Annotated in this window: 52 protein-coding genes (1 of these 52 only partly in view); 20 read left to right on the top strand and 32 right to left on the bottom strand. The window is 62.3% G+C overall.

Annotation, left to right across the window (positions count from 1 at the left end):
- Window positions 1–114 precede the first annotated feature (114 nt).
- From P3T16_RS01050 to P3T16_RS01130, 17 genes are all read right to left on the bottom strand, one after another.
- The gene (locus tag P3T16_RS01050; protein WP_429340857.1) at window positions 115–1272 is read right to left on the bottom strand and encodes an SLC13 family permease; all 1158 of its coding nucleotides are present in this window, start codon (window positions 1270–1272) and stop codon (window positions 115–117) included.
- A gap of 12 nt (window positions 1273–1284) precedes the next feature.
- Window positions 1285–2175 carry a ParB/RepB/Spo0J family partition protein gene (locus P3T16_RS01055; protein ID WP_429340858.1) on the bottom strand — a complete coding sequence of 297 codons (891 nt, stop codon included), beginning with the start codon at window positions 2173–2175 and terminating at the stop codon, window positions 1285–1287.
- 87 nt (window positions 2176–2262) lie between these two features.
- Window positions 2263–3033: a ParA family protein gene (locus tag P3T16_RS01060; RefSeq protein ID WP_429259236.1), complete on the bottom strand. Its 771-nt coding sequence runs from the start codon at window positions 3031–3033 to the stop codon at window positions 2263–2265.
- Between the two features lie 58 nt (window positions 3034–3091).
- Window positions 3092–3781, bottom strand: a complete 690-nt coding sequence (rsmG, locus tag P3T16_RS01065; protein ID WP_429340859.1) for a 16S rRNA (guanine(527)-N(7))-methyltransferase RsmG — start codon at window positions 3779–3781, stop codon at window positions 3092–3094.
- The gene (gene mnmG / locus P3T16_RS01070; RefSeq protein WP_429340860.1) at window positions 3778–5736 is read right to left on the bottom strand and encodes a tRNA uridine-5-carboxymethylaminomethyl(34) synthesis enzyme MnmG; all 1959 of its coding nucleotides are present in this window, start codon (window positions 5734–5736) and stop codon (window positions 3778–3780) included. The genes rsmG and mnmG overlap by 4 nt, the downstream gene beginning before the upstream one ends.
- A 174-nt stretch (window positions 5737–5910) precedes the next feature.
- Entirely contained in the window at window positions 5911–6669 is a 759-nt protein-coding gene (locus P3T16_RS01075; RefSeq protein WP_429259239.1) for an ABC transporter ATP-binding protein, read from the bottom strand.
- A 5-nt stretch (window positions 6670–6674) separates the two neighbouring features.
- Entirely contained in the window at window positions 6675–8459 is a 1785-nt protein-coding gene (locus P3T16_RS01080) for an ABC transporter permease subunit (RefSeq protein ID WP_429340861.1), read from the bottom strand.
- Window positions 8460–8463: 4 nt separating this feature from the next.
- On the bottom strand, window positions 8464–9519 hold the full coding sequence (locus P3T16_RS01085) for a branched-chain amino acid ABC transporter permease (RefSeq protein ID WP_429340862.1): 1056 nt from the start codon (window positions 9517–9519) through the stop codon (window positions 8464–8466).
- A 208-nt stretch (window positions 9520–9727) separates the two neighbouring features.
- On the bottom strand, window positions 9728–10888 hold the full coding sequence (locus P3T16_RS01090) for an ABC transporter substrate-binding protein (protein WP_429340863.1): 1161 nt from the start codon (window positions 10886–10888) through the stop codon (window positions 9728–9730).
- Window positions 10889–11139: 251 nt separating this feature from the next.
- A complete protein-coding gene (locus tag P3T16_RS01095; protein ID WP_429340864.1) occupies window positions 11140–12306 on the bottom strand; it encodes an ABC transporter substrate-binding protein in 1167 nt (388 codons plus the stop codon).
- Window positions 12307–12841: 535 nt separating this feature from the next.
- Window positions 12842–13813: a branched-chain amino acid ABC transporter permease gene (locus P3T16_RS01100; RefSeq protein ID WP_429259244.1), complete on the bottom strand. Its 972-nt coding sequence runs from the start codon at window positions 13811–13813 to the stop codon at window positions 12842–12844.
- Window positions 13813–14697 (bottom strand): branched-chain amino acid ABC transporter permease, encoded by an 885-nt coding sequence (locus P3T16_RS01105; RefSeq protein ID WP_429340865.1) that lies wholly within the window; start codon window positions 14695–14697, stop codon window positions 13813–13815. Before P3T16_RS01105 ends, P3T16_RS01100 begins: the two co-directional genes overlap by 1 nt.
- A 150-nt stretch (window positions 14698–14847) precedes the next feature.
- A complete protein-coding gene (locus tag P3T16_RS01110; RefSeq protein WP_429259246.1) occupies window positions 14848–16065 on the bottom strand; it encodes an ABC transporter substrate-binding protein in 1218 nt (405 codons plus the stop codon).
- Between the two features lie 67 nt (window positions 16066–16132).
- Window positions 16133–16891 carry an ABC transporter ATP-binding protein gene (locus P3T16_RS01115; RefSeq protein ID WP_429340866.1) on the bottom strand — a complete coding sequence of 253 codons (759 nt, stop codon included), beginning with the start codon at window positions 16889–16891 and terminating at the stop codon, window positions 16133–16135.
- Entirely contained in the window at window positions 16888–17667 is a 780-nt protein-coding gene (locus P3T16_RS01120; protein WP_429340867.1) for an ABC transporter ATP-binding protein, read from the bottom strand. The genes P3T16_RS01115 and P3T16_RS01120 overlap by 4 nt, the downstream gene beginning before the upstream one ends.
- A 241-nt stretch (window positions 17668–17908) precedes the next feature.
- Window positions 17909–19612 (bottom strand): GMC family oxidoreductase, encoded by a 1704-nt coding sequence (locus tag P3T16_RS01125; RefSeq protein WP_429340868.1) that lies wholly within the window; start codon window positions 19610–19612, stop codon window positions 17909–17911.
- 951 nt (window positions 19613–20563) lie between these two features.
- Entirely contained in the window at window positions 20564–22084 is a 1521-nt protein-coding gene (locus tag P3T16_RS01130; protein ID WP_429340869.1) for a CoA-acylating methylmalonate-semialdehyde dehydrogenase, read from the bottom strand.
- A 130-nt stretch (window positions 22085–22214) separates the two neighbouring features.
- On the opposite strand from P3T16_RS01130, the gene P3T16_RS01135 reads away from it, so the two are divergent.
- Both P3T16_RS01135 and P3T16_RS01140 read left to right on the top strand, forming a co-directional pair.
- A complete protein-coding gene (locus tag P3T16_RS01135) occupies window positions 22215–23114 on the top strand; it encodes a LysR family transcriptional regulator (RefSeq protein WP_429259252.1) in 900 nt (299 codons plus the stop codon).
- Window positions 23115–23298: 184 nt separating this feature from the next.
- The gene (locus P3T16_RS01140) at window positions 23299–23835 is read left to right on the top strand and encodes a class IV adenylate cyclase (protein ID WP_429340870.1); all 537 of its coding nucleotides are present in this window, start codon (window positions 23299–23301) and stop codon (window positions 23833–23835) included.
- 33 nt (window positions 23836–23868) lie between these two features.
- Here P3T16_RS01140 and P3T16_RS01145 read toward each other — a convergent pair whose 3' ends face one another.
- Window positions 23869–24360: an Lrp/AsnC family transcriptional regulator gene (locus P3T16_RS01145; protein ID WP_429259254.1), complete on the bottom strand. Its 492-nt coding sequence runs from the start codon at window positions 24358–24360 to the stop codon at window positions 23869–23871.
- 139 nt (window positions 24361–24499) lie between these two features.
- Here P3T16_RS01145 and phhA point away from each other — a divergent pair, with 139 nt between their 5' ends.
- Together phhA and P3T16_RS01155 are read left to right on the top strand one after the other, a co-directional pair.
- Window positions 24500–25399, top strand: coding sequence for a phenylalanine 4-monooxygenase (gene phhA / locus P3T16_RS01150; RefSeq protein WP_429340871.1), 900 nt, complete (start codon window positions 24500–24502; stop codon window positions 25397–25399).
- A gap of 122 nt (window positions 25400–25521) precedes the next feature.
- Entirely contained in the window at window positions 25522–25827 is a 306-nt protein-coding gene (locus P3T16_RS01155) for a 4a-hydroxytetrahydrobiopterin dehydratase (protein WP_429340872.1), read from the top strand.
- 92 nt (window positions 25828–25919) lie between these two features.
- Here P3T16_RS01155 and P3T16_RS01160 read toward each other — a convergent pair whose 3' ends face one another.
- A complete protein-coding gene (locus P3T16_RS01160) occupies window positions 25920–26144 on the bottom strand; it encodes a DUF3717 domain-containing protein (RefSeq protein WP_429341054.1) in 225 nt (74 codons plus the stop codon).
- A gap of 117 nt (window positions 26145–26261) precedes the next feature.
- Here P3T16_RS01160 and P3T16_RS01165 point away from each other — a divergent pair, with 117 nt between their 5' ends.
- Together P3T16_RS01165 and P3T16_RS01170 are read left to right on the top strand one after the other, a co-directional pair.
- Window positions 26262–26948: a response regulator transcription factor gene (locus tag P3T16_RS01165; protein ID WP_133661401.1), complete on the top strand. Its 687-nt coding sequence runs from the start codon at window positions 26262–26264 to the stop codon at window positions 26946–26948.
- 140 nt (window positions 26949–27088) lie between these two features.
- Complete coding sequence (locus P3T16_RS01170; RefSeq protein ID WP_429340873.1) at window positions 27089–28588, top strand: sensor histidine kinase N-terminal domain-containing protein; 1500 nt, start codon at window positions 27089–27091, stop codon at window positions 28586–28588.
- A gap of 35 nt (window positions 28589–28623) precedes the next feature.
- On the opposite strand, the gene P3T16_RS01175 is transcribed toward P3T16_RS01170, so the two are convergent.
- The 8 genes from P3T16_RS01175 to mnmC form a co-directional block, all read right to left on the bottom strand.
- The gene (locus P3T16_RS01175) at window positions 28624–29103 is read right to left on the bottom strand and encodes an SET domain-containing protein (protein WP_429259259.1); all 480 of its coding nucleotides are present in this window, start codon (window positions 29101–29103) and stop codon (window positions 28624–28626) included.
- Window positions 29104–29321: 218 nt separating this feature from the next.
- Window positions 29322–30434 carry an NADH:flavin oxidoreductase/NADH oxidase gene (locus tag P3T16_RS01180; protein ID WP_429340874.1) on the bottom strand — a complete coding sequence of 371 codons (1113 nt, stop codon included), beginning with the start codon at window positions 30432–30434 and terminating at the stop codon, window positions 29322–29324.
- A gap of 111 nt (window positions 30435–30545) precedes the next feature.
- Window positions 30546–31271, bottom strand: a complete 726-nt coding sequence (locus tag P3T16_RS01185; RefSeq protein WP_429340875.1) for an MOSC domain-containing protein — start codon at window positions 31269–31271, stop codon at window positions 30546–30548.
- Complete coding sequence (locus P3T16_RS01190; protein ID WP_429340876.1) at window positions 31268–31984, bottom strand: glutamine amidotransferase; 717 nt, start codon at window positions 31982–31984, stop codon at window positions 31268–31270. The genes P3T16_RS01185 and P3T16_RS01190 overlap by 4 nt, the downstream gene beginning before the upstream one ends.
- A 154-nt stretch (window positions 31985–32138) precedes the next feature.
- The gene (locus P3T16_RS01195; protein ID WP_429259263.1) at window positions 32139–32777 is read right to left on the bottom strand and encodes a MarR family winged helix-turn-helix transcriptional regulator; all 639 of its coding nucleotides are present in this window, start codon (window positions 32775–32777) and stop codon (window positions 32139–32141) included.
- 631 nt (window positions 32778–33408) lie between these two features.
- Window positions 33409–34524, bottom strand: a complete 1116-nt coding sequence (locus P3T16_RS01200) for a YbdK family carboxylate-amine ligase (RefSeq protein ID WP_429259264.1) — start codon at window positions 34522–34524, stop codon at window positions 33409–33411.
- Between the two features lie 93 nt (window positions 34525–34617).
- Window positions 34618–35820 carry a cation:proton antiporter gene (locus tag P3T16_RS01205; RefSeq protein ID WP_429340877.1) on the bottom strand — a complete coding sequence of 401 codons (1203 nt, stop codon included), beginning with the start codon at window positions 35818–35820 and terminating at the stop codon, window positions 34618–34620.
- An 861-nt stretch (window positions 35821–36681) separates the two neighbouring features.
- A complete protein-coding gene (gene mnmC / locus P3T16_RS01210) occupies window positions 36682–38649 on the bottom strand; it encodes a bifunctional tRNA (5-methylaminomethyl-2-thiouridine)(34)-methyltransferase MnmD/FAD-dependent 5-carboxymethylaminomethyl-2-thiouridine(34) oxidoreductase MnmC (protein WP_429340878.1) in 1968 nt (655 codons plus the stop codon).
- A 435-nt stretch (window positions 38650–39084) separates the two neighbouring features.
- Here mnmC and P3T16_RS01215 point away from each other — a divergent pair, with 435 nt between their 5' ends.
- Window positions 39085–39363, top strand: a complete 279-nt coding sequence (locus P3T16_RS01215; protein ID WP_074262967.1) for an HU family DNA-binding protein — start codon at window positions 39085–39087, stop codon at window positions 39361–39363.
- A 98-nt stretch (window positions 39364–39461) separates the two neighbouring features.
- Here P3T16_RS01215 and P3T16_RS01220 read toward each other — a convergent pair whose 3' ends face one another.
- A complete protein-coding gene (locus P3T16_RS01220) occupies window positions 39462–40787 on the bottom strand; it encodes a GTP-binding protein (protein WP_429340879.1) in 1326 nt (441 codons plus the stop codon).
- A gap of 201 nt (window positions 40788–40988) precedes the next feature.
- Window positions 40989–41426 (bottom strand): lytic transglycosylase domain-containing protein, encoded by a 438-nt coding sequence (locus P3T16_RS01225; RefSeq protein ID WP_429259268.1) that lies wholly within the window; start codon window positions 41424–41426, stop codon window positions 40989–40991.
- 454 nt (window positions 41427–41880) lie between these two features.
- Between P3T16_RS01225 and gspD the strand changes: the two genes are divergently transcribed.
- Genes gspD through gspF form a run of 3 tightly spaced genes read left to right on the top strand, consistent with a single transcriptional unit; the run spans window position 41881 to window position 46914 of the window.
- Window positions 41881–44154, top strand: a complete 2274-nt coding sequence (gene gspD / locus P3T16_RS01230; protein WP_429340880.1) for a type II secretion system secretin GspD — start codon at window positions 41881–41883, stop codon at window positions 44152–44154.
- Window positions 44151–45692: a type II secretion system ATPase GspE gene (gene gspE, locus P3T16_RS01235; protein WP_429340881.1), complete on the top strand. Its 1542-nt coding sequence runs from the start codon at window positions 44151–44153 to the stop codon at window positions 45690–45692. The genes gspD and gspE overlap by 4 nt, the downstream gene beginning before the upstream one ends.
- Window positions 45693–45696: 4 nt before the next feature.
- Window positions 45697–46914 (top strand): type II secretion system inner membrane protein GspF, encoded by a 1218-nt coding sequence (gene gspF, locus P3T16_RS01240; RefSeq protein ID WP_429340882.1) that lies wholly within the window; start codon window positions 45697–45699, stop codon window positions 46912–46914.
- A gap of 48 nt (window positions 46915–46962) precedes the next feature.
- Here gspF and P3T16_RS01245 read toward each other — a convergent pair whose 3' ends face one another.
- The gene (locus P3T16_RS01245; protein WP_429259272.1) at window positions 46963–47373 is read right to left on the bottom strand and encodes a type II secretion system protein N; all 411 of its coding nucleotides are present in this window, start codon (window positions 47371–47373) and stop codon (window positions 46963–46965) included.
- A gap of 169 nt (window positions 47374–47542) precedes the next feature.
- Between P3T16_RS01245 and gspG the strand changes: the two genes are divergently transcribed.
- The 8 genes from gspG (at window position 47543) to P3T16_RS01285 (ending at window position 54413) form a co-directional block, all read left to right on the top strand.
- On the top strand, window positions 47543–48007 hold the full coding sequence (gspG, locus tag P3T16_RS01250) for a type II secretion system major pseudopilin GspG (protein WP_429259273.1): 465 nt from the start codon (window positions 47543–47545) through the stop codon (window positions 48005–48007).
- Window positions 48008–48019: 12 nt separating this feature from the next.
- Window positions 48020–48505, top strand: a complete 486-nt coding sequence (locus tag P3T16_RS01255; RefSeq protein ID WP_429259274.1) for a GspH/FimT family pseudopilin — start codon at window positions 48020–48022, stop codon at window positions 48503–48505.
- A gap of 1 nt (window position 48506) precedes the next feature.
- Window positions 48507–48905 carry a type II secretion system minor pseudopilin GspI gene (gspI, locus tag P3T16_RS01260; protein WP_429340883.1) on the top strand — a complete coding sequence of 133 codons (399 nt, stop codon included), beginning with the start codon at window positions 48507–48509 and terminating at the stop codon, window positions 48903–48905.
- Window positions 48883–49572, top strand: a complete 690-nt coding sequence (locus P3T16_RS01265; RefSeq protein ID WP_429340884.1) for a PulJ/GspJ family protein — start codon at window positions 48883–48885, stop codon at window positions 49570–49572. The genes gspI and P3T16_RS01265 overlap by 23 nt, the downstream gene beginning before the upstream one ends.
- A 1088-nt stretch (window positions 49573–50660) precedes the next feature.
- Window positions 50661–51707, top strand: a complete 1047-nt coding sequence (gene gspK, locus P3T16_RS01270; protein ID WP_429341055.1) for a type II secretion system minor pseudopilin GspK — start codon at window positions 50661–50663, stop codon at window positions 51705–51707.
- Window positions 51708–51728: 21 nt separating this feature from the next.
- Entirely contained in the window at window positions 51729–53111 is a 1383-nt protein-coding gene (gene gspL / locus P3T16_RS01275; RefSeq protein WP_429340885.1) for a type II secretion system protein GspL, read from the top strand.
- Window positions 53108–53611, top strand: a complete 504-nt coding sequence (locus P3T16_RS01280) for a type II secretion system protein M (RefSeq protein WP_429259278.1) — start codon at window positions 53108–53110, stop codon at window positions 53609–53611. The genes gspL and P3T16_RS01280 overlap by 4 nt, the downstream gene beginning before the upstream one ends.
- Before the next feature lie 22 nt (window positions 53612–53633).
- Window positions 53634–54413 (top strand): type II secretion system protein N, encoded by a 780-nt coding sequence (locus tag P3T16_RS01285; RefSeq protein WP_429340886.1) that lies wholly within the window; start codon window positions 53634–53636, stop codon window positions 54411–54413.
- 24 nt (window positions 54414–54437) lie between these two features.
- Here P3T16_RS01285 and P3T16_RS01290 read toward each other — a convergent pair whose 3' ends face one another.
- Window positions 54438–56024, bottom strand: coding sequence for an efflux transporter outer membrane subunit (locus tag P3T16_RS01290; protein ID WP_429340887.1), 1587 nt, complete (start codon window positions 56022–56024; stop codon window positions 54438–54440).
- 229 nt (window positions 56025–56253) lie between these two features.
- Window positions 56254–56619, bottom strand: coding sequence for a hypothetical protein (locus tag P3T16_RS01295; RefSeq protein ID WP_429259281.1), 366 nt, complete (start codon window positions 56617–56619; stop codon window positions 56254–56256).
- 257 nt (window positions 56620–56876) lie between these two features.
- On the opposite strand from P3T16_RS01295, the gene P3T16_RS01300 reads away from it, so the two are divergent.
- Entirely contained in the window at window positions 56877–57347 is a 471-nt protein-coding gene (locus tag P3T16_RS01300) for a MarR family winged helix-turn-helix transcriptional regulator (protein WP_429340888.1), read from the top strand.
- Between the two features lie 151 nt (window positions 57348–57498).
- Window positions 57499–57671, top strand: partial view of a DHA2 family efflux MFS transporter permease subunit gene (locus P3T16_RS01305; protein ID WP_429340889.1) — the 5' end (the start) only. Its footprint extends 1399 nt past the window's final position; 173 of the gene's 1572 nt are visible here — the first part of the coding sequence; it begins with the start codon at window positions 57499–57501; its stop codon lies off the right edge, out of view.

Genomic DNA, 57671 nt, shown 5'->3' on the forward strand with positions numbered 1-57671 from the left:
TCTACAGCGGGAGACGCGGCAACTGTAAGGCGGTCGGGCCATGCCCGGATCATACCGGTCCAGAGCACCCAGATGCAGCGTTTTATGTCACCGTTCGCTGCTGTAGCACCCGTGTCATAAATGCAACAGAAGGGTGGCTCCAATCACTCCACCGATGATCCAGAAGGGTATCGAGAAAAGGTGAAATTGCAGCCACATGCCGCGCTCGTTTGAAAGGCGCACGGCAATCAGGTTAGCCAGCGAACCGATCGCGATGCCAAAGCCGCCGACACTGACGCCGAATGCCAGCGCGCGCCAGTCTTTCGTGAATTCGGCGAGCATGATCGCAGCTGGAACGTTGCTGATACCCTGCGACAGGATCGCGCCGGCCGCATAGGCGCGCAATGGCGAGCCGATCCCGAGGCGGCCGGTGATCTCATGTACCCACGGCAGCGCCGCGACGCTTCGCAGCACGATGAACATGAACACGAAGATCAGCAGCAGCAGCCAGTCGATCTTCAGTACGATCTGACGACGCCACAGCAGGAAGCCCAGTCCGACGCCCGCGAGGCCGATTGCGGCGCGATGCGCATCTGCCAGCAGCACAAACGCGACGAAGAGCACCGCCGCGACGCCGACGAGTGGCCGGTCGACGGCATGTGGCTCCACGTCCTTCGAGAGATCGAGCGGTTTGCGCCGAAAAAAGATGCCCGTCACGAGATACAACACGACCATCAGCGCAGCAGAGAGCGGCGCCAGCGCCCATGCGAAGCCGCCGAACGAAACGCCGCTCGTCTGCCAGAGGAACAGATTCTGCGGATTGCCGAGCGGCGTCAGGATTGAACCCGCGTTGACCGCGAGTGCGATGAAAATCACAAGGCGCTTGAGCGGCAATGGCGTCAGTTTGTGCAGCGATAACGCGAGCGGCACGACGACAAATAGCGCGACGTCATTGGTGAGCAGCGTCGAGAGCGCCGCAGCGAGACCGACCATCAGATACGCGAGACCGCGCTCCGAATGAATGCGATGCACGACACGGTGCGCCATCCACATCAGGAATCCTGATAATTCGACGGCCTTCGTCAGAATCAGAAGTCCGGCGAGCGTCAGCACGGTTTGCCAGTCGATCAGCGAAGGCAGCGACGCCCATGGCCGTGGATGCAGGTACTGCAAGGCGACCAGCGCGACGACAAGAACCGACAGCACCGGCTCTTTCGTCGCGAACGCGAATATTTCACGGACGATGCTTCGGCTTCGGGACGCCTCCGGCGCGCGTTCCTCTGCAGCGGGCACGATCGCTGGCGCCTAGTCAGCGGTCGCGTTGCCGCGCAGTCGCACGAGAATGCCTTCCAGCGCGTCGAGGTCGCCGAAGTCGACGAGCACCTGCCCTCGCCCACGCCGGCCCAGCTTGATCTTTACCGTCGCGGCGAGCAGATCGGAAAGCTCCTCCTCGAGGCGTCGTGTATCGCGTCCGCCGTCCTGGCTCGCACGCGCCTTCACCGTTGGCGCTGCCCTTGTGGTCGCCGTCACGAGCTTTTCGGTCTCGCGAACCGACATGCGCCTGTTGACCACCTGATTTGCCAGCGTGATCTGCGTCGCAGCGTCGACGGCGAGCAGCGCGCGCGCGTGACCCATGTCGAGATCGCCTGCGAGCAGCATCGTCTGAACGGGCGCCGCCAGATTCAGCAGACGCAGCAGATTCGACACTGCACTACGCGAGCGACCGACCGACTCAGCGGCCTGCTCATGTGTGAAGTTGAACTCATCGAGCAGGCGCTGGATGCCCTGCGCTTCTTCGAGCGGATTCAGGTCTTCACGCTGGATGTTTTCGATCAGCGCCATAGCGGCGGCGGCCTGATCGGGCACGTCCTTCACGAGCACCGGCACGTCGTCGAGCCCGGCGAGGCGCGCCGCGCGGAAACGCCGCTCGCCCGCGATAATCTCGTACATGTCCGCCGATACCGGTCGCACGAGAATCGGCTGCATCATGCCCTGTGCGCGAATGCTGGCGGCCAGTTCCTGCAGCGCGCCCTCATCCATCCGCGTGCGCGGCTGGTACTTGCCAGCCTGCAACTTCTCGAGCGGCAACACGTGGGGCGCGCCATTGATCTTCACCGCCTCGGTGATATCGGCGCTGCCGCCGAGAAGCGCCTCGAGTCCACGGCCCAATCCTTTCTTTCTTGCTACTGCGTTCATCGTGCTTCCTCGATCCGCCTTGAGTGCTGTCTTGAGTGCCGCCTTGCTGGCCACCTTGTTCCCCGCGCCGGGCTCCTTCTGCGCGCGTCAGAGCGCGCGCACCCGCTCAATCATTTCCGCCCCGAACTGAACGTAAGCCTGCGCGCCGCGCGACGCCCGGTCGAAGACCACGCCCGGCAGACCGTAGCTCGGCGCCTCGGCCAGACGCACATTGCGCGGGATCACCACGTCGAACACCTTGTCGCCAAAATGCTCTTTCAGCTGGTCGGAGACCTGCTGCTGCAGCGTGATGCGCGGATCGAACATGACGCGCAGCAAGCCGATCACCTTCAGGTCGCGGTTCAGGTTCGCGTGCACCTGCTTGATCGTGTTGACGAGGTCAGAGAGGCCTTCCAGCGCGAAGTATTCGCACTGCATCGGGATCACCACGCCGTGGGCAGCGCACAGGCCGTTGAGCGTCAGCAGCGAGAGCGCCGGCGGGCAGTCGATCAGCACGAAGTCGTAGTCTTCCGCGACCAGCACGAGGGCATCCTTCAACTGGCGCTCGCGATTATTGACGCTGACCAGTTCGACTTCGGCGCCAGCCAGTTCGCGATTGGCGGGCAATACGTCATACGAAACGCCTTCCGGCTTTACACGGGCGTCCGCGACGGTCACGCCGTCGACCAGCACTTCGTAGACCGTATTTTCACAGGCCGCCTTGTTGATGCCGCTGCCCATCGTGGCATTTCCCTGCGGATCGAGATCGATGAGCAGGACTCGCTGTCCCTGCGATGCGAGGCTCGCGGCGAGATTGACTGCTGTCGTCGTCTTCCCGACGCCGCCCTTCTGGTTCGCAACGCAGAAGATTTTTGCCATCGTTGGTGTGTCCCTTTTTGCTGCTTTTGAATGACTGGAATGACTGGCGTTGGGCGGATCAGGCGTCGAGCGTGACTTCGATCAGATGCCGCTCTGCGTCGAGCGATGGCACCTTGAGCCGAATGATCTGCTTCGCACGCGCACCCTCCGGCAGACGTTCAATCTCGCTTTCCGGGCGAATACCCTTCATCGCCCAGATCGCACCTCGCTCCGCGACGAGATGACGGGCCAGTGTAACGAAATCCGAGAGCTCTGCGAACGCGCGAGAGACGATAACGTCGAATTTAGCCGGCACCTCGACGCCGGGTCGCAGTGTTTCGACGCGGCCGGTCACCACCGACAGGTTGGCGAGACCCAGTTCAGCCTTGGCCTGCGCCTGAAATGCGGTTTTCTTGTGGACGATGTCGTTGAGCGTTACCGTCCAGTCGGGCAAGACAATGGCCAGCACGATACCCGGCAGGCCGCCGCCCGAACCGACATCCAGCGCCGACGACGCACCTCGCGGAGCGAGACGCGGCACGATCGAAAGCGAATCGAGGATGTGCTGGATCAGCATTTGCTTGGGATCGCGGATCGCGGTCAGGTTGTACACCGCGTTCCATTTACCGAGCAGTGCGACATAGTCGAGCAATTTGTTGTGCTGTGACTCGGTCAGGTCGAGACCAAGTTCGCCTGCGCCCTGACGCAGCAGCGCCGACAATGATTCCCGACCGTCTGCTGCTGCGAAACCCCGCTGCCCTGCCGTCATTGCGCCACCGGGGTACTGTCGGCGCCACCATCGACGGCCGCGGCCGTACGCCGCCCCAAGCCACGTTTCAGATGCACCATGAGCAGCGAGATCGCGGCGGGCGTAATACCGGAAATTCGCGATGCCTGCCCGATGGTTTCCGGGCGGAACTGCGTCAGTTTCTGCCGGGCCTCGAAGGACAGGCCGCGAACTTCCGCGTAGTCCAGCGCTTCGGGAAGGCGCGTGCTTTCATGCGCTTCGTTGCGCTCGATTTCACCAGCCTGACGCTCGATATAGCCCTGATACTTCACGCCAATTTCGATCTGCTCCTTGATCTGTGCGAGCAGGACTTCGTCGTCGGCCAAGGTCTCGCTGGGGCCGCAGGTTCCTTCGAGCAAACCGCAAACACCGTCATAGCTGACACCCGGACGACGCAGCAGGTCCGCCAGACTGTATTCGTGTTCGATCGGCTTGCCGAGCAACGCGATCGCCGCCTCAGCTGATAACGTCTTAGGATTCACCCAGGTCGTGCGCAGGCGTTCTGTTTCACGTGAAACAGCGTCGCGCTTGCGGCTGAACGTGTCCCAACGCGTGTCGTCCACGACACCAAGTTCGCGGCCGATTTCGGTCAGGCGCATATCTGCATTGTCTTCACGCAGACTGAGGCGATATTCCGCACGGCTCGTGAACATACGATACGGCTCAGAAACGCCGCGCGTAACCAGATCGTCGACCAGCACGCCAAGGTACGCCTGATCCCGACGGGGGCACCATGCTTCCCTGCCCCGCACCTGCAAGCCGGCGTTGATACCGGCCAGCAGTCCCTGTGCGGCCGCTTCTTCATAGCCGGTAGTGCCGTTAATCTGGCCAGCAAAGAACAAACCGTCGATCACCTTGGTTTCCAGCGACGCCTTCAGACCGCGTGGATCGAAATAGTCGTACTCGATCGCATAGCCCGGACGTAGGATGTGTGCATGCTCCAGTCCGCGCATCGAGCGGACCAGTTCCAGCTGCACGTCAAACGGAAGACTGGTCGAGATGCCGTTTGGATAAAACTCGTTGGTCGTCAACCCTTCCGGTTCGAGGAAGATCTGATGCGATTCCTTCGACGCGAATCGATGAATCTTGTCCTCAATCGATGGGCAATAGCGCGGACCCACACCTTCGATCACGCCCGTGTACATCGGTGACCGGTCGAGACCGCTCCGGATGATGTTGTGTGTACGTTCGTTGGTATGCGTGACCCAGCACGGGACCTGACGTGGATGCTGTTCGACGCGTCCGAGAAACGAGAAAACAGGCACCGGATCCAGATCGCCCGGCTGCTCTTCGAGCACGGAAAAATCGATCGTCCGGCCGTCGATACGCGGTGGCGTACCCGTTTTGAGGCGCCCTTGAGGCAGCTTCAACTCTTTGAGCCGTGCCGACAGCGACACCGCAGCGGGATCACCTGCCCGGCCGCCAGTGTAATTATTCAGTCCAACGTGAATCTTGCCGTCGAGGAACGTCCCGGCCGTGAGCACAACGGCGCGTGAACGGAACCGGATCCCAACCTGCGTAACCGCACCGACGACGCGATTGCCCTCGACCATCAGATCGTCGACCGCCTGCTGGAACAGCCACAAATTCGGCTGATTCTCCAGGCGATGCCGGATGGCCTGCTTGTACAACAGGCGATCCGCCTGAGCGCGCGTCGCCCGGACAGCGGGACCTTTGGACGAATTCAGGATACGAAACTGAATCCCGCCTTCGTCCGTGGCTGCGGCCATTGCGCCACCAAGCGCGTCGACTTCCTTGACCAGGTGGCCTTTGCCAATGCCGCCAATCGACGGATTGCAGCTCATCTGGCCGAGGGTTTCGATATTGTGCGTCAGCAATAGCGTTTTCGCGCCCATGCGCGCGGACGCCAAGGCGGCTTCCGTGCCGGCATGACCACCACCGACGACAATTACGTCAAATTCTGAGGGAAAAAGCATCGCGGATCTCACGCCGAACACGCCGCGTGAGCCTTTAAAAGGAAAATGTATGGGCGAATTATAACGGGTTCGCTTTTGGCCCGAATTTCGTCCATTCGGCTAACGATAAAAAAGGCGGCGTGTTTCACGTGAAACACACCGCCTTTCGCGACCGCAACTTCGAGCAAGGAACGACTAGGCCACCTTTTTTGTCAGCCCAAGATAGGTTTCGATAACCCGCGGGTTCTGCGCCAGATCGGATGCCGCGCCTTCAAGCGCAAGCTCGCCCGTTTCCAGCACGTATCCATAGTCCGAAATCTGCAGTGCAGCGCGGGCATTCTGCTCGATCAGCAGCGTAGCGACGCCCGTTTGCCGCAGCGCACTAATGATATGAAAAATCTCTTTCACGATCAGCGGTGCGAGTCCAAGGCTTGGCTCGTCCAGCATCAGCAGGTCAGGCTTACCCATCAACGCCCGACCGACCGCCAGCATCTGCCGCTCGCCGCCTGACAACGTACCTGCCGCCTGCTTGCGCCGCTCCTTCAACCGCGGAAACAACGCGAATACGTGTTCAAGCTGATCAAGATAGGTACGCTCCCCGTTCCGTTTACGTCGGTACGCACCCAGCACAAGATTGTCCTCGACGGCCATCGTCGAAAACAGTTCGCGCTTTTCCGGGACGAGGCACATACCTCGCGCCACACGCTTTTCAACCGGCACGGCGCTGACATCTTCGCCCTGAAAGGAGATCGCGCCCTTCGCATGTCCGCTCACGGGCAACGCGCCCATGATCGCGTTCAGCAGCGTCGACTTGCCGGCGCCATTCGGCCCGATGACCGATACGATCTGGCCGGGCCGCACCTTGATCGCCGCTCCATGCAGCGCCTCGACCTTCCCGTAGCGGACGGACAGACCCGTGACTTCAAGGATCGGCACACCGGAATCAGTTTGCATCGTCATCATTCCACCCCGCCCAGATAAGCTTCCAGCACAGCCGGGTCTTTCTGCACATCCTGCGGCAGGCCCTCCGCGATCCGCGTGCCGAACTCCATCACCACGAGCCGATCGGTCAGGTTCATCACAAAATCCATGTCGTGTTCGACAAGCAGCACGCTCATACCCTCTTCCTTCAGCTTCCTCAGCAACACGGCCAGTTGCTGCTTTTCCTGATAGCGAAGGCCAGCGGCCGGTTCGTCGAGCAGCAGCAGCGTCGGATCGCAGCACAGCGCACGTGCGATTTCCAGAATCCGTTGCTGGCCGAGCGCCAGACTGCCCGCCTCGTCATACATATGCCGCTCGAGGCCGACCCGGCGAATCTGCCGCGCGGCTTCCGCCATCAAACGACCCTCTTCCGCTCCATTGAGCTTCGCGACGCTGCGCCAGACGCCCGCGTGGCCGCGCAGATGCGCACCGATCGCAACGTTCTCCAGCACCGTCATGCGGGGCAGTAGCTTGACGTGCTGGAACGTCCGGCCGATCCCGCGCTTGACGATTTCACGTGAAGTCAGCGAATCGATCCGCTCACCGCGGAAGGAAATCTCGCCGCTAGTGGCCTGCAATACACCGGTCACCAGATTGAACGTAGTCGACTTGCCCGCACCGTTCGGACCGATCAGCCCGATGATCTGTCCAGCCTTCACTTCGAAGCTGACGTCGTTCACCGCCACCAGTCCGCCAAACTGCTTGCGCGCCGTAACAACCGACAGCAGCGTCTCGCCCGCAGCCGGCTTGCTGCGCTGCGGCAAAGGTTCGGCATTGTCTGGAACGTGCGCACGCGGGCCACGCGGAAACAGGCGCGCGACGAACGGCCAGACGCCTTGCCGCGCGTATTGCAGCAGCAGCACCATCAAGATGCCGAAGACGATCACTTCGAAATTGCCGTTCTCGCCGAGCAGTTTGGGCAGCAGCGTCTGGAGGTAATCCTGCAGCAGCGTCAGGATCGCCGCACCGAGTACAGCGCCCCACACGTGTGATACGCCGCCCACCACCGCCATGAACAGAAACTCGATGCCGTGATTCAGGCCGAACGGCGTCGGATTCACCGCCCGCTGCAAGTGCGCGTAAAGGAAGCCCGACACCGACGCCAGCACAGCTGCGTAGACGAAGATCACCACGCGCATCCAGGCCGTGTTGACGCCCATCGCTTCCGCCATCGATCCACCGCCCCGCAACGCGCGGATCGCGCGCCCAGGCCGGCTATTAAGCAGATTCTGAACAGAAACCACTGCACCCAGCACGACGACCCAGATGAGGTAGTAAATGTGTCTCCCCGATTCCAGATTGATGCCGAACACGTTGAGTACCGGGATACCGTTGATGCCGTCGTACTTGCCGAGCATCTCCAGATTGCCGAACAGAAAGAACAGCGCGAGCCCCCACGCGATCGTCCCGAGCGGCAGGAAGTGGCCCGACAGACGCATCGTCACCGCGCCGAGCACGAGCGCAATCAGCCCGGTCAGCACGACGCCCACGATCAGCGCCAGCCACGGCGACACGCCGAATTGCGTCGTCAGATAGGCGGTTGAATACGCGCCCACGCCGACGAACGCGGCCTGCCCGAAGCTCGTCATCCCGCCGATGCCCGTCAGCAGCACGAGGCCGATCGCGACGATCGAATACAGTCCGATGTAGTTGAGCAGCGTGACCCAGTACTCAGGCACGCGGACCGGCTGCGGCAGCACCGGCAGCGCAAACATCACCACGAGGAACAACCAGAAGAACCTGTTTTGCATGATCCGTTTCATCGTGTCACTCCTCGTCCTCTTCGGCATGCGGGCTCATAAGACTTCGCCATAGCAGCACCGGGATGATCAGCGTGAACACGATCACTTCCTTATAGGCACTCGCCCAGAACGACGAGTACGACTCCAGCAGGCCCACCAGGATCGATCCGGCGGCCGCCAGCGGGTAGCTGACGAGACCGCCGATGATCGCCCCGACAAACCCCTTCAGACCGATCAGGAAGCCCGAGTCGTAGTAGATGGTCGTCAACGGTGCGACGAGGATTCCGCACAGCGCGCCAAGGCCCGCCGCAAGCGTGAACGCGAGCCGGCCCGCCTGCGTCGTGCCGATGCCGACAAGGCGTGCGCCGACGCGGTTCACCGATGTCGCACGCAACGCCTTGCCCGAGATCGAGCGATCGAAGTACAGGTACAGCGCGGCGATCAGCACGATGGCTGTGCCGACCACCCACAGGCTCTGCCCCGAGATCGTCATGCTGCCGATGTTGAACGTGGCATCGGAGAACGCCGTCGTCCGCGAGCCTTCCGCGCCGAACATCACGAGCCCGAGGCCGACCATCGCGAAGTGCACCGCGACCGCAACGATCAGCAGCAACAACGTGGTCGCTTCGGCGATCGGTTCATACGCGAGCCGGTACACGAACGGGCCCATCGGAATCACGATCAGCAGCGTTAGCGCGATCTGCACGATCATCGGCAGCGGTTGCATGAAGAGGCCGCGCGTGAGCGCGTAGACGGCAATCGGGAACAACAGGTACCTGCTCGCCAGGCTCACCAGTGTGCGTGCCGCATTCCGCCGCCGTTCCGGATGCCGCGCGAGCCCGGCTGTCTCGACGACGAAGCACGCGGCGCCCATCGCGATCAGCAGCCAGCAGGTGGCGGGAAACTTCTGCGTCTGTATTGCGGCGAGCGTCAGCGCGCCATATGAGACGAACTCGCCCTGCGGGATAAAAATCACCCGCGTGACCGAGAACACCAGCACCAGCGCAAGCGCGAGCAACGCGTAGATTGCGCCCGTGGTGATCCCGTCCTGCGCGAGGATCGCCGCTATAGAAAGATCCATACTTCCTCTGGAACGTCGAAATCGAAATCGAAACTGGCGCCGAAGCGGGAAACAACCGGCCGCCTTGTCGTCGGGATGAAGTTCTTCACCCCTGCCCTGAAACGCGACCGCCGCGCCCGGACCAGGCGCGGCGGTCGTCGCCATTTTCTTCGAACAGAATGTCGGTGCGGCGTCGTGGCCACACCGGAGGCGAGAAGCGCGTACTGTTTTAGTCGTTCTGGAGTTGCCACTTGCCGTCGACAATCTTGACCATCACGCGCGCGCGATTGTCGAAGCCGTTGTGATCGGTCGTCGTGATGTTCATGATGCCGTGCGCGACTGGCAGATTCTTGAGGTTTTCCAGCGATGCACGTAGCGCTTCCCGGAACGCCTCGGTGCCCGGCTGGGCTTTCTTCAGCGCTTCAGGAATCGCACGCTGCAGCATCTGGCCGGCGTCCCACGCGTGACCGCCGAACGTCGACAGCGTGCCCGCGCCATAAGCATTCTCATACGCAATCTTGTAGGCTTTCGAGGACTTCTTTACCGGGTTCGAATCCGGCAGCTGATCGGTCACGAGGATCGGACCGGCGGGCAGCAACTCGCCTTCGCAATCCTTACCGCACACGCGCAGGAAGTCGTTATTCGCGACGCCGTGCGTCTGGTAGATCTTGCCCTTGTAGCCGCGCTCTTTCAGCGCCTTCGCCGGCAAAGCGGCCGGTGTGCCCGAGCCGGCGATCAGGATCGCGTCCGGGTTCGAGCCCACCAGCTTCAGCACCTGGCCGGTCACGGACGCGTCCGTGCGGTTATAGCGCTCGTTCGATACCAGCTTCAGGTGGTGCCCGGTCGCGGCCGCGTTGAACACGGTGTACCAGTTCTCACCGTACGCATCCGCGAAGCCGATGAAGCCCACGGTCTTCACGCCATGCTTCTGCATGTATGCGGCGATCGCGTCGGCCATCAGGCTGTCGTTCTGCGGTGTCTTGAAGGCCCACGTGCGCTTCGCATCCATCGGCGCAATGATCGCGGCCGACGCGGCCATCGAGATCATCGGCGTCTTGCCTTGTGACACCGCGTCGAGCATCGCCAGCGAATTCGGCGTCACGGTCGAACCAATGATTGCGTCAACGTGATCTTCGTCGATCAGCTTGCGCGTGTTCTGCACGGCACGGCTTGTATCGGATGCGTCGTCGAGCACGATGTACTCCACGCTCTTGCCACCGATCTCCTTCGGCAACAGCGCGATCGTATTCTTCTCAGGAATCCCGAGCGATGCAGCGGGCCCTGTCGCCGATAACGTCACGCCGATCTTCACCTGCGCAGTCGCGGCGCTCGCGCCGCATACGAGCGCTGCCGCGAGGCCTGCACGTACCCATTTGCCTGTTGTTTTCATTGCTGTCTCCAAACGCTGTGCGTTGCGTGTTGTTTGATCCGGCTTCTGTACCGGGTTTCTGAATCTAGTTTTCGGCTTCGAGCGTGCCTAGCATGGTTTTCCCTGTTCGCCGTGCAAAACCGCTCGCTATGCGTGACTGCGTTACGGCTCACATCTCGCGCGCATCGCTGCTTCAGCGCACGCGCAAGAAAAAAGGCACGTCTGACTGCACGTGCCTTTTTCCCAGGTTCAATTCGTTATCTCGCCTTCGCTCAGTCTGTCGCCAGCTTCCACTTGCCGCCGACAATCTCGACCATCACACGCGCCCGCTGATCGAGACCCGAGTGATCGTTCGCGCTCATGTTGAAGATGCCATGTGAAGCCGGCATGTCCTTCGTGCTTTCGATCGCCGCGCGCAACGCGTCGCGGAATGCCGGCGTGCCTGGCTGGCCCTTCTTCAGCGCAACCGGAATCGCACGTTGCAGCAACAGACCGGCGTCCCACGCGTGACCGCCGAAGGTCGACACGGAACCCGCGCCGTACGCGCCTTCATACGCATGCTTGTAGGTCAGCGCGGATTTCTTCACCGGGTTCGAATCGGGCAGTTGATCCGCAACCAGCAACGGACCCGCCGGCAGATACGTGCCGTCGCAATCCTTGCCGCACACACGCAGGAAGTCGTTATTCGCGACGCCGTGTGTCTGGTAGTACTTGCCCTTGTAGCCGCGTTCCTTTAGCGTCTTTTGCGGCAAAGCGGCCGGCGTACCTGCGCCGGCGATCAGCACGGCATCCGGGTTCTGCGACATCATCTTCAGCACCTGGCCCGTCACCGAAGCGTCATTACGCGCGAAGCGTTCGTTCGCGACAACCTTGATCTTCGCGAGATCCGCGGCCTTGCCGAACTCGCGGAACCAGCTCTCGCCATAAGCGTCCGAGAAGCCGATGAAGGCGACCGACTTCACACCGTGGTTCGACATGTGTTGCGCGATGGCCGTGGCCATCAGGATGTCGTTTTGCGGCGTCTTGTAGACCCATGCGCGCTTCGCGTCCATCGGTTCGACGATCGTGGCCGCGGCGGCCAGCGAGATGATGGGCGTGGTGGTTTCAGCGGCCACGTCGATCATCGCGAGCGAGTTCGGCACGACGGTCGAGCCGATGATCGCGTCGACGTGGTCTTCGCTGGTGAGCTTGCGGGCGTTCTTGACGGCCTGCGTGGAATCCGTCGCGTCGTCGAGCACGATGTACTCGATCTTCTGGCCTGCGACTTCCTTTGGAAGCAGCGCGATCGTGTTCTTTTCCGGAATGCCCAGCGAAGCCGCCGGGCCCGTGGCCGAAACCGTCACGCCGATTTTCACCTGTGCCGATGCGGCACCGCTCCATGCCGCCATTACGCCTGCCGCGACGCATGCCGCGCTGATCCATCGGATTGCCGACTTCATTCCGCTCCTCTACCCCGTGAATATCCGCGCGCAGTGGCGCCGATTAAAAATTCGTGGATTTCTAACGCCGACCGTATGGTCGGCGAATGGCGAGTTTAGCGGACGTGCGCGCCCTGCGGCAAGCGTTTTGCAAGCCTCAGTGCATTGATAATCCAGCGAAAAATGCGAAGGGAAAATCGGAGAGGAAATGTAGAAAGAGGCGCGCGAAGAATCAGTGCGAGATGAAACGGAAACAGCGTGGACCGATTAATGAAAGGACAAATAAAAAGCGCCGCTGGATATCAATCCAGCAGCGCTTTCGTGTGGGCACTTTGTGCCTCATGTCTCCTCGTTCTCCACCTGCAAATTTCGTGTCGCCGGTGCTTCAGAACTGCGTGAAGATTAAACAATCCCCATTCACCAGACAACTAGCATTTACCCTAGTGGTGCAGTGCAGCACTAAATTGGGGCACATTTCGTGGACTTCGACGCATCACACGCCACCGTCAGGCCGCTCATCAGATTGGATGCCGAACTATCTTCATATGCCAAAGACTCACGCGCGCAACGGTCGAACCCGCGCCACGATCTCACCGACAATCCCGCGCCTGAACGCCAGCACACAGGCAATGAAGATCAACCCCGTGACGATGGTCGCCGATTCACCGAACGAGCGAAACCAGTCGATGCCAGTCGTGTTTGCGAGTGCCGTGCCGATGTCGCCCAGCCGGTCTTCGAGGGCGACGATCACCGTCGCGCCGAGCAGCGGCCCGAAAAGCGTGCCCATGCCGCCGACGAGCGTCATCAGGATCACGAGTCCGGACATCGTCCAGTACGCGTCGCCGAGGGTCTCGAACCCGAGCACGAGCACCTTCAGCGAACCGGCGAGCCCTGCCAGTCCCGCCGACAGCACAAACGCCAGCAGCTTGAAGCGATCCGTGTCATAGCCGAGCGAAACCGCGCGCGGCTCGTTCTCCTTGATCGCGATCAGCACCTGGCCGAACGGCGAATGCACAATCCGCACGATCAGCAGAAACGCCAGCACCATCACCGCGAGCACGACGTAGTACAGCGTCAGGTCAGACGACAGGCTCAGGATGCCAGACAGCTTGCCGCGCGGCACGCCTTGCAGCCCATCCTCGCCATGCGTGAACGGCGCCTGCAGAAACACGAAGTAGACCATCTGCGCGAGCGCGAGCGTCACCATCGCGAAGTAGATGCCCTGCCGCCGGATCGCAAAGAGCCCGACGATCAGACCGAGTACCGTCGCCACCGCGGTGCCTGCGATCACGCCCAGCTCCGGCGAAAACCCGAGCGACTGGATCGCGTAGCCTGTCGTGTAACCTGCCGAAGCGAGGAACATCGCGTGACCGAACGACAGCAATCCCGTATAGCCGATCAACAGGTTGAACGCGGCCGCAAAGAGCGCGAAGCACAGCACCTTCATCACGAACAGCGGATAGGCGCCGATGAACGGCGCGGCGATCAGCGCGATCAACAGCAGCCCGTAAAGCGCTTTTCTTTGCATCATTTTTCCTTGCCGAAAAGACCCGCCGGGCGCACCAGCAGCACGAGCGCCATGATCACGAAGACGACGGTCGCCGACGCTTCCGGGTAGAACACACGCGTGAGCCCTTCGATGACGCCGAGCATCAGGCCCGTGAGGATCGAACCCATGATCGACCCCATGCCGCCGATCACGACGACGGCGAACACCGTGATGATCATCGGTTGCCCCATCAGCGGCGAGACCTGGATGACCGGCGCGGCGAGCACGCCCGCGAATGCTGCGAGCGCGACGCCGAAACCGTACGTCAGCGTGATCATCAGCGGCACGTTGACGCCAAATGCTTCGACGAGCTTCGGGTTCTCGGTGCCCGCACGCAGATACGCGCCGAGACGCGTCTTCTCGATGACGAACCACGTCGCGAAGCAGACGACGAGCGAGGCCAGCACCACCCACGCGCGATAGTTCGGCAGGAACATGAAGCCGAGATTGGTCGCACCCGACAACGCGGACGGCACGTCGTACGGCTGCCCGGACGAACCGTAGACCGAGCGGAACACCCCTTCGACGACGAGTGTCAGGCCGAACGTCAGCAGCAGGCCGTAGAGATGGTCGAGACTGTACAGCCAGTGCAGCATCGTGCGCTCGATGACAATGCCAAAGAGCCCGACCAGGAGCGGTGCGAGCACGAGCATCGCCCAGTAAGGGAGATTGAAATACGCGAGGCCCATCCACGTGAGCATCGCGCCGAGCATGAACAAGGCTCCGTGCGCGAAGTTGATCACGTTGAGCAGGCCGAAGATCACGGCGAGACCCAGGCTCAGAATTGCATAGAACGAGCCGTTTACGAGCCCGAGCAGCAACTGGCTCAGCATCGCCGGTAGCGGAATGCCAAAGATATCCATTAAACCCGTCGTCCAGATGAGATCGATAGGCGCGCGAACCGCTCGGCACGCGCGGGCCGTCGGGCGTCCGCACGCGCCCGTGCATCTGCGCGGATCACATGCGACGGTGCCGCCTGCCGCGCCCCCGACCAGGCGGGCGTCAGCCGACGCTTACTTCCACAACGCGCAGCGCGATTCTGCCTTCGTGCCGAATGCCTGGTCGCCCGGGATCGTGGCGGTGATCTTGTAGTAGTCCCACGGCTCTTTCGATTCGGCCGGCTTCTTCACTTCCATCAGGTACATGTCGTGAATCATGCTGCCGTCCTGGCGGATGTAGCCCTTCGCGTAGAAGTCGTCGATCTTGATCTTGTGAAGCTGCTCCATCACCTTGTCGCTGTCGGTCGTACCGGCTGCCTGCACGGACTTCAGATACGTCGTGACGGCCGAGTAATCGGCGGCCTGCAGGCTGGTCGGCATCTTCTTCATCTTGCCGAAGTAGCGCTGCGCCCACTGACGCGTCTTCTCGTCCTTGTTCCAGTACCAGCTGTCCGTCGCCACCAGGCCTTGCGTGGTTTCGAGCCCAAGGCTGTGGATGTCGGTCAGGAAGATCAGCAGCGCGGCGATCTTCATCGTCTTCGTGACGCCGAATTCCTTCGCGGCCTTGATCGCGTTGATCGTATCGCCGCCCGCGTTCGCGAGACCGAGCACCTGCGCCTTCGAGCCCTGCGCCTGTAACAGGAACGACGAAAAGTCCGACGCCGACAGCGGATGACGCACTTCGCCGAGCACCTGGCCGCCGCTCGCCTTCACGACGTCCGACGTGTTCTTTTCGAGCGCCTTGCCGAACGCGTAGTCAGCCGTCAGGAAGTACCACGTCTTGCCGCCCTGTTTTGTCACCGCCGAGCCGGTGCCCTTCGCGAGCGCCATCGTGTCGTACGCGTAGTGAACCGTGTACGGCGTGCATTGCTCGTTCGTCAGGTTGTCCGCGCCTGCGCCGATGTTGATGTACGGAATCTTCTTTTCGCCGGCGACCTGGTTGGTCGAGAGCGCCGTCCCCGAATTCGTGCCGCCGATGATCGCGTTGACACCGTCACGGTCGATCCATTCCCGCGCGCGCGAGGCGGCGATGTCGGCCTTGTTCTGGTGGTCGGCATAGACGAGTTCAATCGGCTTGCCGTTGACCTTGCCGCCGAAGTCAGCAATCGCCATGCGGATCGCTTCGAGGCCGCCCGGGCCGTCGATGTCCGCATACAGGCCGGACAGGTCGCTGATGTAGCCGATTTTCACGGTGTCGCCTGCTGCGGCGTGTGCCGTACCCATCGTCAGCGCGGCGCTTGCGGCGGTTGCGAAACAGAATGCGCTCAACCGCGCGACAGTCTTCAATTTCATGCGTGTCTCCTTGTTTCCAAACTTGTGGTTATTCAGAGGCAATCGGGCGTTCAGACTACATCGACGCTTACACCCCGAGCAGATCGTGTAGAACCGGCATCTTGCTTTCGAGCTCCCCTGCGCCGAAATGCTCGACGATACGTCCGTGTTCCATCACGTAAAAACGGTCAGCGAGTGGCGCCGCAAACCGGAAATTCTGTTCGACCATCACGATTGTGTAGCCACGCGACTTCAGCGTCATGATCATGCGCGCGAGCGCCTGCACGATGACCGGCGCGAGCCCTTCCGAGATTTCGTCGAGAAACAACAGGTTCGCGCCAGTACGCAGGATGCGCGCAACAGCCAGCATCTGCTGCTCCCCACCCGACAGACGCGTGCCCTGACTCATGCGACGCTCCTTCAGATTCGGGAACATCGAATAGATCTCGTCGATCGACATCGCGCGCGACGCGTCGCCGACCGGCGGCGGCAGCAGCAGGTTCTCTTCACACGACAGACTGGAAAAGATACCGCGCTCTTCCGGGCAATAGCCGATGCCGCAATGGGCAATCCTGTGCGTCGGCATCGAGATGGTTTCGCGGCCAGCGACCTTGATCGAGCCCGTGCGGCGGCCGGTGAGTCCCATGATCGCGCGCAGCGTCGTCGTACGGCCGGCGCCATTGCGGCCGAGCAGCGTAACGACTTCGCCCGGATTCACCGTGAGATCGACGCCGTGCAAAATGTGGGATTCGCCGTACCATGCCTGCAGGCCGGCGATCGCCAGCGCAGGCACAGCGCCGGCCGCGCCGCTCACTTCGGCGCTTTCGCGTTCCGCAATTGTGTTCATGCGTGCGCTCCCGCAAGGGCCGCGTCCGCGCTGCCCATGTAGGCCTGCATGACAAGCGGGTTCTTCGACACGTCCGCGTAGCTGCCCTCGGCGAGCACCTCGCCGCGTTGCAGAACCGTGATCGTGTCGGAGATACCGGCGATGACGTTCATATTGTGCTCGACCATCAGGATCGTGCGCCCCGCCGACACCTTCTTGATCAGTGCCGTCACACGGTCGACGTCCTCATGGCCCATGCCTTGCGTCGGTTCGTCGAGCAGCATCAGTTCGGGTTCCATCGAAAGTGTCGTCGCGATTTCGAGCGCGCGCTTGCGGCCGTACGAGAGCTCGACGGTGAGCACATCAGCGAAATCCGTGAGACCGACCTGCGTAAGCAGATCCATCGCGCGGTCGTTCAGCTGACGCAGCGTGCGTTCGCTCTTCCAGAAATGAAAGGACGTGCCCAGCGAGCGCTGCAGGCCGACGCGCACGTTCTGCAATGCTGTCAGATGTGGAAATACCGCGGAAATCTGGAACGACCGGATGATGCCGCGTCGCGCGATCTGTGCCGGACGGTCGCGCGTGATATCGATGCCGTTGAATACGATCTGGCCCGCAGTCGGTTCGAGGAATTTGGTCAGCAGGTTGAAGCAGGTCGTTTTGCCGGCGCCGTTCGGGCCGATCAGCGCATGGATCGAACCACGGCGCACGCGCAGGTTCACACCGCTTACAGCGGTGAAGCCCTTGAATTCCCTGGTCAATCCGCGCGTTTCAAGAATCGTGTCGCCGAGAATCATGTTCCCTTCCATACGGAGTAAGGCGAACTGCTACGATCTTCCGCGCCTTCAAGCCGCGCGACGTTTTATAACGACACCCCCGTGTCGCCTGTTTTGCGTGGTGCACCAATACGGACGGTAATCCCTGCCGCACCACGCAGCACGGATGCCATTGTCTCGCCAATGATGCAGCGCATTCATTGGGATTTGCACTTAGTGTTTTATGCGCACCCCTCATGCGATTGCACGCAAGGCTTGCATGTCATGCAATAGACACAGTCTGCGGATGGTGTGTCTCCGTTTCGAGACCTGCGAGACGCGCGCGACGATCGGCGCGGATCATGTCGCTCGCGCGCTCGGCGATCATCAGCGTCGGCGAGTTCGTGTTGCCCGAGGTAATGGTCGGCATGACCGACGCATCGACGACGCGCAGGCCATCGACGCCGATCACGCGCAGCCGGTTATCGACGACGGCGGCGGGATCGTCGGCGGTGCCCATCCGGCAGGTCCCGACCGGATGGAAGATGGTTGTGCCGACATTGCCGGCGGCCTGCTGCAATTCTTCTTCGGTCTGGAACTGGATGCCCGGCAGGATTTCTTCGGGGCGATAGCGCGCGAGCGCAGGCGCGGCTGCGATACGGCGCGTGAGACGCATCGCGTTGGCGGCGACGTGGCGGTCGTAATCGGTGGAGAGATAGTTTGGCGCAATGAGCGGCGGCGCATGCGGATCATTGGATTCGATGTGGATGCTGCCACGCGACGTCGGCCGCAACTGACACACAGAAGCGGTGAACGCGTTGAACCGGTGCAGCGGCTCGCCGAAGCGATCGAGCGACAGCGGCTGCACGTGATACTCGAGATCGGGCCGCGTAATCGAGGGATCGTCGGAATTCGACTTTGCGAACGCACCGAGTTGCGACGGCGACATCGACATCGGGCCGCTTTGCAGCAGCAGATATTGCAGGCCGATCATCAGCTTGCCCCACCAGTGCGCGGACGCCGTGTTGAGCGTGCGCACGCCGCTGACCTTATAAGCCATGCGCAACTGCAAGTGATCCTGCAGGTTTTCACCGACGCCGCGCAGGTCGTGCACAACATCGATGCCGAGGTTTTGCAGACGCGCGCCGTTACCGATGCCGGAGAGTTCGAGCAATTGCGGCGAATTGACCGCGCCCGAACAGAGCACGACTTCGCAGCGTGCCTTTGCGATGAAGTCGGTATCGCCGCCACGATATTCGACGCCGGTGCAGCGACGGCCTTCGAAGACGAGGCGTTGTGTGAGCGCACCGGTGATGATGGTGAGATTCGGGCGTTGCATTGCCGGGCGCAGGAAGGCTTTCGATGCGTTCCAGCGGATGCCGCGTTTCTGGTTGACGTCGAAGTAGCCGACGCCGGTGTTGTCACCGCGGTTGAAATCATCGGTAGCGGGGATGCCGGTTTGCTGTGCGGCCTGCGCGAAGGTTTCGAGCACTTTCCATTTCAGCCGCTGCTTTTCGACGCGCCACGGGCCGCCTGCGCCGTGTGATTCACTGGCGCCGCCGTGATAGTCCTCGCTGCGTTTGAAGACTGGCAATACGTTTTGCCATGCCCACGATGGGTCGTTCGTGACGCGTGCCCAGTCGTCATAGTCTTCGCGCTGGCCGCGCATGTAGATCATGCCGTTGATCGACGAGCTGCCTCCTAGCACGCGTCCGCGTGGGTAAGAGAGGGTGCGGCCGTTCAGGCCGGTTTCCGGTTGCGTTTTGTAGAGCCAGTCAGTGCGCGGGTTGCCGATGCAGTAGAGGTAGCCTACTGGCACGTGGATCCAGTGGTAGTCGTCCTTGCCGCCTGCCTCTAGCAGTAGGACTTTTACTTCTGGGTCTTCGCTCAGGCGGTTCGCCAGAACGCAGCCCGCTGTGCCCGCGCCGATTACGATGTAGTCGAATTCGCCTTCGAGTGTGCGGGGGTTTGTTGATTCATGGTTCATGATGGTCACCCAGTGGCTCCTTGGCCGTGTCGCCGTTCACGACATAACGGTTGGGTTTTTGCTTTTTTGCTTTTTGCTTTTTTCCCTTGTCTTGCTTTGGTGTGTTTGCTTTTGCCTTCGGACTGTTTCGTTGGCCTTTCCTTGTATTCACGTCGGTCTATTTGCGTCGCCCCTGTGCGGGGCGGCACCTACTTTTCTTTGTCCTTGCCAAAGAAAAGTAGGCAAAAGAAAGGCGCCGAAAACTCGTCCGTTCCGGAGTGTGTCGCTACCGGGGAATGGCACCCCATGAAGTGTCGCCCCCACATTTCATGTGGCCTTGGTCCGCACACGAGACCATCCCCCGCACAGCACCGCCAGTGACAAAGCAATCATTCACCCGCCTCCGCGCTACGCGCGTCGCCGACCTGCATAACCTTCAAGCACGTCCGTCCTAGCCTCAACCGTTTCGTCTTCACCCCCGTCAGGCCTCCGCACTCTTACCACCTTTAAGTCCTTGAGTGTCTAAGCCTTAAGCCTTGAGCCTTGAGCCTTGAGCCTTGAGCTTTTGAGCTTTTGGGGTCTTCTGTCTTTCCGCAGTTCAGTGCACGTTCCTTTTTCGGCGACCGGTCCAGCGACGCTTGCGTCATGACGCCGAGGTACCGGCATCCGTATCATCCGCGCCGCGACGCACGTAGTGCGGAGTGGGATGGATGACTGCCTTGTCACATGTGTGACTCACGCGCTGGATCAGATCGTGCGCGGACCACGGTCGCGCGAAGTGCGGGGGAGACACCTCATGGGGTGCCATTCCCCGCGTGCGACGCAACCCGGAACGGACGACATTTCGGCGCCTTTCTTTTGCCTACTTTTCTTTGGCAAGGACAAAGAAAAGTAGGTGCCGCCCCGCACAGGGGCGACGCCAATAGACCAACACCAAAGCAAGGAAAGGCCAACAACAACAGCAACAAACCCTTACTTAGCCACCGGCATCGTAAACTCAGCGCCCTTGGCAATACTGTCCGGCCACCGCTGCATGATGCTCTTGTATCGCGTATAAAACCTCACACCTTCTTCACCATAGGCATGGTGATCGCCGAACAACGACCGCTTCCACCCACCAAAAGAATGCCAGGCCATCGGCACAGGAATGGGCACATTAATCCCGACCATCCCGATCTGGATCTGCCGCGAAAAAGCACGGGCCACACCGCCGTCAGAGGTAAACAACGACACCCCATTAGCAAACTCATTCGAGTTGATCAACTCAACTGCAGAAGCAAAATCCGGCACCCGCACCACACACAACACCGGACCAAAAATCTCTTCCTTATAAATCGTCATGTCGGTCTTCACATCATCGAACAAGGTCCCGCCAAGGAAGAACCCCTGCTCGTGACCCTCGACCTGATGTCCACGTCCATCGACGACCAGCTTCGCGCCAGCAGCAACACCCGCATCAATGTATCCCGCCACCTTCGCGCGATGCGCGCCCGTCACGAGCGGCCCCATCTCGGCCTCTGAATCCATCCCGTTGCGAATCTTCAGCGTCTCCACCCGTGGCGTAAGACGCTCGATCAACTCGTCAGCGATGTGACCCACTGCAACCGCCACCGAAATCGCCATGCAACGCTCGCCCGCCGATCCGTACGCGGCGCCGATCAATGCATCGACGGCCTGATCAAGATCCGCATCCGGCATCACGACCAGATGATTCTTCGCACCGCCCAGCGCCTGCACCCGCTTGCCGCGCTTCGTGCCTTCCGTATAGATGTATTCGGCAATCGGCGTCGAACCCACAAACGAAAGCGCGCTCACATCCGGATGTTGAAGCAGCGCGTCGACCGTCACCTTGTCGCCATGTACGACGTTGAACACGCCATCCGGCAAGCCCGCTTCCTTCATCAGTTCAGCCAGCCGGATCGACGCCGACGGATCGCGCTCCGATGGCTTCAGCACAAACGTATTCCCGCACGCGATCGCAACCGGGAACATCCAGCACGGCACCATCATCGGGAAATTGAACGGCGTCACGCCCGCAACCACACCCAGCGATTGACGCAGGTTCCAGTTGTCGATACCGCCGCCGATCTGGTCAGTGAAATCGGTCTTCAGCAGATTCGGAATACCACACGCGAATTCAACGATCTCGATGCCGCGCATCACCTCGCCCTTCGCGTCCGAAAATACCTTGCCGTGTTCACGCGTGATGAGTTCAGCCAGCTCATCGTGGTGACGGTCGAGCAGTTCCTTGAACTTGAACAGAACACGCGCACGCTTGATCGGCGCCGTCTCGCTCCACGCCGGATACGCCGCCTTCGCCGCAGCCACAGCCGCATCGACTTCCGCGACGCTCGCAAGCGGCACGCGCGCGCTCACCGTGCCCAGTGCCGGGTTGAATACGTCGGCGAAGCGGTCGCTTTTGCCTTCAGTGGCGCGGCCGTTGATAACGTGCGTCAGCGCGCGCACGCGTGCGCCTTGATCTGTCTCGCTCATGTCATTCCTCTTCGGTGAATATCGGTACTCGCGGTTTGCATACGCGGCTGATCGAAGCGTAAACGTCCTTCGTCTCGAAAATCCAATGAGTAATGCTCAATTGCGGTATAAGGCGCGCTAATATCAGGATATGGACCTGACTCTGCTCCGGGCATTCGTCACCGTCGCGCGCGAGGGCAATCTCACGCGCGCGGCCGTGCAGCTGCACCTGACCCAACCCGCCGTCAGCCTGCAGATCAAGCATCTGCAGGAGACGCTCGGCGTGTCGCTTTTCACGCGGACGTCGCACGGACTCACGCTCACCCGCGATGGTCAGGCGTTGCTGCCGCACGCCGAACGGGCGCTCACCGCCGCCAGCGACGTGCAGCGCGCAGCCGCCACGCTGCGCCACGAAGTGCGCGGCCGGCTGCGTATCGGGACGATCCTCGATCCGCAGTTCCTGCGGCTTGGCGGCTTTCTGAAGCAGCTCGTGGAAACCTGGCCGCAGATCGAAACCGCGCTGCGGCACGGCATGTCGGGCTGGGTGCGCGACCAGATCCTCGCGCGCGAACTGGACGTCGGCTACTACATCGGCCAGCCGTCGGAAGACGATAGCCGCAGCGAAGCGGCGTTTCACGTTGTCACGCTCACGCACTTCCAGTACCGCGTGCTTGCGCCGCCGGGCTGGAAAGACCGCGTCAAGGGCGCGCGCGACTGGCGTGCTCTCGCCGCGCTGCCGTGGATCTGGACGCCGCCCGCGTCCGCGCACAACCGGCTGCTGTCGCATCTGTTCGACGAGGCCGGCGTGAAGCCGGTCAAGGTGGCCGAGGTCGACCAGGAGCCGTCGATGCTCGACCTCGTCAAATCGGGCGTTGGCCTGTCGCTCGCCCGCGACGCCACCGCCATCGCCGAAGCGCACGCCCACGCGCTGACGATCGTCGACGGCATCACGGTGCCCACCGAGCTCACGTTCATCAGCCTCGCCAGCCGCAAGGACGAACCGGCCATCGCCGCCGCCATGAAACTGATCGAGCAGCAATGGACGATATGAGCGCGGCTCATGACAGCCGTCGCTGCGAACGTTGACGTAACGACGCCGTCACGTGCTTTTTGCTAGATTCGAGTTTTGCGCACCGCGCAACGCCCGCCTTCTGACTTTCCGCTGGTCCATCTCGACGCGCTTCGATGCACGACCTGAAGCCGTCGCCCGCCCTATCTTTCGACAGGAGTCTCACATGGCACGCAACATCGAGATCAAAGCCCGCGCCCGGCAATTCGACGAACTGCGCGAACGCGCCGCGCAGCTTTCGCCGGACGCGCCGCTGATCTTCCGCCAGCAGGACTTCTTCTACGACGTGCCGCGCGGCCGTCTGAAACTACGTCAGTTCGACGATGGCACGCCCGCCGAACTGATCTTCTATCAACGCGACGACCGCGACGGCCCGAAGGCGTCGTACTACACACGCAGCCCGGTCACGAACGCCGAAGCGATGCACTCGCTGCTGGCCACGGCCCTGACCACGCGTGGCATCGTCACGAAGGAACGCCACGTGTATCTGATCGGGCGCACGCGGATTCATCTGGATCGCGTCGACGGTCTGGGCGACTTCATCGAACTCGAAGTTGTGCTCGCGCAGGATGACGATGAGGAGGGCGGCGAAGCCGAGGCGCACGCGATGTTCGCGAAGCTCGGCGTGCCGGAGTCGGATCTGGTGGCGGTCGCCTACGTGGATCTGCTCAATCCGGAGAGCGAACCGCTGAAGGTGGCCTGAGCTGGCCCGCGCAGCAGCAGAACGCCCGCGCTTTCACGCGGCGGGCGCGCCCGGCGACAGATGGCCGAGCGGTAATGGCCCGTTGCGCTTGAAGGTCGTGAGCACGATGTTGGAGCGCACACTGTCGACGCCGGGCACACGCATCAGCTTCTTCATCACGAACGACGAAAGCGCGTTCAGATCGGGCGCCACGATCCGCAGCAGATAATCCGCATCACCGACGACGGCGTGGCACTCCAGCACCTCCGGCAGCACGTCGAGCTGCTGCTGGAACTGTTCGATGATCGAATCGCCGTGGTGCTTCAGTTTCAGGCTGGTAAAGGCGGTGACGCCGAGCCCGAGCTTCTCGGGCCGCAACACGACGCGATAGCCGTCGATCACACCCGTCGATTCGAGCCGCTGCAACCGCCGGCCGATCTGCGACGGCGACAGCGGAATCTGCTCGCCAAGCTGCTGGTGCGTGGCACGCCCGAAGCGCTGCAGCACTTCTAGAAGCGCCAGATCGAAGTGATCGAGTTCGAGCATGATGATTCTCCGCATTGAATTGCTATTTAGTGCACGATTATTGCATATCAACGACCAGTAACGCCATCATTGCGCCCTTTCCGCGTGTTCGCCGCTCTACACTTGCAGACATCCTCACTCTGCAGCAACGCGCATCTTCATGTCGACGGCCAGCACCGCAAAACTCAAGGAACAGTTCGACGCCGGTCTTGAAACCCGCGCCGATTTCACCATCGATCAGCCGATGCATCGCTACGGCGCCGTCGATCACGCGGTGTGGAAGCAGCTTTATAAACGTCAGACAGCGCTGCTTAAGGGCCGCGTCTGCGATGAATTCCTGGCAGGCGTGGCGCAGCTGAACCTGCCGGCGGAACGGGTGCCGTCGTTTGATGCCATCAACGCGCAACTGACGCCCGCCACCGGCTGGCAGATCGTCGCCGTGCCGGGTCTCGTGCCAGATCGCGTTTTCTTCGAGCATCTGGCGAACCGGCGGTTTCCGGTCACCTGGTGGATGCGTCGACCCGACCAGCTCGACTATCTGCAGGAACCGGACTGCTTTCACGACCTGTTCGGCCACGTGCCGCTGCTGATCAATCCTGTCTTCGCCGACTACATGCACGCCTACGGCCGCGCGGCGCTCGCCGCCAGCGACGCCGGCGCGCTGCCGCTACTCGCGCGTCTCTACTGGTACACGGTCGAATTCGGCCTGATCCGCGATGCGGCGAGCCCCAACGGCGTGAAAATCTACGGCGCGGGCATCGTGTCGAGCAAGGGCGAGACGCTATACAGCCAGCAAAGCGACGCGCCGAACCGCATCGGCTTCGATCTGGAGCGCGTGATGCAGACGCGCTACCGGATCGACACGTTCCAGAAAACGTACTTTGTCATTGATGACTTCGCACAGCTGTTCGACGTCGCGCGTACCGACTTTGCGCCGCTGCTCGCGAAACTCGTCGATCAACCCGCGCTCGCTGCCGGCGAGATATGCGACATGCGAGACGCTGGCCGCATCATCACACGCGGCACGCAGGAAGGCTGGGAAGCCGAAGGCGACGTCTGACCGCGGCTGCCGCACGGCAGCCGCGGTCAGCAGCGCATCCGCATCCGTGAAAAAATAGTCCGACACGCGCGTGCCGTGCCGCAGCGGGGACGCGCGTACAACCCGGCTGACGAGGTATTCCGATGATCCAGAAACTGACTTCCGAAGCACGCGCAACGCAGCTCAGCCAGCTGGACGGCTGGCAGGTCGCGAGCGGTCGCGACGCGATCCAGCGTCAGTTCCAGTTCGCCGACTTCAACGAGGCGTTTGGCTTCATGACACGCGTCGCGATCAAGGCGCAGGAGATGGACCACCATCCCGAGTGGTTCAACGTCTACAACAAGGTGGACATCACGCTGTCGACGCACGAGGTGAACGGCGTCACGGAGCGCGACATCGCCATGGCCCGTTTCATCGACGGAATCGCGAAACCGGCACAGCGCGAATGATGCAGGGAAAATGGCAACGAGACAGGGAAAAACCGCCCGAACACGTCTGATGAAAGGGTTTTGCAGGTATTCAGGCTACCAAACCTTCACTTCTACAGGCCGTTCTTAAGGCGCACGTAAGAATCCCACGCTTCGCGGGCCATCGCGTCCAAACGTTCCGGTTCGAGCCAGGTCTCTCGCTGTACAATCATCTGCGCATACGGCCTGGAGAGCGCGCTTGCCTCCTTGCACAGGCTGAGTTCGTCGCCGCTCGAAGGTGAGCGGCTGCGCCAGAAGTTGATCGCAGCCTCGAGTTCGTTGATCGTAATGACGGACATGACTTTCGTGATCATTCGATGGCCGCATCGCACGGCAACGCCGCACAAGCTGTGCAGCAGGCGCTCCGGCGAACGCATGCACGAAACGCCTAAACCCATTGTACTTGAGCGAAATCCATGCGACTCCTTCTGATCGAAGATGACCGCCCCATCGCACGCGGCATCCAAAGTAGCCTCGAACAAGCCGGCTTCACGGTCGACATGGTCCACGACGGTATCTTCGCCGAACAGGCTCTCACGCAAAACCGTCACGAACTCGTGATCCTCGATCTGGGCCTGCCCGGCATCGACGGCATGACGCTGCTCTCGCGCTTCCGCCAGAGCAACCGCCACACGCCGGTGATCGTGCTGACTGCGCGCGACGAGTTGAACGACCGCGTTCAGGGCCTCAATTCCGGCGCCGACGACTACATGCTGAAGCCATTCGAACCCGCCGAACTCGAAGCGCGTATCCGCGCGGTGATGCGCCGCAGCGGCCCGCACGGCGACATGCCGCGTCCGGAAGTTTCGCTGGGCGGCGTGCGTCTGTCGGGCGTCGACCGCCGCATCTTCAACGACGACAAGCCGCTCGAACTGTCGCCGCGCGAATTCGCGGTGCTCGAAATGCTGCTGCTGCGTCATGGCCGCGTGGTGAGCAAGGCGCAACTGCAGGATCACCTGACGCACTTCGGCGGCGATCTCGGCGATACGGCGATCGAAGTCTATGTGCACCGGGTGCGCAAAAAGCTCGAAGCCTGCCGCGTGGAAATCGTCACGGTGCGTGGCTTTGGGTATCTGCTGCAGGAAATCCGTCAGGCCGCGTAACCGCGTGTTTCACCCGGTGGCCTGATACGGCCGGGCCTTCGCCGTCGGGCACCTTTTTGTCGAGATGCCCATCGGCGCCCGGCTTTTTTCGCGGACGAGGAGTAATCTGATCCGCGTTGATTCTTTTTGCGCGTTCGACCATGCCCCATCCGGTCGCGAACAGCCTGCGGCGCTCGCTGCTGCGCCGCCTCGCTGCTCCCCTTTCGCTGCTCGCGCTGATGAGCGGCCTCATCGCTTACTGGCTTGCATGGCAGTACACGCAGCACGTCGTCGACCGTTCCCTCGCTGACCTCGCCACCGCCATCTCGCGGCAGGTGCAGATCGCCGGACCCGACGCGCCCATTACCGTGCCGCCGCTCGCGCAGGCGATGTTCTCCGATCCGGTCGAACAGCTCGTCTACCGCATCAGCAACGGCGAAACCGAAATTGCCGGCGATCCCAAGCTGCCGCTGCAAGGTACCAGTGTGCGACGCATGCACTACGCGTATGTGTTCGAGACGGAGCACGAAGGCACGAGCGTGCGCGTCGCGCAGGTACGCGTGAACCAGCCGCAGGGCAATCCGATCGTCGTCGAGGTCGGCCAGCCGGTCCATCATCGCTTCCGCATTGCCGCCGAGTTTCTCGTCGCGATCATGATGCCCCTGCTGTTGCTGCTGCTTGCCGGCTGGGTGATCGTGTGGCGCGTCGTGAACCAGCAGCTCAATCCGCTCACCGATCTCGCCGATTCGCTGAACCGGCAGACGCACACGTCACTTGAACCGGTCGACGAAACGTTTGTGCCGATCGAAATCCGGCCGCTCACGAGCGCACTGAATGGTCTGCTCGACCGCCTGAAAACCGCGCTCGATGGGCAGCGCAAATTCATCGCCGACGCCGCGCATCAGCTTCGCACGCCGCTAACCGCAGTGAAACTGCACGCCGAGCAGGCCGCCATTGCGCGTGAACCGAAGCAGGTGCTGGTCGCCGTGCGCGAACTGCGCGCGGCCGCAGATCGTGCAGTGCGCCTGTCGAACCAGTTGTTGTCGCTCGCGCGTGCGGAGCCAGGCGAACAGGCCGCGCGTTTCATGAACGTCGATATGGCCGCGCTCGCGTTCGAAACCGGTGCGGAATGGGTACCGCGAGCGCTTGCGGTCCACGTCGATCTGGGCTTTCAGCGCCTCGACGACCCGGCTAACGACCGTCCGCTGATCGCGCGCGGCAATCCGGTGTTGCTGCACGAAGTGTTCGCCAACCTGCTCGACAATGCGCTCAAATATGTGCCGCCCACGCGCTACGACGGCGGCCGCATCACGGTCAGCGTGTCACAGGTTATCGACGACGGCCGCGCGATGGCGGAAATCATCGTCGAAGATAACGGCGCGGGCGTGCCGCCCAGGCAGCAGGCGGAACTGTTCAAACGGTTTTTCCGCGGCGATGGACAAAGCGACACGGGCGTCGACGGGGGCGCCGGTCTGGGTCTCGCGATTGTTCACGACATCATGGTGCTGCACGGCGGCGACGTGCACTACGAAGATGCTGCCGACGGTGGCGCGCGTTTCATCGTGCGCATTCCAGTTGCCACGGACGTCGCGGGCAGCGTGCAAGATGCGCCCGGCCGCGCGACAAAAAAATCGGCGCACCAGGCGCCGATCGATATGTGATGTCTGGCGGGCGCGCGTCACGCGCGGCCCGTCGCTCACTTTTTCTTCTTCGCTTTCCTCTCAGGCTTGTCCGGAACGGCCAGCATCGTGCCGCGGCATTTGCGTGCGCCGCAGCGGCATTCGTATTCCTTCTTCAGCTTCTTCGTCTGACGCGCGTCGATCACGAGGCCGTAGTCGTAGAACAGTTCTTCGCCAGCTTCGATGTCACGCAGCGCGTGGACGTACACGTGGCCGTCGATTTCTTCGGCTTCGCAGTTCGGCGCGCACGAGTGGTTGATCCAGCGCGCGCTGTTGCCATCGACCTTGCCGTCGATCACGTGGCCGCTATCGAGCGCGAAATAGAACGTGTGATTCGGTTCGTCCGGATTGTGCGGGTGACGACGCAGTGCTTCCTTCCACGTGATCCGCTCACCCTTGTATTCGATCAGTCGTTCGCCGGCAGCAATCGCTTCCACGGCAAATACGCCTTTGCCGTGCACACCCGAGCGGCGCACAGCGATCCTGCGTGAACTCATTGAATGAATCCTTGTGAAGAACTGGAGGTGAACATGCGGTTGCTCCCGTGCGTCATGCCAGGAACCTGCCGGTTTTTCTGACGCGGATAGCAAACGCGGCGCCATACCGGCGCCGCGTAGTCCTGCGACGCCCATGCGCCACAACCGGCATCGTACACGTTAGAGACGACTTCGTTCAACCGTCAAAAACCATCCGATGTTCTTCTTCTTCGTTGTGATCAGCGCTGCCCGAGCGTTGTCTCTCCAAATAGCGCCTTCTGGTCGCGCGGTTGCGAGCGCCAGTATTGCGGCGGCGCCTCGACGGTCGCACCGAGCTGCGCGGCCGCGTGCCACGGCCAGCGCGGATCGTAGAGCATCGCGCGGGCCATCGCGATGAGATCGGCATCGCCCGCTTCGATCAGTCGGTTGGCATGCTGCGGATCGGTAATCAGACCGACCGCGATCGTCGTGAGGCCCGTCGCCTCCTTCACGGCCTGTGCGAACGGCACCTGATAACCGGGTTCGAGCGGAATCTTCTGCAACGGCGACACACCGCCCGACGATACGTCAATCCAGTCGCAGCCGCGCTTCTTCAATTCATGCGCGAAGGCGATGGTGTCTTCAAGCAGGATGCCGCCATCGACCCAATCGGTCGCCGACACGCGCACACCGACTGGTTTGTCGGCGGGAAATGCAGCGCGCACGATATCGATGATTTCCAGCGGAAAACGCCAGCGGTTTTCGCGCGAGCCGCCGTAGTCGTCGGTGCGTTGATTCGCGATCGGCGACAAAAACTGATGCAGCAGATAGCCGTGCGCCGCGTGGATTTCGAGCGCATCGATGCCGAGCCGCGCCGCGCGACGCGCCGATGCAGCAAACGCTTCGCGGATCCGGTTGAGTCCTGCATTGTCGAGCGCCAGCGGCGGCTCTTCGCCGGCCTTGTGCGGCAACGCCGACGGTGCGTGAGGTAACCAGCCACCTTCGGACACCGGTATCAGCTGGCCGCCCTCCCATGGCACATGACTCGATGCCTTGCGGCCGGCATGCGAAAGCTGCATCGCGACGGGTACATGTGAATGCTTGCGGATCGCTGCGAGCACCGGCTTGAGCGCGGCTTCGGTGACGTCGTCCCACAAACCGAGATCACCGGGCGTGATGCGCCCATCCGGTTCGACAGCGGTCGCTTCGATGCAAAGCAGACCTGCGCCGGAAAGCGCGAGGTGGCCCAGATGGATCATGTGCCATTCGTTGGCCTCGCCGCGCCAGGCGGAATACTGGCACATCGGGGACACGACGATACGGTTACGGAGCGTCACGCTACGCAGCGTGAGCGGAGAAAATAGCGCGCTCATAGGTTCTCGCGAGGGAGGACAAAGAGCGATCGAGCATAGCACCGCGTTTCTTCTGCTGCTGGCAGGCGGCCGCCCAGAAAGCCGACTGAAACCTGAACGCCGGGTAAGACTTCAGGTGTCCTGCTTCTGGCTTACCGGCGTATCGAGACGGCTCGACCACGATTCGACCTTGCCGCTCGCGAGCCGCTTCGATGCGGTCGCACGCCACGAAGGCGTCAGGGTGTCGAGATTCGCCATGCCCTCGAGCGCGCCCCGATCGTCACGATCGACGTACAGCACGCGCAGCAGACGCTCGACGGTCCAGCCCGGATGCGGCCGCGCCAGCCGTTCGATCGTATCGCCCGCGCCGATCTCGCCGGCTTCGAGCACGCGGTAGTACCAGCCCGTGCGACGCGTATCCTGCACACGACGCGACATGTCATCGCGCTCAAAACGCAGGTTCAGTTTCCAGCAGGGTTGTCGCGGCTGCGAGACCTGCACGAGTGCGCCACCCATCCGGTACACGTCGCCGACGCAGACCGTCGCTTCAGTCATACCCAGCGTGCTGATGTTTTCACCGAACGCGCCACAAGTGTCGAGCCGTGTCAGGCCATCGCGCGGCATCGACCATTCATCGCGCCAGACGGCATAGTGATCGAACGCGTAGTGAAGGAGCGCCTTTTCCGGGCCGCCGTGATGTTTGCGCTCGGCCTGCTCGTCACCGTCGAGGCCCGTTTCGCCGAGCCACACGCGACGATCGACCGGTACCTTGCCGATCGCGCTCTGCTTGCCGTTGTCACCGAGCGGCGCAACGACGCCCGTCAGCACGGCATCGACACGAAACACCGTATCGCTCATGGTCTGGCCTCGACCTGATCCAGCCATTCGCCGAACATTTTGCGCGACGCCTCTTCGAGACGCGGACCCAGGCGGGCCGTATCTGCTCGCAACTGCAATACGTCGACGCCGTCCGTTCCGCCGATTTCCGAAGCGTTACCGATCAGCCACGGCTCGAAGCGGTCGGCACGAATTTCCGGATGACATTGCAGACCGAGCACATGCCTGCCCCACGCAAATGCCTGATTTTCACAAATCGGCGTGGAGGCAAGACGCGTCGCGCCTTCGGGAAGATCGAAGGTATCGCCGTGCCAGTGCAGCATCGACGTGTGCGCGCCGTCCAGATGACGAACGGGCGATGCATGACCCGCCCCGGTAAGCGTCAGCGGACTCCAGCCAATCTCTGGCCGCGGGCCTGCATAGACCCGCGCACCCAGCACCCGCGCGATCAGTTGCGCGCCGAGGCAGATGCCGAGGGTCGGCAAACCGGCGGCAATGCGTCGTTCGATCATCGACACGAGCGGCACCAGTGTCGGATACCGTGCGTCGTCGCACGCGTTGATCGGACCGCCAAGGATGATCATTAGCGAAGGTGCAACCGGGTCGGGCGCCTCGATGCGTCCAACGCCAACGTCGAGATAACGCACCGGACGCCCGCGCTCGCCGAGCACAAGCTCGAAGCTGCCCAGATCTTCGAAGTGCACATGGCGGATGGCCAGAACTTCGTGATTCATCGGCAGGTCCTGTTCTCGAGGTTGACTCGAAGTTGACTTTAAGAGCGCCGGGGCATGCGTTGACGTGCCCGCTGCAGCACAGACCGGATCGCCCGGTAAGAAGCAGAAGCTTCCGGACGGACGATCCCTGCCCTGCGGCCCGGCGAACTGACGCTTACTGCGCGAAGATCTTCCAGATCTTCTTCTGCGTCGCGACGTCGGCGGTTTCGTGCACTGCGCAATCCAGACGCACGTCCGTGTCCGCCATCTTCAACTCGAGCAGCATGCAGTAGTGCGGCGTCTTCTTCGGATTCCTGCTCGGTTCGAAGTGCGTGCACGACAGGCACATGCGGTGCGGAGGAATGGTTTCCTGCGCTTCCAGCTGATGGATTGTCTTCAGCAGCGTGCGATAGAACACGGCCTGCTCGTCTACCTTCAGCGTACCGACGGCCTTCGCCAGAAAATCCGGCCATTGCGCCGCGCGCTTCGCCGCAGTACGGCCGCGCGCAGTGAGACGCACGGCCAGTGCGCGCCCGTCGTCCAGCGCGCGACGTTTTTCGACAAGACCCTTGCCTTCGAGCGTGCTGACTGCGTCGCTCGTTGTGGCCGCGGTCAAAGCCGTTTCACGCGCAATTTCGCCGAGACGCATCGGACCCTTGCGTTGCATCAGCAAAACGAGAATTTCACCCTGGGTCGGGGTGAGACCCGCACCTTCCGCCCATTCCCATGCCTGGCTCCGCATGGCCGTGCTCAGTCGCAGCAGGGTGTGGGTCACCCGCCCGGTTGCCTGCTCTCCGTAGACGCCTTCGCTCATAATCTTTCGTTCGTTGTTGACAGCAAGCTGCCACGTGGTCGGCCGTCGGCGATATACACGCCGGCAGCCTGTGTGGGGACCGTCCCGTCCGGGAAAGGCGGGGCCGATTCTAACTATCTCAAAAATATTCTGCATTGCGAGCCTGTTCCGGCGCGTCGTGCAGCGATGCTCTCTTTTATCCACTGGGCATCGTCGACCATGGTTTCTTTCGGAAACAATGCCTGACGCGGCCACGCCACAGCGTTAAAACCGACATTCTATGCGAGTGCGGCCAATCGTACAGCTAAGTTATCCAGCGCGCGTTGTGGATAACCCCGGGATATCCCATGAAATGGATGTGCACCGATTCTTGATAACCCGCGCATCGGCATCCTGGTGACATGAAGTTATCCGCCGTTCCCGGCGAAGACACCGGTGAGATCCGCATGGTTGTCGTTTACGCAATGCATTGACTTTGCAGGGAAATCCTTCGTTGTCCACAGATGAAGCCCATGCTTGTTAACTATTACTACGTATGTATACGTAAACATTGGACAAACTAGAGGAAGCCCGAGCTGGAAATCAAAAGGCGAAAAAAAACCCGCTAAAAGCGGGTTCTGTCGGATAACGACGACAACCTGGTGGCGGGGAATCACGCCCGCCATTGCAGGCATTGCTGCCGCACGGCTTCATGCAGCGACTTTTCTTCGGCGAATACGCCACGCAGCCACGTGGCATCGTTGACCTGACTGCGCGCGATCGCGCCGACTTCTTCCAGCGCCTTGCCCGATCCCAGCGCGTCGGCATGCGGCGCGATACGGTCGAGCGTGGCGAGGATGTCTTCGGAAATCGTACGCCGCTCGCCTGTCTGCGGATCGATACAGGTGCCCGCAAGGCCGAAGCGGCATGCTTCGAAGCGGTTGAACGTGTAGACGAGGTAATCGTCTTCCTTCGGCATCAGCGGTTTGTCGAGCAGCAGATGGCGTGCGAGCGTCTGGATGTAGCAGGCGATCGCCGCGGCGCGGTCGACGGACATCGGCGTATCCATCACACGCACTTCGATCGTGCCGAAACCGGGCTTCGGACGGATGTCCCAGTAAAAATCCTTCATGCTGTTCACGACGCCCGTGTGAACCATCTTCGAAAAATACTCTTCGAAGCTGTCCCACGTGAGCACGAACGGCGCGCGACCCGACAAAGGGAACGCGAAAACCGAGTTCAGTCGCGCCGAATGAAACCCGGTATCGACGCCCTGCACAAAGGGCGACGAAGCAGACAACGCGATGAAATGCGGAATGAAACGCGACATGGAATGCAGCAGGAACAGCGCACTATCCGGATCCGGGCAACCGATGTGCACATGCTGGCCGAAGACGGTGAACTGCTTGGCAAGATAGCCGTAGAGCTCGGAAATGTACTGGAAGCGCGGCGTATCGACGATCTGCCGGTCGCTCCACTGCTGGAACGGGTGCGTGCCGCCACCACAGAGCCCGACGTTCAGACGGTCGGCCGCGGTGACCAGCGTGTCGCGGATCGTGCGCAGATCGGCCAGTGCCTGCTCGTGCGTCGTGCAGATGCCTGTTTGCAGCTCGATCATGCTTTCAGTGATTTCCGGCGTGATGTTGCCGGGAATCGGTTCGTCCTTGATGAGGCGCAGAAGATCGGTGCCGGCTTTGGTCAGATCATAGTCATGGGTGTTGACGATCTGCATTTCGAGCTCGATCCCGAAAGTGAACGGTTTCGAGTCGACAAAGGGTTCGAGTGACATGACGTCCCTTAGGTTTGCTGGTTGAGCCGGCCTTTCGCGTGAGCGCTGGCCGGCCGCAATCGTTGTGAAATGAGGGCTGTTCCGCGCGAATGCCTACTCGCGACGCTCTCCCACCAGTGCAAGGCTGCGATAAACGAGCCACGGCCCGACGAGCTGCAGCACGACAATGGAGCACATCACCACTGCACGCAGCAGCGGATCGAAATTCGGATACAGGTCATACGTATCGTCGACGAGCAGGTACGCAAGTGCGGACATCGGTGAAAGCGACAATCCGAGTGCCATGCCCTGCTTCCAGTTCAGTCCGCTCGGCTTCGCGAACGCGAGCACGCCGACAAGCTTGCCGATCAGACGCGCAACGATCAGACCCAGTGCGGCGACGCCGCCGAGCGCAATGTCTTTCCATTCGAACGACGTCAGCGTCAGCACGAACAGAATCACGGTCAACAGCCAGCCCGCGGTGCCGAAATGCTGCGGCCACAACTGCGGCCGCGCTTCCAGATTTTTCACGATGATGCCGGCGGCAAGCAGGCTCAGGATTGTCGACAGCCTGAACAGATGCGCGAGCGCGATCGCCAGCAACACAAGACCGAACAGCGCGACAAACGAATGCTCGTCCTGCATGTTCATGCGTCGATAAAAGAAATTGCACGCACGCGCGAGCGCAAATGCCAGCACGAACGATCCGATCAGCAGATAAAGCGGCTGCAGGATCGTAGCGAACACGTTGCCGTACACCTCCTGATGCAGCCAGCTCGATGCGAGCTTTTCGATCACCACCGCGTACATGCTGTTGAGCGCGGTCAATGTCATCAGACGCTGCGTAACCTGTCCTTCTGCACGCAGTTCGGTCTTGAGCTGGATCACCATCGCGGGCGATGTGGCCATTGCGATCGCGGCGAGCACCATCGCGACCATCGTCGGCACCTTCACGAACAGCAGAACCGCGAGAACGAGTACGAACGTGAGCGTCGCTTCGGCGATGCTCGAGAGGATCAGCCATGGGTTACGACGGATCCAGCGCAGGTCGAGACGGCTGCCCAGTTCGAACAGCAACAGGCCAAGTGCGACGTCCAGCAGCGGACGCGCGGCGCCAGAACTGCTGGCGTCGATCACGCCGAAACCGGCCGAACCAGCGATCAGACCGATCACCGCATAGCCGGAAATACGCGGCAGGCGCCATGCGCGATAGCAGAGTTCTCCGCAGAGACCCGCCGCAAGCAGCGCGAGACCGGCCCAGAAGATCGCGTCGGGCGTGAGCGGCCAGGCCGGGAAAAATGAAAACGCCGACTTCATCGTGGTGGCTTCTCCTTTTGCAGCAACGGCCATGCGGCGCGAACCGGCGGACGGGCCGGTGACGGAGTGTGAACGCGGCTCGCGTTCGTCGTCGCTATCGCGCTGCGCCGACGGGCGTTGCAGATTGTCGATCGGGTGAAAACTGAGACGGTTGCGCGAAAAACCGATTGACTGCGGACGGCGAAGTCTGCACGTGCCCGCGTGTGTCAGCGTGTGCCCTGCGGCAGCTTGCCAGACACATGTGTACGAACGCCGTCGACCTGTGAATCAGATTGTTGTTGACCGGCAACCGTTCCGTTGGTGCGCACGTTGAATGGAGCGAAGCGTGCGCGCGAAGAACGGCGATTGTGCCACAGGTTTTTCAACGTGGACCGAAAAGGCCCTAACGTGAGGGTAAAGCGGTAAAAACGGACGTTATCTTCAGCGAAACAGGAAAAAACGACCGTTTTATGGGGTGCATTGGGGTAGCGCCGCCGGGCTTTTTTCGGATTGAACCGGGTTTTGGAGGGGCCGGTGCGAACGGTGGTTTTTGCGGGTCGAGGGGTTTGGCCTTTCGGGTTTGATCTGAAGCGACCGCCCAGACCTCTTTGTTTATATGTTTACCTGTATGTATACGTAGTAACAGTTAACAAGGGCATCGCTTTTCTGTGGATAACCTTCGTTTACCGAATCAAATCATCGCATTGGGGAGCGCATAACAGCACGCACAGCATGTGTGGCTCTCGCGGGCTTCCAGGAACAACTTTTCCGGAAAAGACGCGACGCAAAAGTTGTCCCGTTTACGTCCACATCGGTTCCACATGAGTTGAACCGGTTTTTCTCACGGTTATCCACAGGCACGGGTGGATAACTTTTCGGTGTCTATTGAACCGTGCCTTGACGCAATGCACGCAGGAGGAAGCGTGCGGGGTCGATTGTTTCGGCAAGATCGCGTTCGATCGGCCAGGGCTCACCTTCGATCTGCGAGGCGATGAGTTCCGCACCGAGCGCGGCCCATACCAGCCCGCGTGAACCGTAAGCGAATGCGCCGTGCATACCTGTTGTGCGCGGCAGATCGAGCGGCCATGCGCCGCGAAGACGCCCGGCTTCACGCGCAGCTTCGGCTTCATCGGCGAGTGTGCCGATCATCGGCATCCGGTCATGGGCGACGCATCGGAATGCGACGCGGCCTTCCAGCGTCGCCGCCTTTAGAGGATCGATTGTGTTACGCAGCGCCGGTAGCATTTGTGCAATGCGCGCCAGATTTTCGACATGGTCGTCTGCGCGCAAGGTGGGATCGAGATCATCGATGTTGTACGTCGCGCCCGTCAGCGTGAGGTCATTGGCGAACGGAACCACGTAGCCTTCGCCGATTACCGGCACCTGCAGACCGGAGACCGCGCCTGAGGGCAGCACAGTCAGCTGACCGCGCACGCTGCGCGTCGCGGCGTAGCGCAGGCCAGCAATGCGCGCGGCATCGTGCGCGCTCGCGACAATGACAACAGGTGCGCGGCCAACCACTTGCCCGCTCACGTCGAACACATTCCACTGGTCGCCTGCGCGTTCGATGCGCGCGACGTTCACGCCGAAGCGTCGATCGAGCAGCGTACCCGCGGCCGCGCATTGCGCGGCGCAAAGTGTGGCCGGGTCGATCCAGCCGCCACGCGGAAAAAACCATCCGCCGTTCGCGACATCGACATTCGCGATACGTCGCGCTTCATCGCGCGACATCGGTATGACGTAATCCGATGGCCACGCAAACGATGCCAGCGATTCAGTCATCTCCCGCGCTTCTTCTTCGTTCGCGGCAAGCTGAAGCAGACCCGACGGACCACGCGTGATTGAATGTCCGGCGTCTTCGAGCGCAGCCCATCGCTGCAACGCGTAGAGAAAACCTGCACGCGTGATGCGTGACGCGACGCTGTCATCGCGAGAGAGCATCGGATGAAATACCCCTGCTGGATTGCCGGACGCTTCGCGCGCGATCGCGTCGTGTCGTTCAAGCGATGTGACGTGCCAGCCGCGCGCGGTGAGCCGTTCGATCACGGCACAGCCGGCCAGCCCGGCGCCGATCACAATGGCGTGTCGCTCATCGACGGCAAGCGGCAACGGCGGTTCGTGCCGGCGCACGCGCCAGCGTGGCGCAAAACGCCCGACCAGCATCGCGCGCTTCCAGCCAAAACCCTCGACCTTGTGATACTCGAAACCGGCCTGCAACAGCGCGCGTTTCACGTCGCCGGAGCTCGTGTAGGTGGCGAACGTTGCGTCATCGCCCGCCAGGCGCGCGAGTTGTTTGAAAAGTTGCGGCGTCCACAGGTCAGGATTTTTCGCGGGCGCAAAGCCGTCGAGATAGAACGCGTCAGCACGTAACCAGAGCGACGGAAGCGTATCGGTCGCGTCGCCGAACACGAGCGTGAGTATCACGCGGCCGCCTTCGAATTCGAGCCGGTGTGTGCCTGGAACCAGGGTTGGCCACGCATCGGCAAGCGTCTGTGCGAGCGACGAGATCGATGCGTCCGCAACGGTCGCGTCGTATGCGCGACGCAGATCGTCCTGTGTAAACGGGTGTTTTTCCGTCGAGACGAAATGCAGTCGTTCGCAGCGAGTGGGGTCGGCGCGCCATGCGGCCCATGTCATCAGGAAGTTGATGCCCATGCCGAAGCCCGTTTCCATCACCGTGAAAATGCGCCGATCCTGCCAGCGAGCGGGCAGATTGTTGCCCTGCAAAAACACGTACTCAGCCTGCGCAAGACCGCCGACTGCGCTGTGATAGATGTCGTCGTACTGGCGTGAGAAGGGTGCGCCGTTGTCGCGAAAGGCGAGAGTGGCAGGGATCAGCGGCTCGTTCATGAGTAGAAAGAGGACGTCGTTAATGACGTAAAAAGCGCGCTGTGAAGCGAAGTGTAAAGCGCTGGAAAGCCCTTGTTACAAGGGTTACACGGCGATACACGTGCGCCTGAACGTTGGCAAAAACCAACGCCAGCGTGGCATCGAGCGCCATGACGCGTGTTGTTTGATGCGTTCCTGATCGAAATCGGCCCAATCCGAACTGGATCAGACAAAGAACCGTGTAAATCTTCGAAACCCTTGTCCTGATTGGGTTTGCGCTGCGCTATCATAGCAGGCGCCGCACAGGGAAGCGGCAGCACGGCCGTCGCATACAACGCTTCGCGACGCGTTTGTCCGGAGCGCTCCGGCATCGTCGCTGCTCGACGGCGCGGCACGCGCACGTATAATCGGCGCGTTCGCGCTGTTCGTGTCAACCTAAACCAGAAAGGAACCTTAATGAACAAACAGGAACTGATCGACGCCGTCGCAGGGCAGACGGGCGCCAGCAAAGCTCAAACCGGCGAAACGCTGGACACGCTGCTTGAGGTGATCAAGAAAGCCGTGTCGAAGGGTGACGCTGTCCAGTTGATCGGCTTTGGCAGCTTTGGTTCGGGCAAGCGCGCAGCGCGTACAGGCCGCAACCCGAAGACCGGCGAAACCATCAAGATTCCGGCCGCCAAGACCGTCAAGTTTACGGCTGGTAAAGCGTTCAAGGACGCAGTCAACAAGCGCTAAGCGTTTAAGAGCCTTGTGTTGACGCCCGCCATTGGCGGGTTTTTTTTCGTCTGCGTTCCCGGTGGTTCCCGGTGGTTCCCGGTGGTTCCTGGTGGTTCCTAGTGATGGTGATGTCCGTGACCATGATGCCGATGCCCATGATCGTGGTCATCGTCATCGTGTTCATGATCGTCGTGGTCATCCTCATCGAAGTCCCACGCGGGGAACGGATCGTTGAATGCTTTCCACGCATCGACACCGGATGCGTATTCCCCGTCGGTCAGAAGACACGCATCGAGCTTCGCGCGCCACGCGTCGCGATCGATATCGACACCGATCATCACCAGTTCCTGGCGACGATCGCCGATCGTGAATTCGTTCGCGTCGCCGTACCAGTCGGCGGTAATTTCCGCCATCAGTTCATCATCGCCTTCGGGCCATTCGCTGCGGTCCTGCGCGGCCCACCACGTGCCAGCCGGCGCTGGCCGGCATGCGCCGCCCGCCTGCGAAAGCGAGCCGCCGATGTCGTTGCGCGTCGCGAGCCAGAAGAAACCTTTGCTGCGCAGCACGCCTGTCCATTCTTCATGCAGCAGCGCCCATAAGCGCTCGGGATGAAACGGCCGGCGCGCGCGATAGACGAAGGTGCCGATGCCGGATGCGTCGGCTTCGCCATGCGGTTCCGGATTGCGGTCTTCCGTGAGCGTGACGAGCCAGCCTGCGGAACCTGACGTGGCCTCGAAATCGAAACGCTTCGTATCGAGTACGTCGGCGGGCGACACATCGGCGAAGCGGCTCACGATCTGCACGGCACCCGGATTGATGCGCGCGAGAATGCGTTGCAGACGGGCAAGCGCGTCGTCGCTGACAAGATCCGCCTTGTTCACCACCAGGACGTCGCAGAACTCGACCTGATCCACAAGCAGTTCGACGATCGTGCGATCGTCGTCTTCGGTCGTCGCGATGCCGGCTTCGGCAAGCGTATCGGTGCGAGCAAAGTCGAGCAGGAAACGCGACGCGTCGATGATCGTCACGGTCGTGTCGAGCCGCGCGATGTCGGCGAGTGTCGCGCCGTCTTCGTCTTCATCGCCGAAGGCCAGGTTTTCGGCAATCGACATCGCTGTGGCGGCACCCGTCGATTCAACGAGGATCGCGTCGAACTGTTGTGCGTTGGCAAGGCGACGAATGTCTTCGAACAGGTTGTCGCCCGCCGCAATCAGAACGCTTCCGTTGGCCAGTTCGATCTGGTTTTCCACAGCGGTGTGCGATCCGCCTGACGCGCGCACAAGCGTCGAATCGGGATCAACCCCGGCGAGACCAACCGGATCGGCGACGATCACGGCGACGCGCAGGCCGCCCGCGTTCGCAAGAATATGTTTGATGAGCGTGGTCTTGCCCGCGCCCAGAAAACCGGAGAGCACGGTGACGGGCAGTGGCGACTGGTTCATTGCGGTACGGAAACGAGAGGAGAGAAAGGCGTGCCGGGCGCAAAACCGGAGTGCAGGCGAGCGGCAGGACGAAGCCGCATTGTGCATCAAACGTCGCGATGTCGCGCGAATCTGCCGCCCGAAAGCGTGAGCAGTGGTGTCAAACTTGACGTAGCAAAAAGATCAGCAGGAGGTCAGCGAGATGTCCGCGCACAGTAACCCTCAGCGCAGGAGATTCCACTTCTGAAGAATGCCCGCGATCTGCTTCGCGTACTGATCGCGTAGCGATGGCGTTTCCGAGTGATAGGCGCCGACCGCGTTCCACGTATTGCCATACTTGTTCATCTGACGTCGCAGATGCCAGGCGGCAATGTAGACATTCTTGCAGGGTTCCATCAGCGTACCGGTAGAAATGCCGTACTGCGACAGCGTCGCCAGATGGATGGAGTTGATCTGCATCACGCCGTAGTCGGTCGAACCGTTCGCGTTCTTGTGCTTCGCGTCCGGCCGGTTGTGCGACTCCTGCCACGCGATCGCGCGCAGAATGAGCGGATTGACTTTCTGGTAACTGGCCGCCTCATCGAAACAGTCGGCGCGTGCGGGCGCGGCGGCGAACCACGCGCAGAGCCCGACGGCAACAGTGACGAGAGCCAGTTTCATCGGTCAAGATGACTAAGCAAATAGAAGTGAAGGACAATGCGATGTCTGACACCCTCACGGAAAACTGGGGAAAACCCGCGTCCGTCTGGATGCATTCATCTTATGTAACGCCCGTATCATACCGGCAGCCGGCGACCGGCTAAAGTTGGCTAACCGACATAAGGCCGCACATTTCGAAGTGATGATGGCCGTTAGAGGGCCGCCATGACCTTTCATGAAGTTAACAACCGCAATCCGCGATTAGAGGAAACTTACTGGCGGGGGCCTTTTTGTGAGAATTTCGTCATGAAAAGCTGTTACTGTTTATTTTTTTCGGGCCTCAGTTTCGTGTGCATCCGGGAGACGGGCAGGCGTCGGGGCGAAGGGGTTGAGCCCGGCCAGCATGTCCACTGCGCATGACCGCTGGCGGCAGTTGCCGTCGGCATCGACATCACATTCCATGAGAAGAAATCGTATGGCATTGCGTCGCGTCGCAACGGCGCTGCTGGTTGCTGGATTGATCACCTCGCAGATCGCACACGCACAGGTGACCCTCAACTTCGTCAACGCGGACATCGACCAGGTGGCCAAGGCGATCGGCGCGGCAACCGGCAAAACGATCATCGTTGATCCGCGAGTCAAGGGTCAGCTCAACCTCGTTTCAGAAAATGCCGTCCCCGAAGACCAGGCGCTCAAGACATTGCAGTCCGCATTGCGGATGCAGGGCTTTGCGTTGGTGCAGGACAATGGCGTGCTCAAGGTCGTGCCGGAAGCCGATGCCAAGCTGCAGGGCGTGCCGACCTACGTGGGCAACGCGCCGGCCGCGCGCGGCGACCAGGTCGTCACGCAGGTCTTCCAGCTGAAGAATGAATCGGCCAATAACCTGCTGCCGGTGCTGCGCCCGCTGATCTCGCCGAACAACACGATCGCGGCCTACCCGGCCAACAACACGCTGGTCGTCACCGACTACGCCGACAACGTGCGCCGTATCGCCCAGATCATCGCGGGCGTCGATACGGCCGCGGGCCAGCGGGTCCAGGTCGTGCCGCTGAAGAACGCCAACGCGCTGGATATCGCGACGCAGCTCTCGAAGATGCTTGATCCAGGCGTGATCGGCAGCACCGACGCGACGCTGAAGGTATCCGTCACCGCGGACCCGCGCACCAATTCGCTGCTGCTTCGCGCATCGAATGTGCAGCGGCTCGCGGCGGCGAAGTCGCTCGCCCAGCAGCTCGATGCGCCCACCACCATGCCCGGCAACATGCACGTCGTGGCGCTGCGCAACGCGGACGCGACGAAGCTCGCGAAGACCTTGCGCGGGATGCTCGGCAAAGGCGGCGAGACCGGCTCGTCGGCCGGCGCGAATGAAGCAAGTTCGTTCAATCAGAACACCGGCGGCTCATTGGGCGGTGGCTCGACGGGCACGTCGGGTACGCCGCCGCTGCCGTCGGGCGGACTCGGCAGCAGCTCGCTGTCGTCGTCGATGGGCGGCGGCGGGGGAGCGTACGGCGGGGGCGGTGGTTCCAGTTCCGGCGGCCTGCTCGGCGGCGACAAGGAGAAGAGCGAGGAGAATCAGCCGGGCGGCATGATCCAGGCGGACGCCGCAACCAATTCACTCATCATCACGGCGGCCGACCCCGTGTACCGCAACCTGCGGGCGGTGATCGACCAGCTCGACGCGCGGCGCGCGCAGGTCTATATCGAGGCGCTGCTCGTCGAGCTGAATTCGAACACGAACGCCAATCTCGGCATTCAGTGGCAGGTTGGGAACAATTCGATCTTTGCCGGCACCAACCTGGCGACCGGCAACAGCAACAGCATCATCAATCTGACGGCGGCGGCCGCAGCGGCCGCGAGCACCGGCGGTCTCGCTACGGCGCTCGGAACCCAGGGTGTCCAGCAGGGCCTCAACGTCGGCTGGGTGCACAACATTTTCGGTGTGCAGGGACTCGGCGCTCTTCTGCAGGCGCTGTCGCAGACCGCCGACGCGAACGTGCTGTCGACGCCTAACCTCATCACGCTCGACAACGAGGAAGCCAAGATCGTCGTCGGCACGAACGTGCCGATCCAGACGGGTTCGTATTCGAACCTCACGAGCGGCGCCACGAGTTCGGCGTTCAACACCTTCGACCGCATCGACGTCGGTCTGACACTGCACATCAAGCCGCAGATCACCGACGGCGGGATTCTCAAGCTGCAGCTCTACACAGAAGACTCGGCGATCGTGAACGGCACGACCAACGCGACGACCAACCCGGCCGGCCCTGAGTTCACCAAGCGTTCGATCCAGTCGACGGTGCTCGCCGATAACGGCGAGATCATCGTGCTGGGCGGCCTGATGCAGGACAACTACCAGGTCAGCAACAGCAAGGTGCCGCTGCTGGGCGATATCCCGTGGATCGGCCAGTTGTTCCGCTCGGAACAGAAGAACCGCAACAAGACTAACCTGATGGTGTTCCTGCGCCCCGTGATCATCAACGATCGCGATACCGCGCAGGCCGTGACGTCGAACCGCTACGACTACATCCAGGGCGTGCAGGGCGCGTACAGGTCGGATAACAACCTGATCAAGGACAAGGACGATCCGGTGGTTCCGCCGATGCCGATCGGCCCGAGCCAGGGCGGCTCGCCCGCGATGAACCTGTTCGACCTCGACCAGATGCGTCGTCAGCAGATGGCGCCGCCGCCGGCCGCCGCTCCGGCGGGTAGCGCGGGGCCGAACACCCAGTCACCGGGAGCGCGTCCGTGACGCAGACGCCCGCGCAAGCCGCGCATCGTGCTCAGGGCGGCGACCCGGCCAGCGAGCGGGGCAACCACCCGGTCGCCGGTGAGCGCGAGGCGCCCTCGCCGCTCGCCGCGCGGCTCGTGCCGTACGGCTTCGCGAAGAGCGGCCAGATTCTCGTCGCGCATCAGCATGCGGATGGTCTCGAAGTCTGGATCAGCGAACGCACGAGCGACGCGGCGCTCGCCGAAGTCGCGCGCAATTTCGGCGCGTTGTCGGTGGTGCGGCTCTCCGCCGATGAACTCGTGCAGGCAATCAACCAGGCGTACGCGCGCCAGGACGGTAGCGCGGCGCAGGTGGTCGGTGAAGTCGAAGGCGAAGTCGATCTGTCGCGACTGATGCAGGAGATTCCGGAAGTCGAGGATCTGCTGGAATCCGAAGACGACGCGCCGATCATCCGCATGATCAACGCGCTTTTGACGCAGGCCGCGCGCGAGCAGGCGTCCGATATTCACATCGAGCCGTTCGAGACATCGTCGGTGGTGCGGTTTCGCGTAGACGGCACGTTGCGCGATGTCGTGCGTCCGAAGAAGGCGCTGCACGGCGCGCTGATCTCGCGGATCAAGATCATGGCGCAGCTCGATATCGCCGAGAAACGTCTGCCGCAGGATGGCCGCATTACGTTGCGCGTCGGCGGTCGTCCGGTCGACGTGCGCGTTTCGACGCTGCCAACCGGTCACGGTGAACGCGCGGTGCTGCGTCTGCTCGAAAAGGACGCGGCGCGGCTGAACCTCGAAGCGCTTGGCATGGCCGCCGATACGCTCGTGAAATTCGACAGGCTGATCGGGCGTCCGCACGGCATCGTGCTCGTCACGGGCCCGACCGGTTCGGGCAAGACGACGACGCTATACGCATCGATGTCGCGGCTTGAGACGGCGACGACCAACATCATGACCGTCGAAGATCCGATCGAATACGACCTGTCGGGCATCGGCCAGACGCAGGTGAACGAGCGGATCGGCATGACCTTCGCGCGCGCGTTGCGCTCGATTCTGCGGCAGGATCCGGACGTCATCATGATCGGTGAAATCCGCGATCTCGAAACCGCGCAGATTGCCGTGCAGGCGTCGCTCACCGGTCACCTGGTTTTGGCGACGCTGCACACGAACGATGCTGCTTCCGCGGTGACGCGTTTGACCGACATGGGCGTCGAGCCGTATCTGCTGGCTTCTTCGCTGCTGGGTGTGCTCGCGCAGCGGCTCGTGCGACGGCTGTGTCCGGTGTGCAAGGAAGAGCGCGTCGAAGAAGACGGCAGCGTGCGCTGGCACCCGGTCGGTTGCGACAAGTGCGGCCATTCGGGTTATGCAGGCCGACGCGGTGTGTACGAACTACTGCTCGTCGACGACGCGATCCGCTCGCAGATCCATCGCAACGCCGCCGATTCGGAAATTCTCGAAGCAGGTCGCGCACAGGGCATGCGCACGCTGCGCGAGGATGGCAACCGCTGGCTCGAATCCGGGTTGACGTCGCTTGAAGAAGTGATCCGCGTGACGGGCGGAGTGTAAGCGCATGCCAGCGTTCCGCTTTGAAGCGATCGACGCGGCCGGCAAGGCGCAAAAAGGCGTGCTCGACGCGGACAGCGCACGCGGCGCGCGCACGCAGTTGCGCACGCAGGGACTGACGCCGCTCGTCGTCGAACCGGCCGCGACGCGCACGCGCGGCGAGCGCAATCAGCGTCTGTCGCTCGGGCGTCGTCTGTCGCAACGCGAGCAGGCGATTCTCACGCGACAGCTCGCGAGTCTCCTGATCGCCGGATTGCCGCTCGACGAAGCGCTCTCCGTGCTGACCGAGCAATCCGAGCGCGACTACATTCGCGAGCTGATGGCGTCGATCCGGGCCGAAGTGCTTGGCGGCCATTCGCTGGCGAATGCGCTGTCGCAGCATCCGCGCGATTTTCCCGAAATCTATCGCGCGCTGGTTTCAGCGGGCGAACATACCGGCAAGCTCGGCCTCGTGCTGTCGCGTCTCGCCGACTACATCGAGCAGCGCAACGCGCTCAAGCAGAAGATCGTTCTCGCGTTCACGTATCCCACGGTCGTCACTTTCATCGCATTCGCAATCGTCACGTTCCTGTTGAGCTACGTCGTGCCGCAGGTGGTGAACGTGTTCGCGAGCACGAAGCAGCAGCTGCCGATTCTCACCATCATGATGATGGCGCTGTCCAGTTTCGTGCGGAACTGGTGGTGGGCGGTGCTGATCGCGCTCGTCGTCGTGGTCTACGTCGTGCGCTCGATTCTCGCGCAGCCTGGACCACGGCTCGCGTTCGACCGCTGGCTGCTTACTGCGCCGCTCTTCGGCAAACTCGTCCGCGGCTACAACACGGTGCGCTTTGCGAGCACGCTCGGCATTCTGACGGCAGCGGGCGTGCCGATCCTGCGCGCGTTGCAGGCTGCCAGCGAAACGCTCAGCAACAAGGCAATGCGCCTGAATATCGACGACGCCATCGTGCGCGTTCGCGAAGGCACATCGTTGTCGCGCGCGTTGGGCAATACGAAGACATTTCCGCCGGTGCTGGTTCACCTGATCCGCTCGGGCGAAGCGACCGGCGACGTCACCACGATGCTTGACCGCGCCGCCGAGGGTGAATCGCGCGAACTCGAACGAAGGACGATGTTCCTGACGAGCCTCCTCGAACCGCTGCTGATTCTCGCGATGGGCGGCGTGGTGCTCGTGATCGTGCTGGCGGTGATGCTGCCGATCATCGAACTGAATAACCTGGTGCAGTGAGCGGCAGTCGTTGACGAAGCGGCGCGGCCAGAGAAGCCGCGCTGGGATCTAGCGCACGTAGATGGTAGGACCGGGTGCGTTGGCGGGCAGGAACACTTCGGAGTGTGCGCCGTTGCGGTCGATGATGATCGAACGCGCGCGGACTTCGGAGAGCTTCGCACCCTGCATGATTGTGCTGCCGAGCGAGACCGCATGCGGCGGTTCACCGCCGGTGCTGACGATCGCCGCGGCGCCTTCACGCAGCGCGAGAATGCCGAAGAGGCGAACGTCCTGATTGGTGTTGCGTGTGAGCTGTCCGCCGAACAGCGTCGCGGCCTGTTCGACCGAGACCGGTGGTTGTGCCGCGGCCGCCGCCGGACCGGGCTGATGCGCGGTGAGCGTGACGACCCAATAAGTCAGTGTCGCGCAGAAAACGGCGAAAAGCGCGAGCGACAGAAGGCGTACCTGGAGTGCGTTCATGCGCGTCATTGTACGGACTATTGTGAAATTTGCGTGGAGTTGAAACCCTTCAACTCCATGACATTAAAATGACTCGCCGGATGTGAATCCGGCCTGAGGATCGCAGGATATTCACCGCATCGGGCATCGTCCGATGCATCGATACTTTTCTGGAACGAGGAAGCAAGCTATGCAGATGTGGACCACTCGCCGCGCTGAAGTTACGGGGCCGCGCGCCCGCCGTCAACGCGGGTTCACGTTGATCGAAATCATGGTGGTAATCGCGATCCTCGGCATTCTTGCCGCGTTGATCGTGCCCAAGATCATGAGCCGCCCGGACGAAGCGCGCCGTGTCGCCGCGAAGCAGGACATCGGCACCGTGATGCAGGCGTTGAAACTCTATCGTCTCGACAATGGCCGTTATCCGACGCAGGAGCAGGGTCTGCACTCGCTGACCGAAAAGCCGACGACGGATCCGGTGCCGAACAACTGGAAGGACGGCGGCTATCTGGAGCGTCTGCCGAATGATCCGTGGGGCAATGCGTATCAGTATCTGAACCCGGGCGTGCATGGTGAGATCGATGTGTTCAGCTACGGCGCCGATGGCAAGGCCGGCGGCGAAGGCAACGATTCCGACGTCGGTTCGTGGCAGTGAACGGTTGATTGTATGAAGGCGATCCGTCCGATGCCGCGCACGCATGTTCGGGCTCGCGGTTTCACGTTGCTGGAGATGCTGGTGGTGCTGGTGATTGCCGGCCTGCTGGTGTCGCTGGCATCGCTGACGCTGACGCGCAATCCGCGTACGGATCTGAATGAAGAAGCGCAGCGTCTCGCGTTGCTGTTCGAATCGGCCGGCGACGAAGCGCAGGTGCGCGCGCGGCCGATCGCGTGGCTGCCGGTCGACGATGGCTATCGTTTCGACATGCGCACTGACGACGGCTGGCGTCCACTGCGTGATGACCTGCTCGGACCGCGTCACTGGGAGGGTGGTGTGACAAGTGTCGCGATCAGCTATCCGGGCTCGGACCAGCAGTCGAATCGTGTTGTCTTCGGCACCGAGAGCATTGACGCACCGGTGCAGGTGACGCTGTTTTCGTCGGCGGGACAGGCGACGATCGTCGGCACCGGTAACGGCCGGTATGAGGTGCATTGAGATGCGGCCTCTTGCGTTTGGCTTTGAGCGCTCGCGTGGTTTTACGATGATCGAGGTGCTGGTCGCGCTGGCGATTATTGCTGTTGCGCTGGCGGCGTCGTTGCGCGCGGTGGGGAGTCTCGCGACCGGTGAGGCCGATCTGCACAAGCGGTTGCTGGCTGGCTGGAGCGCGGACAACACGCTGGCGCGGCTGCGGCTCGCGCATGCGTGGCCGGAAGTTGGCGCGCAGAGTTTCGACTGCTCGCAGGGCAATCTTCAGCTGATCTGCACAGAGAATGTGACCGCGACGCCGAATCCGGTTTTCCGGCGCGTCGAAGTCACGGTGACGATGCCGGGACGTTCCGGCAATCTGGCCCAGATGGTAACGGTAATCGCGAATGAAACGAACCGATCGCTGTAAGGGCGGCGTGCGTCGCGGCGCGCGTGCGCGCGTGCGGGGTTTTACGCTGATTGAACTGCTGGTTGCGATTGCGATTCTGGCGGTGATTGCGGTGCTGTCGTGGCGCGGGCTGGACCAGATCATTCGCGGCCGTCAGACGATCACCAATGCGATGGAAGACGAGCGTGTGTTTGCGCAGCTGTTCGACCAGATGCGGATCGACGCGCGGCAGGCCGCAACCGATGATGAAGCCGGCGAGGCTGCGGTGAGTATTGGTGGCAGCGTGCTGCAGATCGTGCGGGCGCGCGATGTGGCGGGTGCTGCGCCGCGGTTGCAGGTCGTGCGGTATCGGATCGTCGATGGACGCGTGATCCGGTATGCGTCGCCGCCGCTGGCGAATGTCGGTGAGTTGCGGCGTGCGTTGCGTGGTGGGGAAGAAAGCGACTGGAACGCGGTGCCGTTGATGGGCGGTGTCGGGACTATTTCCGCGCGGGTTTATGTGCCGAGGCTTGGGTGGACTGCGCAGATGAAGGATGTGCAGTCGGCGATTACCCAGTATGACAATAATCTCAAGATACCCCAGTTGGGGAACGCGCCGTTGCCGCGCTCGGTGACCGGGATTGAAGTTAGCATTGGCGCGAAGTCGCTCGCGCGGCCGGTTGTGCGGGTGTTTCTGGTGGGGGAATGATGAGGGTTTCTTCTGCGTTACACGCGCTTGGGTTTTTGTTCTTTTGGCTTTCGCTGGGTGTTGGCCTTTCCCCTGTGCGGGGCGGCTCCTATTTGCTGTTCTTGCGCAAAGATGGCGTCGCCCGATTCTCGGTGATCTTGCGGTGGTGCCTTTCCTTGTGTTCATGTCGGTCTATTTGCGTCGCCCCTGTGCGGGGCGGCACCTACTTTTCTTTGTCCTTGCCAAAGAAAAGTAGGCAAAAGAAAGGCGCCGAAAACTCGTCCGTTCTGGAGTGTGTCGCTACCGGGGAATGGCACCCCATGAAGTGTCTCCCTCGCGCTTCAAGCGGCATGGGTCCGCGCACGAGCACGTCTCCCACATATCCGGCGCAAGTGACAAAGGGCTCATTCATCCGACTCCACGCTTCGCGTATCGCCGACCGGTTCACCGGCCTCACGGCGCTCTCGGCGCTTGGTGCGCTCACGAGGCGCGGGGAGCGCGATCTGGCTGCGGCAACGCCTGCGTCTGGTGCTTCGCGCTTGTACGCCCGCGCTGGGCATTTCGGCGCCCGTGACACTTCAAGCGACGGCGCGCAGTGCTTGACGGACCGGTATGTCGGGTCGAAGAGCGCTGCAAACCTGGGCGCGACCGCGGACGCTAACGCCACCACGGACGTGAACATCGCTGCCGGGCGGACCCGTCCGCGACGCACGCAGTGCGAAGCGGGATGGATGACTGCCTTGTCACTACCGGGACAACGGCGAGGGACGGTCTCGTGCGCGGACCGATGTGGTGTCGATGCGAGGGCGACACTTCATGGGGTGCCGTTCCCCGCGTGCGACACAACCCGGAGCTATCGAGTTTTCGGCGCCTTTCTTTTGCCTACTTTTCTTTGGCAAGGACAAAGAAAAGTAGGTGCCGCCCCGCACAGGGGCGACGCAAACAGACCGACACGAACACAAGGAAAGGCACCACCGCAAGATCACCGAGAATCGGGCGACGCCATCTTCGCACAGGAAAGAAAAGCAGATGCCGCCCCGCACAGGGGCAACACAACCAGACCGACGCGAACACAAGGAAACGCCAAAAGACAAGACCAAGGCGCGGCAATAATCACCGCGCTGCTAGTAGTGGCGTTATCAGCAATCCTCGTCTCAGGCATGCTCTGGCGCCAGCAGGTACAAATCAGAAGAATCGAAAACCAGCGATTACTGGCACAAGCCCAATGGGTCTCAAGAGGCGCGCTGGACTGGACGCGCCTGATCCTCCGTTCGGAAGGCGACACGTCCGCAGGAATAACGTACCTGGGCGGTATCTGGGGCGTCCCCATCGCCAGGACACGTCTGTCGGATTTCCTCGGCCAGATAGGCGAAGTGCGCGCCGACCAGGGCGCCGAGACGTACCTCTCAGGCTCCATCGAAGACGCCCAGGCAAAGTTCAACCTGCGAAACCTCGTCTCGAGCCCGGCGCCCGGCGCGCTGCTGCTGAACATCGATCAGATCCAGTCGTTCCAGCGCCTGCTCGCCATCCTGGGTATCAACGGCCAGCTCGCCAAAAACACCGCCGTCCAGCTGCGCGCCGGCCTCGGTCAATCCGCCACGCGCTTCCAGACGCAAACGACCAGCGGCACCGCCACGTCGCAAACCACACCGCAGCAAGGCGGCGCCACCGGTGGCGAGAATTTCACCGACAAACCCGGCCTCGCCGATAGTGACGACAATTCCGCCGTCGCGCCGCTTCAGATGACAGGCGTCGATTCGCTTCTCGACGTGCCCGGCTTCACGCCCGAAATGGTCGAGCGGCTGCGTCCATTCGTGACCGTGCTGCCGACCACCACCGCCGTCAACATGAACACCGCGTCCGCCGAAGTGATCGCAGCCATCGTGCCGGGGATGAACCTGTCGAGTGCGCAGGCGTTCGTCGCGCGCCGGCAGACGGTGTTTTTTCATAACATCGGTGACGTACAGCTCGCGCTGCGCGGCGCGGGCGTGCAGCTTGCCGTCTACGACCCAAACCAGCTCGACGTCAATACGAACTACTTCGTGATCCACGGACGCGTGCAGCACGAACGCGCCGAAGTGGATCGCACGACGCTCGTCTATCGCGATGCAATGACTCACACTACGCGTATCGTGCGTGTTCGCGATCAGCCATGAACAACCCGGAGACACCGACCTTTGAGCACCCTGATCGTCCTGTTGCCGCCGCGTGACCCGGCGGTCCCTTCGCAGGAATGGCAACTGCCGGACATGCCGTTCCTGCTGCTCGACAAGGCAGGTCGCACGCAGCGGGCCGGCCGCTCGGCGCTCGCGCTGCTGCCGCGCGCTTCGTCGACCGTGCTGATGGTCGCCGCCCGCGACCTCCTGATGATCGCCGCCACGGTGCCGCCGCTCAAAGGGCCGCGGCTGCGTCAGGCATTGCCGAACGTCGTCGAGGATCAGCTGATCCAGGATCCGCAAACCTGCCATATCGCGCTCGATCCCCAGCCGCTCGCGGGTGGCCGTCAGGTGCTCGCGATCATCGATCGCGGCTGGTTCCGGTTCATCGTCGAAGGCTTCGGCGCGGCCGGCCATCGCAACCTGCGCGCGGTGCCCGTCACACGTTGCCTGCCGCAGCCGGTTGCTGTCGAGACGGCAAACGCGCTCGAAGAAGCCGTCGCGCTGGCCGGTGTGGATACGGCGCCAGCAAAGGCGACCGCCGGCGCGGCCCTCCATTCGCCGACATCGCCTGCGCCAGCCGTGCCCGTTGTCGCGGCCGTGCTGGGCCGCGTCGTGTCGACCGCGCCCGCGTTGCTGATCGACGCTGCGCTCGACAACGGCGTACCGCGCGTCGAACTCGCGATCGTGCGCGGCGCACAGGGCGAAGGACTGGCCGTCCCCGCGACCGCTGTCCCCGCGACGCTCGCCGCGCTCGCCGGTGCCGCGCCCGTCACGCTGTACACGCTTACCGATCTGCCTGGCAACGAACCGCGTCTCGCGTCGGATCCCGCGCTGGTAAGCGGCGCACAACCGCTGACGTTCGAGACGCTGGCGCGTCGCGCGCCCGAATGCCGCTTCGATCTGTGCCAGTTCGAGTTCGCGTCGCAGCCGTGGCGCCTCGATCGCGCGACGCTGCGTCATTTGCGCGTGCCGCTGCTGCTTGCGGTGGCGTCGCTGGTGATCGCGATCGTCGGCGCCAATGTGCAGTGGATGATGCTGGCTCGCCAGCGCGACGCGATCAACGCGCAGATGACCGAGCTGCTGCTCAACGCGTTCCCGAAGACGACCGTGGTCCTCGATGCGCCCGATCAGATGTCGCGTCAGTTGCAGCAGCTGCGCGTCGCGGCGGGCGATCTGTCGCCGGACGATTTCCTGTCGCTGGCGGATCGCCTCGCGCGCTCGCTCGGCGGCATTCCCGTGAACGGCATCGCCGCGCTCGATTATCACGATCGTCGTCTGGATGTGACGTTCAAGCCCGAAGTGAAGGTCGATAGCGACCTCGGCAAGCGCCTCGCTCGCAACGGCCTGAATGGCGCGATCGACAGCAATACCGGCAAGTGGACCATCAGGAACGGACAATGAACACAGCACTGGCGGATACCTGGGCCGGATTCTGGGACGCGCGCACGACGCGCGAAAAAACGCTGCTGACGTGGGGCGGCGCGGCAGTCGCCGTCGTAGTTGCGTGGTCGGTGCTGTGGGCGCCGGCGCAGGAAGGCCGCGCGCGTCTGCGCGACACGCTGCCGACGATGCAGCGCCGGCTCGCGCAGATGACGGCGCAGGCAAACGAAGCGCGCGCGCTGTCGGCGGCGACGCAAGGCGTCGCGCCGACGGGCGGCGCGCTGAAAGATGCGCTGAGCGCGTCGCTCACCGATCACGGGCTCGCCGCGACGCAGGTGCAGGTGCTCGGCAACGCGGTGCAGATCCAGCTAAAGAACGCGTCGTTTCCGGCCTGGACGGCGTGGCTCGACGATGCGCGCCGGCAGTTCAAGGTGCAGGTCGCCGAGGCGCATGTGAGCGCGCTGAAGGAGGATGGACAAGTCGATCTGACGGCTTCGCTGCAGCCCTCGACGGTCAAATGAGCGTTCACCGACAGGATTGCCGATGAACTTCTGGACGCGCCGTCTGCGCGCGGTGGTGCCGTGGGTGCTGGTTGCCGTGCTGTCGAACGTCGCTGTGCTGCTCGTGCTGCTGCCTGCCGCGTGGATCACGCCGCAATTCGCCAAAGCGACGCACGGCCACGTGAATCTTGTCGACCCGGCGGGTTCGTTGTGGAGCGGCTCGGCGACGCTGGTGCTCGCCGCCGGCGACGACCCGTCCGGCGCGACGTTGCTGCCGGGCCGCATCGAGTGGCACACCGCATTCTGGCCGCTATTGACGGGCCGGGTGCGCATGCAGATGCGCCAGACGGAGGCCATGCCCGATCCCATCACGCTCGACGCCACCCCGCGCGGCGCGACGATGACGGGCGGCGCTATCACCGTGCCAGCGTCGCTGCTTGCGGGCCTCGGCGCGCCGTTCAACACCCTCGGTCTGCAGGGCGACGTGCGGCTCGCGTGGACCGACTGGCGCACGCTGGGCAACGAGGCGTTCGGTCAGCTCAACGTCACACTGAGCGAGATGAGTTCGCGCGTGTCGCTCGTCAAGCCGCTCGGGTCGTATCGGGTGGTGGTGCAGGCGGCAGGCGCGAGTTCGACCGTCGATCTGTCGACGCTGAAAGGGCCGCTGATGCTGGAAGGTCATGGCACCGTGCAGCAGACCCACTCATCATTTCAGGGCACGGCCAGCGCTGCGCCGGAGCAGCGCGACAACCTCGCTGGCCTCTTGAACCTGCTCGGCCGCAGGACCGGGCCGGACACGGTGGTGTTGACCTTCGCTCATTGAGCGGCACGGCGAGCGCCGCCTTCCTTACTTCTGCGCGACGACCGGTTTCTGCGCGGCAGTCTGCGCCGCGGGTGCGGAAGCCGGCGCGGGCGCGGCCACATCGCCTGTTTCGCGATCCATCTGCGACACATCCCAGCCGCCGCCGAGCGCCTTGACGAGCCCGACCGACGACACCATCCGCTGACCAGCGATGTTCGCCAGCTTCTGTTCGGCGGTGAACGCGGTGGTCTGCGCGGTCAGCACATTAACGTAGCCGACGGTGCCGGCCTTGTACTCGTTCTCGACGATATCCCGAGCCTGACGCGCTGATTCGACGGCCTGCTGCTGCACGACGATTTCCTGCTCGAGAATGCGCAGCGACGCGAGATTGTCCTCGACGTCCTGGAACGCGGCCAGCACGGTCTGCCGGTAGAGGGCCACGTTCTGGTCGTAGGTTGCGCGCGCGGCGTCGGTCTGCGCGCGACGCAGACCGGCATCGAAGATCGTCGCAGCGAGTTGCGGACCCAGCGTCCAGAACCGCGAAGGCGCCATCAGCAATTGCGACCATACCGAGCTTTCGAAGCCACCGGTCGCTGTCAACGTCAACGTAGGAAAGAACGCGGCAATGGCCACGCCGATCTGCTCGTTCGCAGCGGCGGCCTTGCGCTCGGCCGATGCGATATCCGGGCGGCGTTCGAGCAGCGCGGAAGGCATCTGCGCGGGCACGGTGGGTGGCGTCGCATCGAGCGGCGATGGCGGAATCGAGAACGTCGAGGCCGGCTCGCCGACCAGCACCGCGATCGCGTGCTCGTGCTGTGCGCGCGCGACGCCGTTGTCGATTGCCGCTGCCTGTGCCGATTGCAGCTGCGTCTGCGCCTGGATCACGTCCGAGCGTGCGACGACGCCCTGACGATACTGGTTTTGCGTGAGTTGCAGCGAGCGCCCGTAGGCGGCGACAGTGTCGTCGAGCAGCCGCTGCGTGGCGTCGAGCGAGCGGAGTGCGAAGTACGTCTGCGCAAGCGTGGCCTGCGCGGACAGACGCGCGTTGGCGAGATCCGCTGCAGCGCCCTGCTGCCCTGCTTCCTGCGAATTCACCGAGCGGCTCACCTTGCCCCAGAGATCAGGTTCCCAGGACGCATTGAGCTGAAGGTTGTAGCTGTTGCTGATCGAGCCGGAACTGCTGAGACCCGCGCTCGTGCCGTTCGACCCGGTGATGGAGCCCGACGTGCTGCGCGACGGCGAGCGCTGCCGCGTTTCAGCCGCCGATGCGCCGATCACAGGGAAGTATGCCGCCTTCGCCTCGCCGACGAGCGCGCGTGACTGCCGGTAAACGGCGGCGAACTGCGCGACCGTCTGGTTCGACTGGTTGAGCCTGTCTTCCAGTGCATTCAGCTGCGGATCGTTGTAGATCGTCCACCACGTGCCGCGGTCGCCCTGGTCGGCGGGTTGTGCGACTTTCCAGCCTTCGGCGGCTTCCTTGTACGACGCAGGCACCGACACCGCAGGCTGCTTGTAGTCCGGGCCGACCGCGCAACCAGCGAGTGCGAGCGCAAGCGCAACCATCCCGGCGACAGTGGGCGTCAGGACGCGAGGCAGAGCCGCTTTCGGGCGCGTGGTCTGTTCAAACTGCATGCAATGAATTCCTTTCGATCCGGCCGTCGCGCAACGGAGCGCGCCGCGCGACCACCACGACTGGCCGAAGCGCGACGGCGCGGCGCACCGTGATGGTAGCGCACGCGTTGCGTGAGACGTGGAAAACTGAAAGGGTAATGCGGCAGGCGCGGAAGGTGTGTTACTGACGGTTTCGGCACGGTTACGCCGCGTTACCGTCCGGTGCGCTGCGCGTGGCCGGAGGAGGTGTCTAGCAGCGCGAGTCGCTGGTCTGGCGAGCCTGTTTGCCGGCCGCTGCGCGGCACGGCGGCGCGTCGCAGCGCGTCTGGCAGACCGTTGCGCTGGACTGTGCCGTGACGGCGGGCTTTGCGGCCTTGCTCGCGGTTGCCGGATTCGAAGTCAGCAGGGCGGTGGGAACGACCACCGCGCGATCGCGGATAGCACGCCGATGATCGACCCACGCAAAGAGCATCACCGCAATCGATCCACCCGGCAGCACGAACATGACTGTATAGAGCGCCAGCTTCCACCAGCGATTGGGCCCCTGCAAAGTCTGGAGCGCGGAACCGGTCAGGGAGCGGCTCAGGCCGCCGAGGGTGTTTTTCAGGTACAGCATTGCGGAAATCCTCAGTGCAGCGGCGGATGCCGGTGCAGATCAATCGGTCAAAACATGGTCCCGTGACGGCGCAGGTCGCGCTTAACTCATTGCCTGTCATAATATTGACTATGCAATTAAATTTCAACATACTTTGCGCCAGCTCCGATTGACTGTTGTTTTTATGTTGCAGCGCGCAAACGTAGATTTCACTTTGAGCTGCCTGCCCAGGCAGATAAAATCCGGCTCCAGTTGATTGACGTTTCCGGCGGCCTGCGATGAGTGATGGACCTGACGACAGCAAAGAGATCCGCGTGGAGGCGAGCCTCGGCTATTACCTGTCGAAAGCGCGCAACGTGCTGGCCCAGCGGATGGACCGGGCGGTCGGGCCGCTCGGACTGACGTCGTCGCAGATTGGGGTGATCCTGTTGCTGTCGTGCGGCCGGGCGCATACGCCGTACGAGCTTTCGCGGGCGATGTCGTATGACAGCGGCTCGATGACGCGCATGCTGGACCGGCTGGAAAAGAAGGGGTTCATCGCACGTAACCGCAGTGATGCCGATCGCCGGATGGTCGAGCTGGAGTTGACGCCCGAAGGCAAGGAAGCGGCCAGGGTGTTGCCGGGCATCGGGTCGGCCGTGTTGAACGAGCAGTTGCGGGGATTTTCGGAGAGCGATGTGGCGACGCTGGTCAACCTGCTGGATCGCTTTATCCAGAACGGCGAAAGCGGCACTCCATCGGACGAATAAAGAGAAGGCGCCTTCAGGCGCCAGTTTTTTGGGCAATTAGCTGTCTGGGCAGAGAATGTCAAAGCATGCAAGAAGGCGCCTGAGCCCGCTTCACACGCTCACATAAGCATGCCGCGACAAGCTTTTCCCGCAGACAAAGAGGGATTGGATCATGTCGGTTTCGGTTTCCGATGGCGCCGCCGGGACGGCTCGGCCTGCGCAGCCTGTGCCGCTGGCCGGGGGCGCGCTCGCATTGCTCACGCTCGGGCTTGCGCTCGGTACCTTCATGGAAGTACTCGACACGTCGATTGCGAACGTCGCGGTGCCGACCATCTCTGGCAGCCT

The organism is Paraburkholderia sp. GAS42, from assembly GCF_050436565.1.
Classification (GTDB): Bacteria; Pseudomonadota; Gammaproteobacteria; order Burkholderiales; family Burkholderiaceae; genus Paraburkholderia.

Excerpts from the sequence above, each read along its gene's own strand:
- P3T16_RS01280 (WP_429259278.1), top strand. The coding sequence starts at position 53,108 with ATGAACACAGCACTGGCGGATACCTGGGCCGGATTCTGGGACGCGCGC.
- P3T16_RS01165 (WP_133661401.1), top strand. The coding sequence starts at position 26,262 with ATGCGACTCCTTCTGATCGAAGATGACCGCCCCATCGCACGCGGCATC.
- P3T16_RS01160 (WP_429341054.1), bottom strand. The coding sequence starts at position 26,144 with ATGTCCGTCATTACGATCAACGAACTCGAGGCTGCGATCAACTTCTGG.
- gspF (WP_429340882.1), top strand. The coding sequence starts at position 45,697 with ATGCCAGCGTTCCGCTTTGAAGCGATCGACGCGGCCGGCAAGGCGCAA.
- P3T16_RS01295 (WP_429259281.1), bottom strand. The coding sequence starts at position 56,619 with ATGCTGTACCTGAAAAACACCCTCGGCGGCCTGAGCCGCTCCCTGACC.
- P3T16_RS01130 (WP_429340869.1), bottom strand. The coding sequence starts at position 22,084 with ATGAGCGAGACAGATCAAGGCGCACGCGTGCGCGCGCTGACGCACGTT.
- P3T16_RS01060 (WP_429259236.1), bottom strand. The coding sequence starts at position 3,033 with ATGGCAAAAATCTTCTGCGTTGCGAACCAGAAGGGCGGCGTCGGGAAG.
- P3T16_RS01105 (WP_429340865.1), bottom strand. The coding sequence starts at position 14,697 with ATGGATATCTTTGGCATTCCGCTACCGGCGATGCTGAGCCAGTTGCTG.
- P3T16_RS01140 (WP_429340870.1), top strand. The coding sequence starts at position 23,299 with ATGGCACGCAACATCGAGATCAAAGCCCGCGCCCGGCAATTCGACGAA.
- P3T16_RS01135 (WP_429259252.1), top strand. The coding sequence starts at position 22,215 with ATGGACCTGACTCTGCTCCGGGCATTCGTCACCGTCGCGCGCGAGGGC.
- gspI (WP_429340883.1), top strand. The coding sequence starts at position 48,507 with ATGCGGCCTCTTGCGTTTGGCTTTGAGCGCTCGCGTGGTTTTACGATG.
- P3T16_RS01285 (WP_429340886.1), top strand. The coding sequence starts at position 53,634 with ATGAACTTCTGGACGCGCCGTCTGCGCGCGGTGGTGCCGTGGGTGCTG.
- P3T16_RS01225 (WP_429259268.1), bottom strand. The coding sequence starts at position 41,426 with ATGAAACTGGCTCTCGTCACTGTTGCCGTCGGGCTCTGCGCGTGGTTC.
- P3T16_RS01145 (WP_429259254.1), bottom strand. The coding sequence starts at position 24,360 with ATGCTCGAACTCGATCACTTCGATCTGGCGCTTCTAGAAGTGCTGCAG.
- P3T16_RS01195 (WP_429259263.1), bottom strand. The coding sequence starts at position 32,777 with ATGAGCGAAGGCGTCTACGGAGAGCAGGCAACCGGGCGGGTGACCCAC.
- P3T16_RS01300 (WP_429340888.1), top strand. The coding sequence starts at position 56,877 with ATGAGTGATGGACCTGACGACAGCAAAGAGATCCGCGTGGAGGCGAGC.
- P3T16_RS01125 (WP_429340868.1), bottom strand. The coding sequence starts at position 19,612 with ATGAACCATGAATCAACAAACCCCCGCACACTCGAAGGCGAATTCGAC.
- P3T16_RS01155 (WP_429340872.1), top strand. The coding sequence starts at position 25,522 with ATGATCCAGAAACTGACTTCCGAAGCACGCGCAACGCAGCTCAGCCAG.
- P3T16_RS01220 (WP_429340879.1), bottom strand. The coding sequence starts at position 40,787 with ATGAACCAGTCGCCACTGCCCGTCACCGTGCTCTCCGGTTTTCTGGGC.
- P3T16_RS01100 (WP_429259244.1), bottom strand. The coding sequence starts at position 13,813 with ATGCAAAGAAAAGCGCTTTACGGGCTGCTGTTGATCGCGCTGATCGCC.
- P3T16_RS01175 (WP_429259259.1), bottom strand. The coding sequence starts at position 29,103 with ATGAGTTCACGCAGGATCGCTGTGCGCCGCTCGGGTGTGCACGGCAAA.
- P3T16_RS01245 (WP_429259272.1), bottom strand. The coding sequence starts at position 47,373 with ATGAACGCACTCCAGGTACGCCTTCTGTCGCTCGCGCTTTTCGCCGTT.
- P3T16_RS01095 (WP_429340864.1), bottom strand. The coding sequence starts at position 12,306 with ATGAAGTCGGCAATCCGATGGATCAGCGCGGCATGCGTCGCGGCAGGC.
- P3T16_RS01255 (WP_429259274.1), top strand. The coding sequence starts at position 48,020 with ATGAAGGCGATCCGTCCGATGCCGCGCACGCATGTTCGGGCTCGCGGT.
- P3T16_RS01190 (WP_429340876.1), bottom strand. The coding sequence starts at position 31,984 with ATGAATCACGAAGTTCTGGCCATCCGCCATGTGCACTTCGAAGATCTG.
- P3T16_RS01080 (WP_429340861.1), bottom strand. The coding sequence starts at position 8,459 with ATGAAACGGATCATGCAAAACAGGTTCTTCTGGTTGTTCCTCGTGGTG.
- P3T16_RS01090 (WP_429340863.1), bottom strand. The coding sequence starts at position 10,888 with ATGAAAACAACAGGCAAATGGGTACGTGCAGGCCTCGCGGCAGCGCTC.
- P3T16_RS01180 (WP_429340874.1), bottom strand. The coding sequence starts at position 30,434 with ATGAGCGCGCTATTTTCTCCGCTCACGCTGCGTAGCGTGACGCTCCGT.
- P3T16_RS01200 (WP_429259264.1), bottom strand. The coding sequence starts at position 34,524 with ATGTCACTCGAACCCTTTGTCGACTCGAAACCGTTCACTTTCGGGATC.
- P3T16_RS01115 (WP_429340866.1), bottom strand. The coding sequence starts at position 16,891 with ATGAACACAATTGCGGAACGCGAAAGCGCCGAAGTGAGCGGCGCGGCC.
- P3T16_RS01215 (WP_074262967.1), top strand. The coding sequence starts at position 39,085 with ATGAACAAACAGGAACTGATCGACGCCGTCGCAGGGCAGACGGGCGCC.
- P3T16_RS01290 (WP_429340887.1), bottom strand. The coding sequence starts at position 56,024 with ATGCAGTTTGAACAGACCACGCGCCCGAAAGCGGCTCTGCCTCGCGTC.
- P3T16_RS01110 (WP_429259246.1), bottom strand. The coding sequence starts at position 16,065 with ATGAAATTGAAGACTGTCGCGCGGTTGAGCGCATTCTGTTTCGCAACC.
- P3T16_RS01120 (WP_429340867.1), bottom strand. The coding sequence starts at position 17,667 with ATGATTCTCGGCGACACGATTCTTGAAACGCGCGGATTGACCAGGGAA.
- gspD (WP_429340880.1), top strand. The coding sequence starts at position 41,881 with ATGGCATTGCGTCGCGTCGCAACGGCGCTGCTGGTTGCTGGATTGATC.
- P3T16_RS01265 (WP_429340884.1), top strand. The coding sequence starts at position 48,883 with ATGAAACGAACCGATCGCTGTAAGGGCGGCGTGCGTCGCGGCGCGCGT.
- mnmC (WP_429340878.1), bottom strand. The coding sequence starts at position 38,649 with ATGAACGAGCCGCTGATCCCTGCCACTCTCGCCTTTCGCGACAACGGC.
- P3T16_RS01205 (WP_429340877.1), bottom strand. The coding sequence starts at position 35,820 with ATGAAGTCGGCGTTTTCATTTTTCCCGGCCTGGCCGCTCACGCCCGAC.
- P3T16_RS01055 (WP_429340858.1), bottom strand. The coding sequence starts at position 2,175 with ATGAACGCAGTAGCAAGAAAGAAAGGATTGGGCCGTGGACTCGAGGCG.
- P3T16_RS01170 (WP_429340873.1), top strand. The coding sequence starts at position 27,089 with ATGCCCCATCCGGTCGCGAACAGCCTGCGGCGCTCGCTGCTGCGCCGC.
- mnmG (WP_429340860.1), bottom strand. The coding sequence starts at position 5,736 with ATGCTTTTTCCCTCAGAATTTGACGTAATTGTCGTCGGTGGTGGTCAT.
- gspG (WP_429259273.1), top strand. The coding sequence starts at position 47,543 with ATGCAGATGTGGACCACTCGCCGCGCTGAAGTTACGGGGCCGCGCGCC.
- P3T16_RS01185 (WP_429340875.1), bottom strand. The coding sequence starts at position 31,271 with ATGAGCGATACGGTGTTTCGTGTCGATGCCGTGCTGACGGGCGTCGTT.
- P3T16_RS01075 (WP_429259239.1), bottom strand. The coding sequence starts at position 6,669 with ATGCAAACTGATTCCGGTGTGCCGATCCTTGAAGTCACGGGTCTGTCC.
- phhA (WP_429340871.1), top strand. The coding sequence starts at position 24,500 with ATGTCGACGGCCAGCACCGCAAAACTCAAGGAACAGTTCGACGCCGGT.
- rsmG (WP_429340859.1), bottom strand. The coding sequence starts at position 3,781 with ATGACGGCAGGGCAGCGGGGTTTCGCAGCAGCAGACGGTCGGGAATCA.
- P3T16_RS01085 (WP_429340862.1), bottom strand. The coding sequence starts at position 9,519 with ATGGATCTTTCTATAGCGGCGATCCTCGCGCAGGACGGGATCACCACG.